41 protein-coding genes (2 of these 41 only partly in view) are annotated in these 57,671 nt (G+C 41.0%); 26 read left to right on the plus strand and 15 right to left on the minus strand.

Going from position 1 to position 57,671, the window contains the following annotated elements:
- Together M2273_RS12435 and M2273_RS12440 are read left to right on the plus strand one after the other, a co-directional pair.
- On the plus strand, positions 1-1,178 hold the 3' portion of the coding sequence (locus tag M2273_RS12435) for a vanadium-dependent haloperoxidase (RefSeq protein WP_429397206.1). It extends 160 nt beyond the left edge of the window; the window shows 1,178 of its 1,338 coding nt (coding positions 161-1,338); the start codon falls outside the window, past its left edge; its stop codon occupies positions 1,176-1,178.
- 136 nt (positions 1,179-1,314) lie between these two features.
- Positions 1,315-2,322, plus strand: a complete 1,008-nt coding sequence (locus M2273_RS12440; protein WP_429397207.1) for a GntR family transcriptional regulator — start codon at positions 1,315-1,317, stop codon at positions 2,320-2,322.
- An 8-nt stretch (positions 2,323-2,330) separates the two neighbouring features.
- Here M2273_RS12440 and M2273_RS12445 read toward each other — a convergent pair whose 3' ends face one another.
- Positions 2,331-3,362 carry a GntR family transcriptional regulator gene (locus tag M2273_RS12445; RefSeq protein ID WP_429397210.1) on the minus strand — a complete coding sequence of 344 codons (1,032 nt, stop codon included), beginning with the start codon at positions 3,360-3,362 and terminating at the stop codon, positions 2,331-2,333.
- A gap of 234 nt (positions 3,363-3,596) precedes the next feature.
- Here M2273_RS12445 and rhaM point away from each other — a divergent pair, with 234 nt between their 5' ends.
- The 17 genes from rhaM to M2273_RS12530 all read left to right on the plus strand — a co-directional run bounded on the left by rhaM (position 3,597) and on the right by M2273_RS12530 (position 32,820).
- Positions 3,597-3,911, plus strand: a complete 315-nt coding sequence (gene rhaM / locus M2273_RS12450; RefSeq protein WP_429397211.1) for an L-rhamnose mutarotase — start codon at positions 3,597-3,599, stop codon at positions 3,909-3,911.
- A gap of 22 nt (positions 3,912-3,933) precedes the next feature.
- Positions 3,934-7,683 (plus strand): DUF4450 domain-containing protein, encoded by a 3,750-nt coding sequence (locus M2273_RS12455; RefSeq protein WP_429397213.1) that lies wholly within the window; start codon positions 3,934-3,936, stop codon positions 7,681-7,683.
- 176 nt (positions 7,684-7,859) lie between these two features.
- Positions 7,860-9,209, plus strand: coding sequence for a rhamnogalacturonan acetylesterase (locus M2273_RS12460; protein ID WP_429397215.1), 1,350 nt, complete (start codon positions 7,860-7,862; stop codon positions 9,207-9,209).
- 133 nt (positions 9,210-9,342) lie between these two features.
- Positions 9,343-10,569, plus strand: a complete 1,227-nt coding sequence (locus tag M2273_RS12465) for an oligogalacturonate lyase family protein (protein ID WP_429397217.1) — start codon at positions 9,343-9,345, stop codon at positions 10,567-10,569.
- A 14-nt stretch (positions 10,570-10,583) separates the two neighbouring features.
- Positions 10,584-13,442, plus strand: coding sequence for a glycosyl hydrolase (locus M2273_RS12470; protein ID WP_429397219.1), 2,859 nt, complete (start codon positions 10,584-10,586; stop codon positions 13,440-13,442).
- A gap of 172 nt (positions 13,443-13,614) precedes the next feature.
- A complete protein-coding gene (locus M2273_RS12475; protein WP_429397220.1) occupies positions 13,615-16,830 on the plus strand; it encodes a SusC/RagA family TonB-linked outer membrane protein in 3,216 nt (1,071 codons plus the stop codon).
- Between the two features lie 19 nt (positions 16,831-16,849).
- Entirely contained in the window at positions 16,850-18,370 is a 1,521-nt protein-coding gene (locus M2273_RS12480) for a RagB/SusD family nutrient uptake outer membrane protein (RefSeq protein WP_429397222.1), read from the plus strand.
- A gap of 98 nt (positions 18,371-18,468) precedes the next feature.
- On the plus strand, positions 18,469-19,878 hold the full coding sequence (locus tag M2273_RS12485; protein ID WP_429397224.1) for a glycoside hydrolase family 28 protein: 1,410 nt from the start codon (positions 18,469-18,471) through the stop codon (positions 19,876-19,878).
- A gap of 39 nt (positions 19,879-19,917) precedes the next feature.
- Entirely contained in the window at positions 19,918-20,688 is a 771-nt protein-coding gene (locus M2273_RS12490; protein WP_429397226.1) for a rhamnogalacturonan acetylesterase, read from the plus strand.
- Positions 20,689-20,697: 9 nt separating this feature from the next.
- Positions 20,698-21,504: a rhamnogalacturonan acetylesterase gene (locus M2273_RS12495; protein ID WP_429397228.1), complete on the plus strand. Its 807-nt coding sequence runs from the start codon at positions 20,698-20,700 to the stop codon at positions 21,502-21,504.
- A gap of 35 nt (positions 21,505-21,539) precedes the next feature.
- Positions 21,540-22,610: a glycoside hydrolase family protein gene (locus tag M2273_RS12500; protein ID WP_429397230.1), complete on the plus strand. Its 1,071-nt coding sequence runs from the start codon at positions 21,540-21,542 to the stop codon at positions 22,608-22,610.
- A 9-nt stretch (positions 22,611-22,619) separates the two neighbouring features.
- Positions 22,620-24,761 (plus strand): hypothetical protein, encoded by a 2,142-nt coding sequence (locus tag M2273_RS12505; RefSeq protein ID WP_429397232.1) that lies wholly within the window; start codon positions 22,620-22,622, stop codon positions 24,759-24,761.
- Between the two features lie 57 nt (positions 24,762-24,818).
- Positions 24,819-25,964: a glycoside hydrolase family 88/105 protein gene (locus M2273_RS12510; RefSeq protein ID WP_429397234.1), complete on the plus strand. Its 1,146-nt coding sequence runs from the start codon at positions 24,819-24,821 to the stop codon at positions 25,962-25,964.
- Positions 25,964-28,435, plus strand: a complete 2,472-nt coding sequence (locus tag M2273_RS12515; protein ID WP_429397236.1) for a glycoside hydrolase family 31 protein — start codon at positions 25,964-25,966, stop codon at positions 28,433-28,435. Before M2273_RS12510 ends, M2273_RS12515 begins: the two co-directional genes overlap by 1 nt.
- 19 nt (positions 28,436-28,454) lie before the next feature.
- Positions 28,455-29,387, plus strand: a complete 933-nt coding sequence (locus tag M2273_RS12520; protein ID WP_429397238.1) for a glycoside hydrolase family 43 protein — start codon at positions 28,455-28,457, stop codon at positions 29,385-29,387.
- 34 nt (positions 29,388-29,421) lie between these two features.
- The gene (locus tag M2273_RS12525; protein ID WP_429397240.1) at positions 29,422-31,029 is read left to right on the plus strand and encodes an arylsulfatase; all 1,608 of its coding nucleotides are present in this window, start codon (positions 29,422-29,424) and stop codon (positions 31,027-31,029) included.
- Between the two features lie 183 nt (positions 31,030-31,212).
- Positions 31,213-32,820, plus strand: a complete 1,608-nt coding sequence (locus M2273_RS12530; RefSeq protein WP_429397242.1) for a M81 family metallopeptidase — start codon at positions 31,213-31,215, stop codon at positions 32,818-32,820.
- Between the two features lie 24 nt (positions 32,821-32,844).
- On the opposite strand, the gene M2273_RS12535 is transcribed toward M2273_RS12530, so the two are convergent.
- The 8 genes from M2273_RS12535 to M2273_RS12570 all read right to left on the minus strand — a co-directional run bounded on the left by M2273_RS12535 (position 32,845) and on the right by M2273_RS12570 (position 38,714).
- The gene (locus M2273_RS12535; RefSeq protein WP_429397244.1) at positions 32,845-33,681 is read right to left on the minus strand and encodes a class I SAM-dependent methyltransferase; all 837 of its coding nucleotides are present in this window, start codon (positions 33,679-33,681) and stop codon (positions 32,845-32,847) included.
- A gap of 196 nt (positions 33,682-33,877) precedes the next feature.
- Positions 33,878-34,759 (minus strand): patatin-like phospholipase family protein, encoded by an 882-nt coding sequence (locus tag M2273_RS12540; protein WP_429397246.1) that lies wholly within the window; start codon positions 34,757-34,759, stop codon positions 33,878-33,880.
- Positions 34,760-34,962: 203 nt separating this feature from the next.
- On the minus strand, positions 34,963-36,036 hold the full coding sequence (locus tag M2273_RS12545) for an NAD(P)H-dependent flavin oxidoreductase (protein ID WP_429397248.1): 1,074 nt from the start codon (positions 36,034-36,036) through the stop codon (positions 34,963-34,965).
- Positions 36,037-36,040: 4 nt separating this feature from the next.
- Complete coding sequence (locus M2273_RS12550) at positions 36,041-36,418, minus strand: nuclear transport factor 2 family protein (RefSeq protein WP_429397249.1); 378 nt, start codon at positions 36,416-36,418, stop codon at positions 36,041-36,043.
- A gap of 86 nt (positions 36,419-36,504) precedes the next feature.
- Entirely contained in the window at positions 36,505-37,251 is a 747-nt protein-coding gene (locus M2273_RS12555; protein ID WP_429397251.1) for an SDR family NAD(P)-dependent oxidoreductase, read from the minus strand.
- A 27-nt stretch (positions 37,252-37,278) separates the two neighbouring features.
- Complete coding sequence (locus M2273_RS12560; RefSeq protein WP_256540892.1) at positions 37,279-37,494, minus strand: tautomerase family protein; 216 nt, start codon at positions 37,492-37,494, stop codon at positions 37,279-37,281.
- Between the two features lie 10 nt (positions 37,495-37,504).
- A complete protein-coding gene (locus tag M2273_RS12565; RefSeq protein WP_429397253.1) occupies positions 37,505-38,041 on the minus strand; it encodes a YceI family protein in 537 nt (178 codons plus the stop codon).
- Positions 38,042-38,135: 94 nt separating this feature from the next.
- A complete protein-coding gene (locus tag M2273_RS12570; RefSeq protein ID WP_429397257.1) occupies positions 38,136-38,714 on the minus strand; it encodes a Crp/Fnr family transcriptional regulator in 579 nt (192 codons plus the stop codon).
- Between the two features lie 221 nt (positions 38,715-38,935).
- On the opposite strand from M2273_RS12570, the gene M2273_RS12575 reads away from it, so the two are divergent.
- Positions 38,936-39,913 (plus strand): SDR family oxidoreductase, encoded by a 978-nt coding sequence (locus M2273_RS12575; protein ID WP_429397259.1) that lies wholly within the window; start codon positions 38,936-38,938, stop codon positions 39,911-39,913.
- Positions 39,914-39,964: 51 nt separating this feature from the next.
- Here M2273_RS12575 and M2273_RS12580 read toward each other — a convergent pair whose 3' ends face one another.
- Complete coding sequence (locus tag M2273_RS12580) at positions 39,965-40,426, minus strand: low affinity iron permease family protein (RefSeq protein ID WP_429397261.1); 462 nt, start codon at positions 40,424-40,426, stop codon at positions 39,965-39,967.
- Positions 40,427-40,608: 182 nt separating this feature from the next.
- Here M2273_RS12580 and M2273_RS12585 point away from each other — a divergent pair, with 182 nt between their 5' ends.
- From M2273_RS12585 to M2273_RS12595, 3 genes are all read left to right on the plus strand, one after another.
- A complete protein-coding gene (locus M2273_RS12585) occupies positions 40,609-41,160 on the plus strand; it encodes a ferritin-like domain-containing protein (RefSeq protein WP_429397263.1) in 552 nt (183 codons plus the stop codon).
- A gap of 235 nt (positions 41,161-41,395) precedes the next feature.
- Entirely contained in the window at positions 41,396-42,025 is a 630-nt protein-coding gene (locus M2273_RS12590) for a hypothetical protein (protein ID WP_429397265.1), read from the plus strand.
- Between the two features lie 3 nt (positions 42,026-42,028).
- A complete protein-coding gene (locus tag M2273_RS12595) occupies positions 42,029-42,751 on the plus strand; it encodes a DUF3307 domain-containing protein (protein ID WP_429397267.1) in 723 nt (240 codons plus the stop codon).
- 541 nt (positions 42,752-43,292) lie between these two features.
- On the opposite strand, the gene M2273_RS12600 is transcribed toward M2273_RS12595, so the two are convergent.
- From M2273_RS12600 to M2273_RS12615, 4 genes are all read right to left on the minus strand, one after another.
- Complete coding sequence (locus tag M2273_RS12600) at positions 43,293-43,841, minus strand: hypothetical protein (RefSeq protein WP_429397269.1); 549 nt, start codon at positions 43,839-43,841, stop codon at positions 43,293-43,295.
- Positions 43,842-43,966: 125 nt separating this feature from the next.
- A complete protein-coding gene (locus M2273_RS12605; protein WP_429397270.1) occupies positions 43,967-45,526 on the minus strand; it encodes an FG-GAP repeat domain-containing protein in 1,560 nt (519 codons plus the stop codon).
- 112 nt (positions 45,527-45,638) lie between these two features.
- Positions 45,639-47,414, minus strand: a complete 1,776-nt coding sequence (locus M2273_RS12610; RefSeq protein ID WP_429397272.1) for a RagB/SusD family nutrient uptake outer membrane protein — start codon at positions 47,412-47,414, stop codon at positions 45,639-45,641.
- A gap of 13 nt (positions 47,415-47,427) precedes the next feature.
- Positions 47,428-50,727, minus strand: coding sequence for a SusC/RagA family TonB-linked outer membrane protein (locus M2273_RS12615; protein WP_429397273.1), 3,300 nt, complete (start codon positions 50,725-50,727; stop codon positions 47,428-47,430).
- Positions 50,728-51,977: 1,250 nt separating this feature from the next.
- Here M2273_RS12615 and M2273_RS12620 point away from each other — a divergent pair.
- From M2273_RS12620 to M2273_RS12630, 3 genes are all read left to right on the plus strand, one after another.
- The gene (locus M2273_RS12620) at positions 51,978-52,853 is read left to right on the plus strand and encodes a hypothetical protein (RefSeq protein WP_429397275.1); all 876 of its coding nucleotides are present in this window, start codon (positions 51,978-51,980) and stop codon (positions 52,851-52,853) included.
- 310 nt (positions 52,854-53,163) lie between these two features.
- Positions 53,164-56,190 carry a ligand-binding sensor domain-containing protein gene (locus tag M2273_RS12625; RefSeq protein ID WP_429397277.1) on the plus strand — a complete coding sequence of 1,009 codons (3,027 nt, stop codon included), beginning with the start codon at positions 53,164-53,166 and terminating at the stop codon, positions 56,188-56,190.
- Positions 56,191-56,247: 57 nt separating this feature from the next.
- The gene (locus M2273_RS12630; protein ID WP_429397278.1) at positions 56,248-56,895 is read left to right on the plus strand and encodes a response regulator; all 648 of its coding nucleotides are present in this window, start codon (positions 56,248-56,250) and stop codon (positions 56,893-56,895) included.
- A 101-nt stretch (positions 56,896-56,996) separates the two neighbouring features.
- On the opposite strand, the gene M2273_RS12635 is transcribed toward M2273_RS12630, so the two are convergent.
- On the minus strand, positions 56,997-57,671 hold the 3' portion of the coding sequence (locus M2273_RS12635) for a carbonic anhydrase family protein (RefSeq protein WP_429397280.1). The gene runs 63 nt beyond the window's last position; 675 of the gene's 738 nt are visible here — the last part of the coding sequence; its start codon lies off the right edge, out of view; the stop codon is at positions 56,997-56,999.

The following is a 57,671-nucleotide window of genomic DNA, read 5'->3' on the forward strand; positions in this document are numbered from 1 at the left end:
CTTTGGCGGCGCGCTTTTTTTCGTATACCTGCCTTGCCGGATATGAAGTTATAGCAGAAAACGACAAAACAGTGAAAAGCATGCATGGTGTTTTAAATGAATACCCGGTTATCAAAAAACCAGGGTTCGCACGCGGATATGCCTATCAACTAAGCGCTTTAATAGCCATGATGGAAACAGCAGGAAAACTGCAGCCATCAGGTAGTTTATTGATCAAATACGAACAGCAGTTTTTGGATTCGTGTAAAAAAATAGGTTTTACCGATGAAGTTATTGATAGCTCCAAACATTATGCACAGGCTATTAGTAAGCAAATACTTGCCTACGTTAAAAAAGATAAATACAACAAGATCAGTAATTATACGAGGTATACTCCACTTGGAAAAGACAGCACCTGGTATCCAACACCGCCTGCTTATATGGCACCGGTTGAGCCATATTTTAATACCATACGTCCGTTAACGCTCGATTCTTCCTCGCAGTTTCTGCCCGATCCGCCTATACCTTTTTCGGTTGATAAGCAATCCGCTTTTTATAAATTCATGATAATGAACTATAAGGCAAGCGGAACAGGGTTAACAGCTGAACAACGCACCATAGCTGGTTTTTGGGATTGCAATCCATTTGCTGTACAGGATAACGGGCATATGTTGGTGGGCTTAAAAAAGATTTCACCGGGAGCACATTGGATGGGAATTACAGGTATAGCCTGCCGGCAGGCTAAAACCGGGTTTTCAAAAGCCCTTGAAATTCATACCGTAGTAGCCATAGGGTTATTAGATGGCTTTATATGCTGCTGGGATGATAAATACCGAACAAACCGTATCCGCCCTGAAACAGCCATCCGCCGGTATATTGATGTTAACTGGAAGCCTTTATTACAAACACCCCCATTTCCTGAATATATCAGCGGTCATTCTGTAATATCATCAGCGTCTGCGGTTATTCTTACACACTACTTTGGAAACGATTTTCATTATACCGATAATGTGGAAGTAAAATATGGACTCAAACCGCGAAACTTTAATTCATTTAACCAGGCTGCTACCGAGGCTGGTATGTCACGCTTTTGGGGCGGTATTCACTTTAAGGATGCAATTGATAATGGTTTGATACAGGGTGTTAAAATTGGTGAATGGGTATTAAGCAAATACAAGGGTAAGGCAGGAGATCATTAATAAGGTAATCTGGCTTTACTTACAACCTAAGAGCTCAATTTTTAAGTATAGATATGCAAATTTTTTGAATAATATTTTAAGTTCATTTACATCATGCTTATCTTTCTAAAAATACAGCATTGATATAAGTTATAAAATGGCAGCAAAAGGAAGGACCAATTATGGTATGAAGTCCCTTGTACAGCAAATAACCAATTCCATTAAAAAGGATATAGATAAAGGCGTTTTTCGAAAAAATGAAAAACTATTATCCATCAATATTTATAGCAAACAATTTGGCGTAGCAAGAGATACCATTGAAAAAGCTTATATAAGACTTAAACAGGACGGTTATATTCATTCAGTTTCCGGAAAAGGGTACTTTGTTATTGGTAAACCTGATGTACGAATAAAGGTGCTGTTGCTATTCAATAAATTGAGTTCCTATAAAAAAACAGTTTATGACTCTATTGTAAATACCTTAGGAAACAAAGGAAAGGTTGATCTTCATATTCACCATTATAACCCGGCTTTGCTCGAAGAAAGTATTGATACCAATTTAGGAAATTATCATTATTATGTGGTGATGCCTCATTTTTTTGATCATGCTAATGAGCAGGAATATTTAAACGTTTTAAGAAAAATCCCGCCTGATCAATTAATATTATTGGATAAAGATATTCCCAAATTAAGTAAATGGTCGGCAGTATATCAGGATTTCAGAAATGATATTTATGGTGCATTAAATGCGGTTAAATATCTTATCATAAAATATGAAAGAGTTGTTATCATATATCCCTCTGACCGGCACCATCCACCTGAAATAAAAGATGGGGTTGCTCAGTTTTGCACGGAAAATGACAAAAAATTTGAAGTTGTTACGTCAATTAAACTTGATGAGCTCATAAAAGGAACTGTTTATATTGCACTCACTGAGCATGATCTGGCAGATCTGATTAAAGGGGTTAGAATTACCGGGAGTAAATTAGGAAAGGATATTGGTATTATCTCCTTTAATGAAACAGTATTTAAAGAGCTGTTAGATATTACCGTAATTTCAACCGACTTCGAAGAAATGGGCAGGAAAACAGCAGAACTGATGCTCCAGAACAGGGCGGCAATTATTAAAAATGAATTTAAAATTATTATCAGAAAATCGCTTTAACCGGCATCCTACAAAGACGATCTTAAGGTGAGGTAAAAAGGAACTTCATAACGGGCGGTAGTGCCATTTTTAATAATTTCTGCCGTCATTTCTCCCATCTTTTCAAAGTCCGTTGATATGGTTGTTAAACCGTTTAAAATGATTTTTTTAAGTGGGGTTTCATTATAAGATATCACACCTACATCTTTCCCTATCAGTAATTTGGTAGCCAGGATCCGTTCAATCAAAACAACAAGGTCATTTTCCATCAGGTTAATAAAAACCTCACCTTCGTTTATGGGTTCTCCCTGTATATCATGAACTACTTTATAAGTAAATGCATACTGAATGCAAAAGCTAAAGAAGCCCTTCAATATCTCACCTGGAAAATAAGTGTATTCAGGAAATATGATCTTTAATGTATGGTACTTGCTTAGCTGTGGCAGGGCTTGCTCCAGGGCCTGAAATATATCTTTTTCAAAATTTTCATATACAGCAGCAAAATCGCCTTTTACACCCGGCACCAGTTTATCAAGTATGATTAGTTTTTCTTTGGGCAGTGTATTAATTATGTCGTGTACATTTTCACCGCCATCCATAAAGTGGGGTAAAATTACATAGTGAGTGTAATCGTTATTTTTATTTTGAAGCAATTTTTTGAAAAACTCAAAGTCGTTATTATAGATATAAAAATCAATAGCTGCTTCATGTCCAAGGCCATCAACAATGGCATCATATACCAACTTTTTATGTGTGCTTAACTTATTAAATATTAAAAACACTTTAAATTGCTGATCGGCCTCCGTGTTTTTAATATAATACCCCTTACCCGGAACAGAACCAAGCAAGCCAATTGATTTTAAATGCTTATATGCTTTTTCGGCAGTATCACGTGATATTTCAAAGTTGAGATTTAACTCATTAATGGAAGGTAGCGTTTCATTAATAGTCAATTTTCCTTCGCGTACACTTTTAATAATGGAGTTGGCTAACTGAATATATTTAGGTGTGGATGAATAATAATCAATATATATGTAATCTAAAAATCGCGAAGACTTCATAATGTATCATTAAATTGGCTATCTGATTAACCGAAAATAAACTTAAAAGTAAATTTATTGGAACTAAAGGTAAAACTTTTCGGTAGTTAATCATGACACTACAGGATGGTTTGATAGGTAAAGCAGTCTTATTTTAGCGAAATGCAATAAGCTTGTTAAAAAAAGACCAACTTTTTAGTGACAAGCTCATACCAATTATAAAATACTGCATTTAATTAAATAAACATTTATATAATGGATCGCGTAGCATTTAAAATGAAACTTTTTCCCGGCTTTGAGCAGGAATACAAAAAACGTCATGATGAAATATGGCCTGAATTGTCAGCATTATTAAAGGAAACAGGAGTAAGTGAATACTCCATATTTCTGGACGAAGAAACCAATAACCTTATCGGCGTTTTAAAAGTAACCGACAAAGCGTTGCTGGATACCTTGCCTGCAAAGGCGCTTATGCAAAAATGGTGGGCTTATATGGGCGATATTATGGAAAGCAACGCTGATAATTCACCGGTAAGTACTCCGTTAAAAGAGGTTTTTTACTTGCCATAATTGAAATATAAACTGATACTGAATGTGTGATAGGCCAAAGTGCGCTGTTGTTGCCCTGTACATCAAAATTGATGCAAACGACTTTTTGAACGCTGTTTGTAAACTTTTTTTGCTGGTGTTTTTACTTGTTGGAGTTGATAGTGTTTATGGACAGTCTAACACACGGCTTTGGCATCATAAGGAACGTGAACTACGTTATCGACCTGATGGGCAGGATTTTGTAATCCTTAACGGTAAACATCGGTTTAACAGGGCGCTTTACGGCACCCATACCGCTTTTAGGGTAGAAACCGGTGATCTGCCTGAGTTTGCTCTTTACCTGCCCGGTATGGGCGGTAACCTTAAATTAGGACTAATAAAAGGCGATCAAAGTAAATGGCTCATCAACGCTGAATTTATTGAGGCACGTTATCATCCGGGTAGCATGATCTATAAGATCAAAGATGCCATGCTGGGCAAGAGCGGTATCCTCACTATCAAAGTACTTGCGGGTTCAACAGCCGAGAATATGCTGGTAAAGGCAAATTTTTCCAATTCCGATAAACAGGTTAAACTATTTTGGGCATTTGGAGGTGCTACGGGTAAAAAGTTTTCCAGGGATGGAGATATCGGCGCCGACCCTGAATCCAGTTTTTATATGCAGCCCGATTATTGCAAGGGAAATGATTTCTTGTTTAGTGGTCAGCGTTTTACACTCAATTTTAGCGGGAAAAGTTTAAGTGAGGCCGGACGTTATGAAAATGATCAGGTTAAATCAGCAGCACAGAAAGCTGAAATAACCTCCAAAAATGTGTTGTATGGGCTTTACCCGACATCGGCAAAAGTTCATTTGGTTGATGCCAATACACAAAGTTCCCCGCTGGCAATGCTTAACGCTAAGGCGGATGATAAACCTGTTATTGCCGGTTTAGTAGATGGAGTGCCTGATAAAAACCTGTTTTGGGTGATACAGAATGGGAAAAGTCTGGACAATGCTGATCCCGCAAAACTTTTTAATGAAGCGGAAGCCTATGTGAAAGAATTAGCCTCTCGGGTTGTTGTGCATACTCCAGACCCTTACATTAATACTATTGGTGGTACATTGAGCGTAGCAGCCGATGGTATTTGGGAAAGTCCTTCGTATATGCATGGAGCGGTGGCATGGCGAATGCGCCTGCCTGCCTGGCGTGGGCCGTATGTTGCAGACCCATTAGGCTGGCATGACAGGGCCTGGTCGCACTTTAGCAGTTATGCGCTATCCCAAATTACCGAACCTGCATTTGGGCCCGTTGTGGCCGATACTGCCCTGCACATAGTCCGCCAGCTGGAAAAACTGGGCACATCCATGTTCAGCAGCGGTTATATCAGTCGTAATCCGGGTGGGGATATACGCCCGCATCATTATGATATGAACCTGGTATATATGGATGAATTGCTTAATCATTTTAAATGGACTGGCAATTTGGATGAGGTTAAAAAAATGTGGCCGGTTATTGAGCGCCACCTGGCCTGGGAAAAAAGAAACTTTGATGCCGATGGCGACGGTTTGTACGATGCCTATTGTGCCATTTGGGCAAGTGATGCCCTGCAATATAGCGGCGGCGGAGTAACTCACTCATCAGCTTATAACTACCGGGCCAACAAAACAGCGGCTTATTTAGCAAGCCTTATAGGTGAAAATCCTATACCCTATGAGCAGGAAGCCAATAAAATATTAAAGGCTATTAATAAAACCTTATGGATGCCAGGCAAAGGCAGCTACGCAGAATATCAGGATCTGCTGGGCCTACGCCAGTTACATCCGTCTGCGGGCTTGTGGACTATTTATCACGCTATTGATTCTGATGTACCCGACGCTTTACAAACCTATCAGGCATTAAGATATGTGGATACAGAGATCCCTCATATTCCGATCGTAGCCAAAGGGTTATCAGGTAATGATTATTTGCTGTCTACCACCAATTGGTTGCCTTATGATTGGTCGCTTAATAATGTAGTGATGGCCGAAAATCTGCATACGGCTTTGGCCTATTGGCAGGGCAACCGACAGGAAGATGCTTTTACGCTCTGGAAAAGCGCGATACTGGAAAGCATGTACCTCGGTGCCAGCCCTGGTAATTTTCAACAGATCTCATTTTATGATGCCCATAGGGGAGAACTATACCGCGATTTTGCCGACCCTATAGGTATGGCAGCACGTTCACTGGTAGAGGGGTTATTCGGTATTAGGCCCGATTTATTAAAAGATACGCTAACCATCAAGCCCGGCTTACCACAAAGTTGGAGTTATGCCTCATTAACAGTACCGGATATAAAGTTTGATTTTAAACGTCAGGGGCAAACTGATACCTATAACATTAAACCATCTTTTAATAAAACAACATCATTGAAGTTTCAGATAGCAGCAAGATCAGTTTCTGTAAGATCAGTTATGCTAAATGGCCGCCCTATTAAATGGACAACGATTCCAGATGCAGTAGGCGGACCTGTTTTACAAATAGTAGCAGGTAAGCAAAAGTCCTATCAAATAAAAATAACATGGGGTTCGGAAAAACCACAGCCAGTATTGCCGGTAAAAATTTATGCTACCAAAAGTATATTTACTTCGGTATTCAACAAAGCAAAGGTTATTCAGATCAATGATCCTCAGCAAGTATTGGATCATCCGGTTATCACTGGGAAAAGTATAAAGGCAACGGTCGGTAATTCACTGGAAGATCACACCTTTTTTGTGAAGTTAAAGCAGGGCCGCTTTACCTGGTGGCAACCGGTAAATTTAAAAATAATGGTCCCTTTAACCATAATTGCTGATACACCGCAAAACAATAATCAATTGCGATTTAAAGTAATGAACAACAGTTCCAGAAGGAATATATCTATTACTGTTAATCCGGAACTGCAAGCGGCTTATCATTCAACTATAAACTTGCACGATGCAGAAACGTCAGCTTCTATAAATATTCCCGCAGCTTACCTTGTTCCAGGCGGCAATCATATCCGTTTATCAGATGGCCAAAATGTGATTGATACCAGTTTGGTAAACTGGAATATCACTAAGCAGCAGAATTGGCAATTCGAAACGATTGACCTGAAACCATACTTTAACGACAGACTTACACAGATCTTTAAAAATAAGTACCTGTTGCCCCGGCCGCAATCACCTACGTTGCAACTACCCTGGCAAGGTATAGGCAACTGGGCTTACCCACTGATAACAGCCAATATTGATGATAGCGGTTTGAAAAAATCTGCACAGGAAAATAAGGGTATTTTTAAACTGCCCAATCAAATACCTTTTGCCACACCAACAGATGATAGTAAGAACATCCTGTTCACCTCGCGCTGGGATAATTATCCCAAAGAAGCAAGCATTCCGTTAAGCGGACAAGCTGCACACGTTTATTTGCTCATGGCCGGTTCAACCAACCCCATGCAAACACGCATTACCAACGCGGTGGTCACTGTAAATTACCAGGATGGTACACAAGCGGTTTTAAATATCAAGAACCCCGAAAACTGGTGGCCCATAGAGCAGGATGATGATTACGACGATTTTGCTTTTAGTACCGGTGCCCCTAAACCATTACGGGTGTATTTTAAAACTGGTGAAGTAACCACTGATCAAACCAAATATATCAGCATAAAAGGCTACAGTAATAAAGGTATTGATGGCGGCGCCGGTATCATACTTGATCTGCCGCTTGATAATAAAAAACAGTTAAAGAACCTGCAATTAAAAACGCTGGCGAATGATGTGGTAGTAGGTTTAATGGGCATTACCCTGATGCGCTAACAGGCAAAGGAAAAATAGGGTGATTTGTGAAAAGCCCTTACGTGATGAATTTGTTACAATAAGAAGGCCTTTAATCAGGACGGTGCAGGACGCTGTTTGGGCGATCATGCTATAACTTTATCTATTATAAACCATAGCCCAATTATGGGCGGCCAAATAACAGATAAACAATATACATGATGATCAAGCCGACTTATAGGGTCTTATTGTCTTTTTTTTGTTCCTTGCTGTGCCTTGCTTTGCCGGCAGAGCTTTTGGCGCAGGCTGCAAAAACCAGTTTTAAGTTTGACTTTGGCAGCGGCAAGGCCGCCTTAGGTTATCAAAAAGTAAATCTGAATGATACATTTAATGATGCAAAAGGTTATGGCTTTGATTTTGGTTCAAAAGTAATTGCCGTAATCCTTGATAATAAAAAACTGCTTACGAGCGATTTTGTGACCAGTAATAAGCCATTTTATTTTTCGGTAAATGTGCCCGAGGGTAATTATAAAGTAACGCTGACTTTAGGGGATATTCATGGTAGCAGCAATACCACGGTACGTGCCGAGTCGCGCAGGCTGATGCTTGAAAAAGTTAAAACCGATAATGGCGCTACAAAAAAAGTAAGCTTTATTGTAAATATACGTAAGCCGGATATCAGCACAGGGGGTAAGATTGCCCTTAAGCCCCGTGAATTTGGAAAATATGACTGGGACAATAAGCTTAGTCTGGAATTTAGTGATACCAGGCCCTGTGTTGATGCCATAGAGATTGAAAAGGTAGATGATCAGGTAACTGTTTACCTGGCAGGTAACTCAACCGTGGTTGACCAGGATGATGAACCCTGGTGCTCATGGGGACAAATGATTACCCGGTTTTTTAAACCAGGTGTAGCCATTGCAAATTATGCCGAATCGGGTCTTTCCCTGGGCAGTTTTTTGAATAGCCACCGTTTGGATAAGATATTAAGTATCATTAAACCAAATGATTATCTTTTTATTGAGTTTGGGCATAATGATCAGAAAGAAAAAGGCCCCGAAGATGGTGCTTATAAATCATACACTGATCGCTTTAAGCTGTTCATCAGCAAAATAAGGACTAAAAATGCTATTCCGGTTATTGTAACCTCCACCAGTCGCCGTGCTTTTAATGATAGTGGTAAAGTAGTGAACACATTAGGTGATTATCCGGATGCAGCAAGAAAAATTGCCAAAGAGCAAAATGTGCCCCTGATAGATCTTAATGTAATGACGGCTAAATTTTATGAGGCTCTGGGTGATGAAGGTTCTAAAAAGGCTTTTGTATGGTACCCGGCAAATTCGTTTCCAAATCAGTCTAAAGCCCTGGCCGATAATACTCATTTTAATAGTTATGGAGCTTACGAAATTGCTAAATGCATTATAGAAGGCATCAGGAGCAACCACCTGAATATGGAGCGGTATATTATTGACGCGTCTCCTTTTGATCCATCTCATCCGGACCCTGCTGATACTTTCAGTTTACCAGCCAGCCCTAAAAACAGCGCTATAAAACCCGATGGTAATTAACGGAATGATATGAAAAAGATCGCTGTAATTTTCTTAGTCATTGCGGGATGCTGTTACGGCTCATTTGCACAGGTTATCGCCCTGCGCGATCTGGATAAATATATTAATACCGACCAATTAAAACCTTAATAACATGATGATAAGCAAAAAACTTACTTTATTAGCTTTCACCCTTTTGCAGGCAGGCTTGTTTAACGCAAATGCACAGGCAACCATGGAAACCGGGGGCACAAAACCCATGCCCGCTCAGTGGATCGATAAAGAAACCGGTCATAAAGTGGTACGCCTGGTGAACCGCGAAAACGAGAATGGGAGTTTTTATTTTAATAATACACCCTTTGTCCCCCAAAAAAAGAACGAGGGAGACCTGATGGTATTTTACGGTAAAACAGATAAAGGATCTCAGCTATTCACCGTTAATTTAAAAACACTGAAGACCGAACAGTTAACAAATCGTGAAAAGGTATCGGGCGAGATGGTTTGCGCTAAAACCAATGAGGCTTTCTATCAAAGCGGCGACAGTATATTTGCTGTAAATGTTAATACGCATAGAACCAGGTTCATTTACGCTTTTGCCCCCGACTTTAAAGGCAGGGTTGGTACCGTAAATGCCGACGGAACTTACATGGCCTGCGTTAAAGCTACCGGTGAGCAGGAGCGTGAGATACTTGCCAAATATCCTGAAAAACATGATTTCTTTAACCGAATATATGATGCGCATATACAACATACCTTATATGTGCTTGATGTTAAACACAAAACATTAAAACAAATTCACCAGGAAAACGAATGGACAAACCATTTGCTTTTTTCGCCAACAGACCCCAATAATTTATCTTATTGCCATGAGGGCCCCTGGGAAAAAGTAGACCGGATCTGGAACATCAATATAAAAACAGGCGACAACAAGTTGCTGCATAAGCGTACTATGGTAAATGAAATCGCGGGCCACGAGTTTTTTTCGCCGCTGGGAAATACTGAATGGTTTGATCTGCAGAAACCTAAGGGACAAACATTTTTCCTGGCCGGCATTAATATGAAAACAGGCAAGGAAGACCGCGTTTACCGGATGGACAGGAACGAATGGTCGATCCATTTCAACGTTACTAAGGATGAGCAAACGTTTGCGGGTGATGGCGGTAATTCAGGGCAGGTAGCTAAAGCGCCGGATGGTATGTGGATCTATCTTTTTAAACCTAATGGAGATCATTTTAAATCAGAGAAACTGGTCAATATGAAAAACCATAACTACCACCTGGAACCCAATGTGCATTTCTCCCCTGATGAAAAATGGGTTATCTTCAGAGCAAATTTTGAAGGTCATGAAGGGGTTTACGCGGTTGAAATTGCCAAACACTAATAGCTAAGATCTACATGTCAATACTCCATAAAAACTTTAAAATAGCGGTCGCATTAGCGCTTTTAATAGGTTCACAAACAGCCTCGGCGCAAGTTGCATGGCCGGTGGTTACCAAACAAACAAAACCCTGGGCCCGATGGTGGTGGGAAGGTAGCGCGGTAAACAAAAAGGACCTTACCTGGAATATGAATAGCTACCATGACGCTGGTTTAGGCGGAATGGAAATAACACCTATTTACGGCGTAAAAGGACACGAAAGCGAATTTATCCAGTATTTATCGCCCCAATGGGTTGATATGCTGAAATATACGTTACAGGAGGCCAAACGTTTGGATATGGGCATTGATCTGGCTAATGCTACCGGCTGGCCTTTTGGCGGGCCCTGGGTAACAGATCAGGATGCCAGCAAGGAACTGTTCTGGAAAAATTACGACCTTAAGGGCGGGGATAAGTTAAATGAAGCTGTTGTTTTTGTACAACAACCTTTAGTTCGCTCGGATGGTCAGGCGCCAAAGATCACCGATCTGGTTGAGCCTATCGGCAGTAATAAAAACCTGCAATTGATGGCTCTTGATCAGGTACGGTTTGAAAAGCGGATACCCTTAACTGTTTTAATGGCCTATGACGGCAAAGGACAAAGCCTAAACCTTACAGATAAGGTAGATGCTGACGGCAAATTAAACTGGACCGCACCGGCCGGTGACTGGAAACTGTATGCTCTTTTTCAGGGATGGCATGGTAAAATGGTGGAACGTGCTGCGCCCGGAGGCGAAGGTTACGCAATTGATCATTTTTCAAAACCGGCGCTTGTACATTATTTAGATAAGTTTGATCAGGCATTCAAAGGCCAGGACGTAAGTTCTATACGTGCCTATTTTAATGACTCGTACGAGGTGGATGATGCCCGTGGACAATCAAATTTTACCCCACAATTTTTTGATGAGTTTATTAAACGCAGGGGCTATGATCTGCGCGCCCACTTACCAGCTTTGTTTGGTAATGATAACAAAGAAAACAATAACAGGATCTTGTGCGATTACCGGGAAACCATATCTGATCTGTTGCTGGATAATTTTACCAAACCCTGGCACGAATGGGGTAAATCAAAAGGCGCTTTAATCCGTAATCAATCGCACGGATCGCCATCAAATATATTAGATCTGTACGCCGCTATTGATATTCCTGAAACGGAAGGAAACGATGTGTTGCGGTTTAAATTTGCTACTTCGGCAGCACATGTTACAGGCAAACCGTTGGCTTCATCAGAGTCTGCAACCTGGCTTAATGATCATTTTTTGTCGTCATTAGGCGATGTTAAACAGGCTATTGATAAGTATTTTGTAGGTGGTGTTAACCACATCTTTTACCATGGCATCAGCTATTCGCCAAAGGATGCCCCATGGCCCGGCTGGTTGTTTTATGCTGAGGTTCATTTTAACCAGACCAATCCGTTCTGGAATGATTTTTCGACCCTTAATCAATATATCACCAATTGCCAGTCGTTTTTACAACAAGGCAAGCCCGATAACGATGTATTGGTTTATTATCCTTTATTTGATAGCTTTTCGGAACCCGGTGACCGGGGTTTGCTGAAACATTATGATGCCATGAAGCCAGATTTCAAGGGTACAGGTTTTGAATCGTCTACCGAGGAAATGCTTAAAAAGGGTTACACATTTGATTTTATATCAGACAAGCAAATAATGGCGCTCCAAACCTCAGGCAACCATATAATTACAGGTGGACTTAATTATAAAACCATTCTGCTGCCTGATAGTAAGTACATTCCGCTGGAAACATTTAGTAAAATAATGGATATGGCAAAGGCCGGGGCTACAGTGGTGGTTTATAAAAACCTGCCATCAGAGGTGCCGGGATACGCCCGGTTGAATGAACGCGAAAAAGCATTTAAGGATTTACTGGCTGGGTTAAACTTTACAACCAGCGACAATGGGGTTAAAACAGCAGTGGTAGGTAAAGGTCATTTTTTAATTGCGGATGATATTGCGCCGTTGCTGGATGCAGCAGGAATAAACAGGGAGCGCATGACCGATGGTGGCTTACAATTTGTACGTCGTACTTATAAAAACGGTAACAGCTATTTCATCGCCAATAATAGTGATAAAGCAATTGACGGCTGGGTAGACTTATCGGTAGCTTCATCATCAGTGGTGGTGTTTGACCCGATGACTAAAAAATATGGCCTGGCAAAGAGCAGAAAACAGGGTAATAACCAAACCAGCGTTTACCTGCAGTTACAGCCGGGGCAAAGCTGCATTTTGCAAACATCGCCTTCAAAAGTTAGTGTAGCAAATTATACATATTATAAGGATGCAGATAAACCGGTGGATATAAATGGTACATGGACACTCTCGTTTACCGAAGGTGGCCCGACTTTGCCACAGCCGGTTAAAATCAATCAGCTTAAATCATGGACGGATTTGGGTGGCGGGGAGTTCAAAGCTTTCTCAGGAACCGGTAGCTATTCCATTAGTTTTAAAAAGCCAGCGCAAAATGCGGTGGCCTGGCAGCTGGATCTGGGGAAAGTGTGTGAAAACGCCGAAGTTTATCTGAACGGTAAAAAGCTCACTACGCTCATAGGTCCGCAGTATACAGTTACCATACCTTCAGGACAGTTAAGGTCGGTTAATCAGTTACAAATAAAGGTAGCCAACCTTATGGTGAACCGTATTATTGATATGGATAAGAAAAATGAACCTTATAGGATATTTTATAATACCAATTTGCAATCTCACAGCCCCAGCTCCAAGGGACCTGACGGCCTTTTTACAGCTATAAACTGGGAACCCAAACCATCAGGTTTGCTTGGGCCGGTTACGCTTAAACCTGTTAAATATTTACTTATAAAATAGCATTTATTGAGCTTTTATGCAGGAAAAGCGGTCTTTTTGACCGCTTTTTTTTGTATCCGAACGGCTGTGAAGCAGGACGCTACAGGACGGTGTTCTTGAAATTAACTTTTATGTTCGTATACACAATTATAATCTGACTGCACCAAACAGTTAAACCCCTAAAATTAATTTTATGAAAAGAATTTTTATTCATTCTTGTAAAATGCTATTGCTGATGCTTTTCTTTAACGCCACAGGCATTCATAGCGCATTTGCACAACAACTCAGTATCACGGGTACCATTACTGACAGTAAGCATCTCCCCGTTGCTGCGGCTTCCGTTCAATTAAAAGGCACAAAATCGGGTACTACGGCCGATATAGATGGCAAGTACAGTATTAAAGCTACTGCAGGACAAGTATTAGTGTTTAAATCAATTGGATTTGAAGCTAAAGAAGTTACAGTAGGCACGAGTACTGTGATTAATGTAAGCTTAGCAGAAGCCGAATCGCAGTTGAACGAAGTAGTGGTTATTGGTTATGGCGCCCAAAAAAGATCGAATGTAACCGGCGCAGTGGCTACTTTCAAAGCTGATAATCTGGATGAACGTGCTATAACCCGTGTTGACCAGGCACTTGTGGGCCAAATGGCCGGTGTAAGTGTTAAGCAAACCACGGGTGTACCGGGCAAGGCCTTTAGTGTTAGTGTACGTGGTAGCGGCTCTATAAGTGCTGGTAATGAGCCATTATATGTAATAGATGGCTTTCCCTTATCAGTATCTCCGATAGGTAGTGGTGGTAGCTTTGGCTCAGGGAACCCGCTGGATAATATTAATCCTAATGATATTGAAGATATCCAGGTTTTAAAGGATGCTGCCGCGGCTGCTATTTACGGTTCAAGGGCATCAAACGGTGTTGTTTTGATCACTACCAAAAAGGGAAAATCGGGCAAGGCTAAAATTACTTATAATGCTTATTACGGATACAACGCTGCAGCCAAATATTTACCCATGCTCAACGGCGACCAATGGATAGACCGCGCGACTGAAATGATCAATGCAGCCTACGTACTTAAATTTGGGGCACAGGGTGCAACCGCAAGTGATGACGTTGCAAAACGCCAGGCACTTAACGGCGGCGCTTTCAGTTCAGCGTACATGCTTGATCCAAGATGGGCCATGCCTGGCCATCCTGGGTTACAATATGTTAACTGGGAAAAAGCTATTGAACAAAATGGTGTTATGCAAAACCAGGCACTAAGTGCCAGCGGTGGTAATGAGTTTGTAAATTATTTTATTTCAGGAAATTATGCCAATCAGGATGGTTTTGTGAAAGGGTTGGGATATAAAGCTTACTCAGCCAGGGCCAATGTGGAAGTGCATGCTACCAAAAATTTAAAATTAGGTTTAAATATAGCGCCTACTTATTCCATAACTCAAGATCCGGGGGTAGAGGGCAAGGATAATATTTTTCATCAGGCCATTAGTTACAGTCCCATACAGGAGGACACTGTAGGCTTATACCCTAATGCTTTTAAAAATGGACAATATACCTGGGGTAATTCCGCAAACAGCCCTATAGCTAAATTAGAGAACAAAGTAGGGCAAACCAAAAAATACCGTACACTGGGTAGCATATTTGCAGAATACGAAATTATTAAAGGGTTAACATTAAGAAGTTCATTAAACCTGGATAATGTTGATAATGCTTCCAATAGCTATACGCCATACACTATTGCAGGTACATTGGCTTCCAGAACATTTAATGCTGCTACAAACTCTAATTTAACAGCCAACACTTCAGGGTCATATAGTACTTTTAAAAGACAAACATTTGTTAATGAAAATACCCTTACTTATAACACCACATTTAATTCAGTCCATAGTCTGAATGTATTAGTTGGACAATCCTACAACACAGATCGCTTAGATCAATCAACGCTATCGTCAGTTGGTGGGTACACCAGCAGTGTTATTCAAACCTTAAACGCGGCAGCCACTGTTACCGGTAATACAACCGGCACAAAAAGTGTTTTGGTATCTTACTTTAGCCGTGTGCAGTATGGGTTTAAGGATAAATATCTTTTATCCGCAAGTTTACGTGAAGATGGTTCTTCCAGATTTGGGGCCAATACCAAATATGGCGTATTCCCCTCAGCATCTATCGGGTGGAGAATTATACAGGAAAACTTCATGAAGAGCGTACCTGTTATTAGTGATTTAAAATTACGTTTTAGTTATGGTGTTAACGGTAATAACAGCATTGGCGATTATGGAAGTATTTCGCAAATAGGTTCCTATGGATATGTTTTAGGCTCGCCCCAGGCATTAGCTATCGGGCAGGCGCCAAGCAATCTGCCAAACCCCGACATTCAATGGGAAAAATCTCAAACTTATGATTTCGGGCTTGATTTCGGATTTTTTAGTAACCGTTTAACCGGCTCATTTGATTATTATAATAAGCTAAATACCGAGTTATTGCTGAATGTACCAATCCTGCAATCAACAGGCTTTAGCAGCCAGCTGCGTAATGCAGGTTCAGTACGTAATATTGGTCAGGAATTAGAGTTAACCAGTCATAATTTAGTTGGTAAAGTTCAATGGAACACCTCAATTAATATTAGTCATTATGCTAATAAGGTTGTAAGCCTTTACGGTAATCAAAAGCAAATTATTATTCCCAATTCATTTGACGTTTCCGATGCCATTTTACGTGTAGGCCAGCCGCTAAACAGTATTTATGTTGTAAAGCAAATTGGTTTCCTCACACAGGATGATATCAACAACCACGCGGCAACATATGGTACCGGCGAAACCGTTGGTGACCCTAAGTATCAGGATTTGAATGGTGACGGTGTAATAACCGAAGCTGATAAGCAAATTGTTGGTCATCCAAATCCTACTTACACCTGGGGTATCACCAATACCGTACGCTGGAAAGGTTTCGACCTGAGTGTTTTAGTTCAGGGCCAAAATGGGGGATCCATTTATTCCTTATTGGGTAGAGCTATCACTCGCACGGGTCAGGGCTTTACCGATAATGCCCCGGCATTCTATGACAAGCGTTGGAGGTCACCAGACAATCAGGGTGATGGACGCGTTAGTAAAGCTTACTCAACATTTGGTTTTGTGGCCAATACCGACTGGTTATATTCATCAGATTATGTGAGGGTTAGGAATATTACTTTGGGTTATGATCTGAAAAACGTTTTTAAAACAAAAGTTTTAGGGGCCGCACGTATTTATGTTACCGCCGAAAACTTCTTTGGTCATGACAAATATTATGGTGGTTTCAATCCTGAAGCACAAAACACGGCCATCAGTTCGGATAGTAATTACCCCGAAGCAGGCGACTATGGAGGTTTGCCATTGGCTAAATCATTGATCTTCGGTGTAAGTGTTACTTTTTAATTATTTCAACATTATCAAAATGAAAAAGATATTTTTTCTATCAACCATATCAGCTGTTTTAATGATGTCTGCCTGTAATAAGGACTTAAATCAGATACCGATTTCAACATCAACAACAGCAACTTTTTACAAGTCGCCAAGTGATTTCCTGCAAGCCTCAAACGCGATTTATGCAGACCTGCATAATTACCCGGTAAGGCTGGCTAACATGTCTGAAATACGCTCAGATAATATCTATGGTGTTTCGGTTACTGTACGCGACTGGGATCCGGTAAATGATTTTTCACCATCGTTAGCAGCAAACGCTTACGTTACCGAAGCCTGGGGTACGGATTTTAATGGCATTTTTAGGGCCAACACCCTGCTTGACCAGATCACCAAAAACGGCAGCTATATAGGCTCAGCGTCATTGGCTACGAGGTTACAAGCCGAAGCTAAATTTTTGCGTGCCTTTTATTATTTTGACCTGGTTAAATATTTTGGCAAGCTACCCGTTATCGATCATCCGGTAACCGCGCCAGAGGCCAGTGCTATTGGCCGCAGTGCAGTAGCTGATGTTTATAAACTCATTATCGCCGATCTGCAGGCGGCCATGGCTAATTTACCGGCAACCTATACCGGAGTTGATGTTGGTCGTGCTACTAAATACGCAGCCGAAGCCTTACTTGCACAGGTTTACATGGCTAAATCTGCACCAAATTATGGTATAGAAGGGCCCGGAACGGGATCAAATGAATGGAATTTGGCATTGCCATTGTTGCAGGATATTATCAGTAGCGGTCAGTTTGTTTTTGATCCAAACTATAGCAACGTATTTTCTTATACAAATCAAAGCCCAACCACCAATAAAGAGGCTATTTTTGATGTAATGTACACCAGCGGTATAAGCGGAAGCAGTGACCTTTATGGCGCTTCATTTCCATGGGCCCTTGCTCCAAATACTTACTTTTTATCTATTAAGGATACCAAATCAAACGGAAGCCTGGAGATTATCCCGGTATCAAACGATCTGGCGAATAGTTATGAGACTGGTGATACACGTAAAGCATTTAGCTTATATACCGCGGGTTACACTAATGCGGGTACTACAGAAATTCGCCCATTCTTTAAAAAATGGCTTGATATTACCAAAATTCCGGCTGCCAGTCGTTTTGACTGGGGAATTAACTTCATTGCCATCAGGTACACTGATATTTTGATGCTTAAAGCAGAGTGCATATTGCATGGCGCTCCTGGTTCGCAAGGTGATGCTGATGCTATTGTTAACCAGGTAAGAACAAGGGCTGGACTGCCATCTGTAACCGGGGTAACGCTTGCTCAGTTATTTGATGAGCGTCGCAGGGAGTTTGCAGATGAGGGTTCACGTTGGTTCGACCTGCAAAGGAGTGGTAATCTGCTAACTATCATGAATGCCTGGATCGCTAAGGAAGATGCCCAAAAAGCCATTAAACCTGTTGTGGCAAATTATGTGATCTACCCGGTACCACAAACTCAATTAGATGCAGTACCGGGATTATACACACAAAACCCCGGATATTGATCCTGGGAAATACTGAACGTATTGTCCCGAACATCATAAAAAGATGGCTTATTCCTCCGGTATTTCGGGGAATAAGCCATTTAAAGAACAATTTATCTATGAAATTACTACACTGTTCCGTTTTGCTATTATTTATAACTGTAAATGCTGTAAGTGGCCAAACTAACCTGGATTGGACAAAAAAGGTAGGCGCCAAACGTTATCCCCAAAAAACAATCACCTTATATGTGAATGAGAATGGTGCGGTTACAGATGGCAAAACCATAAACACGGCTGCTATACAAAAAACCATAGACCAATGTTCGGCAAAAGGTGGTGGTATAGTTTCGTTTAAACCTGGTAAATATTTAACAGGATCCATATTTATTAAGAAAAACGTTTGCCTGAATATTGATCAGGGGGTAGAACTCATGGGTAGCCAGGATCTAAAAGATTACCCCGAAATTGATACCCGTGTTGCGGGTATTGAAATGAAATGGCCCGCGGCTTTGATCAATATCATTGGGCAAACTAATGCTGCTATTAGTGGTAAAGGTTTGGTGAACGCGCAGGGCAAACCTTTTTGGGATATTTACCGCAAAATGCGTTCGGAGTATGACCCCAAAGGCTTGCGTTGGATTGTAGATTATGATGCTAAACGCCCCCGCACGCTGCTGGTTTCCAACTCCACTGATATTACTATTAAAGATATTACTTTACAGCAGGCTGGTTTCTGGACAGTGCAGCTGCTTTATTCAAGCCAGGTTACTGTGGATGGTATCATTATTCGCAACAATGTTGACGGCCACGGGCCATCAACTGATGGCATAGATATAGATTCATCCAGCTGGATCCTGGTACAAAATTGCGATATTGATTGCAATGATGATGACTTTTGCCTTAAAGCAGGCCGCGATTGGGATGGCTTAAGAGTAAACAGACCTACCGAATATGTAGTGATACGCAAATGTATATCAAGGGCCGGTGCAGGGCTGCTTACCTGTGGCAGCGAAACATCGGGCGGCATCAGGCACGTATTGGCTACTGATCTGATTGGTAATGGCACCAGCAATGGGCTCAATATTAAATCGGCCATAACCAGGGGCGGCACGGTGGAGGATATCCACTTTACCAATATCACCATGAACGGTGTGGGGACTGCCTTTCAGATCACCATGAACTGGAACCCCACCTATAGCTACTCCAAACTACCTGATGGTTATAAAATAGATAGCCTGCCTGACCATTGGAAAAAAATACTGCACCAGGTAGAACCGGCCGAAAAGGGGATCCCGCATTTTAAAGATATCTACATTTCTAACGTTAAAGTGACCGGTGCCAAAAAGGCGATCAATGCCATAGGGCTGAAAGGGTCGGCCATGCAGAATTTTCATTTTGACCAGGTTGAGATTGAGGCAGCTACCGCTGGTGATATACAGTTTGCGCAGGGATGGGAGTGGAAAAATTCGCAAATCACCACTAAAGACAATACTAAACTTAATTTAAATAATGCCGGGGGCGCTCAATAATAAATATTAAGGCCTAAATAAACCAAATTCCAGATAACCATGAAGCTATTGAAAATTACGCTGATCTTGCTTATAACTGCCTTTATGGGCCTGGCCTTTGTTAATCAGCAAAAACCGACCATTTATTTAATCGGTGATTCTACAACCCATAACAGTGATAAGGAAACATGGGGTTGGGGCAGTATCATTCCAAACTATTTTGACCTTTCAAAGATCAGCATCCAAAATCATGCGATGGCGGGCCGTAGTACGCGTACTTTTATAAAAGAAGGCCGCTGGAACAAAGTTGATTCTTTACTAAAACCCGGCGATTACGTAATGATGGTATTCGGCCATAATGAAGGCAGTCAACCCGATACCACAAAAAAAGGATACCGTGGTGTGTTAAAAGGTATAGGCAAAGAAACTGTAGAGCTGACCTGGCCTAATGGAGTAAAGGAAACTGTACACACCTATGGCTGGTATTTTCGCAAATTTATCAGGGAAACCAAAGCTAAGGGTGCTACGCCAATTGTATTGTCTATGATTCCCCGCAATGAGTTTCGTGAAGGTAAAGTGATCCGTGCCGATAATGATTATGGCAAATGGGCACAGGAAGTAGCGCAGCAGGAAGGGGCGATCTTTATTGATATGAACCAGATCACTGCTGATAAGTATGATAAATGGGGGCCTGACTCAGTAAAGAAATTTTTCCCCGGCGATCATACGCATACCAATAAAATAGGAGCAACCATAAATGCTGAATCTGTTGCGGAAGGCATTAAGGCCAATCCCAAAAATCCTTTAAATAAATTTCTAAAAGTTAATTAATAAGCCATTATGAAAAACTTTATGCGTAAAAATGCAGGTTTAAGCTTATTGTTGATAGTGGTGATTGTGTTATCGTCCTTTATACTAATAAAACCTGCGGCTAAACCAACTTTTTATCTGATTGGCGATTCAACCGTAAAGAATGGTAAGGGCAGGGGCGATGGTGGTTTATGGGGTTGGGGCAACCATATTGCTACCTATTTTGATACAACAAGAATAGCTGTTGAAAATGATGCATTAGGTGGTACCAGCAGTCGCACTTTTCAAACCATGGGGCTATGGGATAAGGTATTGGCAAAAGTTAAACCCGGTGATTTTGTGATCATGCAATTTGGCCATAACGATAGCGGTGCGCTTGATGATACCGCCCGGGCCCGCGGAACCATTAAGGGCATTGGCAACGAGCAACGGGAAATATACAATCCCATCAGGAAAATACAGGAAGTGGTACATACCTACGGCTGGTACATGCGCAAATATGTCACCGATGTGAAGGCTAAAGGTGCTACACCAATTATTTGTTCACCAATACCGCGCAATACGTGGGAGGACGGTAAATCAGCCGGTCGCAACAATGAAAACAGTTACGGGCAATGGGCTAAGGAAATAGGTGAGCAAATCGGTACATATTTCGTTGATCTGAACAAATTGATAGCTGATGATTACGATGCCGAGGGCGAAGCGAAAGTAAAATCAACGTACTTTGGTGCCGATGCTACCCACACGCTTGAACCCGGAGCGCAGTTAAATGCGAAGTTTGTAATTCAGGGTATCAAATCATTTAATCGCCTTGAACTGAATAAATATTTAAAATAATGTTACGGATTCAACTTGTGGATATCCTTTAAGTGATGAAAAGAAGAGATTTTGTTGAGCAATTAGGTATGATTTCGGCAATGGCATTATTGCCGGGCTTTGCATTAGGCGCAGAGAACGATCATGTATCTGCTTTTGCTAAAAAGTTAAAACCAGTTGGCCGTGCGCTGGAAATGGAAGGCTACTATGTTTGGTGCAACAGCCCGATTGAAGGACCGGACGGCAGGATCCATGTGTTTTTTTCCAGATGGATAGCGTCAAAAAAAATGGGCGGGTGGATCAATGGTTCTGAAATATGCCATGCTGTAGCGGATACCCCCGAAAGTGAATTTAAATTTATGGGAACCATTCTTGCTCCGCGAGGACCGGGATATTGGGATGCTACCACCTGCCATAACCCTTCAATAAAAAAAGTAGATGGCAAGTACTGCCTGTTCTTTATGGGGAACTCCAACGGTAAAACCAATACTAAACGGATAGGGCTGGCCACCGCCGATTCTCTTGATGGCCCCTGGACACGCCCTGACGCGCCTTTGTTATTGCCGGGACCGGAAGGAGCATGGGACGACCATTGTACCACTAACCCGGCATTCATAAAACATCCTAATGGGCAATACTGGCTGTTCTATAAATCTTGGAATACCAAAGAATATGAAACCTCAACCGATCCGTTGGTAAAGGGAAACCGGAAATATGGCCTGGCCATATCCGATAAACTGGAGGGGCCTTATATAAAATATGAAGGTAACCCCGTGATAGATTTTTCGGGCCGTGGTAACAATGCCCAGCTGGAAGATGCCTTTGTTTGGTTGGATAAAGGCCGTTTTAAGATGCTGGCCCGCGACATGGGCGTATTTAACCACCAATATGGTTTGTATATGGAGTCAAGAACCGGTAAAAAATGGAACGAACCTGAAATAGCCTACTTTAATGCGGAATATTATCATATCAACCAGCCACCTCCACCCAAATACCTGAACAAATATGGCCGTTTTGAAAGGCCACAACTCTTGTTTCAGAATGGGAAACCAACTTACTTGTTCACTACCTCGCAGGGTGGTAAATACATGACGGCTTCGCCCTTTATATTTAAAATAGAATCATAACAACCGAACATGAAGAAACTACTGCCTGTATATTTTATAATTTTTACCTGTATATACCCGGTTATTGTAAAGGCGCAGACCAAAATAAACCGTAAGGCATTGGTACAAAGGCATAATGTGGTTAATATGGGTACAGATACTTTATCATCCCTATCGGTTGGTAATGGCCGTTTTGCTTTTACGGTTGATGCTACGGGCTTGCAAACTTTCCCGGAGCATTATGATAAAGGCATTCCGTTGGGTACACAATCTGAATGGGGCTGGCACAGCTTTAAGGACACTGTGGGTTATAAATTTGATGAAACATTAAAAACCTATACACTTAATGGCCGTAAGGTTTCCTATTCAGTACAATGGAACCAGGCCGGACGTAATAAAAATGCGGCTAACTGGTTCCGTGAAAATGTGCACCGCCTGCAATTGGGCAACCTCGGTTTTATATTATTGCGTAAAGATGGAACCGAGGCAAACATAAATGATATTCAAAATATCCGCCAGGAACTTGATCTTTACACAGGTGCAATTAACAGCTCCTTTACACTGGAGGGCGAAATAGTGCATGTACAAACCTATGCCCATCAACAACAGGATTTGGTAGGTGTAAAAGTACAATCCAAATTATTAGCTGAAGGCAGGCTTAAAGTAAGGTTGCGTTTCCCATATCCTACCAACCAGTTTACTGATTATGGTGATAACTGGAAAAAAACCGAAAAGCACTATTCAGCCGTCGTTTCATCCGGTCAGCAGCAGGCTACCATTATTCATCGTTTAGATACTAACCAATACTTTGTGCGCCTGGCCTGGCAGGGTATGGCATCAGTTAAAAATACTGCCGCTCATCAATTTGTTTTATCCCCGCAGGGCAAAACGGATTTGTTAACATTTACCTGCTTGTTTACCCCACGCAAAAATGCGGCGGCTTTACCCAACTTTACTCAAACGCAGGCAAACAGCATAGGGCAATGGAAAGCTTTCTGGCAAAGCGGCGGCGTGGTTGATTTTAGCGGCAGTACAGATCCACGCGCCAATGAACTGGAACGGCGGGTAGTGTTATCTCAATACCTAACCAAAATACAATGCTCAGGTCATCAACCACCACAGGAAACCGGGCTTACCTATAACAGCTGGTACGGTAAACCTCACCTGGAAATGCACTGGTGGCATGGCATTCACTTTGCACTTTGGGGCAGAGAGAAATTGCTGGAAAACAGCATGGATTGGTACCATCACGTAAAAGCCAATGCACGGGCTATAGCTAAAAGGCAAGGCTATGATGGCGTACGCTGGCAAAAAATGACCGATCCTGACGGTAATGAAAGCCCATCATCGGTAGGAGCATTTCTGATATGGCAACAGCCGCATTTTATTTATTTTGCCGAACTGGATTATCGTGCTCATCCCAATAAACAAACCTTAAATAAATATAAGGATCTGGTACTGGCAGATGCCGATTTTATGGCCTCATTCCCAACTTATGATAAAGCGCATAACCGTTACATTTTAGGCAAAGGCATTATCCTGGCTCAGGAACGCTACAATCCCGAAGAAACGTTTAATCCTACCTATGAGCTGCAGTATTGGCGCTGGGCGCTTAATACAGCCCAACAATGGCGCAAACGCCTGGGTATGCAACCTAATGAAAAGTATGCGCTTATTCTGAAGAAATTATCAAACCTGCCCCAAAAAGATGGTGTTTACCTGGCTGCGGAAAGCTCGCCTGATGCTTATACCAATCCAAAATTAAAAACAGATCATCCGGCGGTTTTGGCTGCCTATGGTATGCTGCCTTACAATAATAAGCTGGATACTGTGGTCATGAAAAAAACCTTTGACCTGGTATGGGATATATGGGACTGGAAAGATACCTGGGGGTGGGATTTCCCGATGACAGCCATGACCGCTGCCCGGTTAAATATGCCCGATAAAGCCATCGATGCTTTATTTATGCCTATTAAAACCAATACTTACCTGCCCAACGGCCATAATTACCAAGACGGGCGCTTGCGCCTGTATCTGCCGGGCAATGGCGGCTTGCTGGCAGCCGTTGCCATGATGTGCGCCGGGTGGGATGGTTCAACCAGGACCAATCCGGGTTTCCCAAAGAATGGCAAATGGAAAGTAAGGTGGGAAGGCCTTAAAAAGATGCCTTAGTTTTTGATTTAATGTATTGATTATTAAATAAATGTGGATATTATATAAACCTACAATATGAACAATCTATTTGCAAGGATAAAAACAATACTGTGCACAGGTGCAGTATTAGGCATGGTAAACGGTGTACAAGCACAGCTTCCGTCAAAAGGTAAAGTGCTGGCTGATATTACTTTAGCCAACAGCTATTTTATGCAAAAATGGCCGGATGCCGGTGCTGCCGTTACTGTAAAAGGTACTACGCGTACCAGTAACCTGTGGACAAGGGCGGTTTATTACGAGGGCCTGATGGCGATGTATAAAATAGATCCGCAGAAAAAATACTATGATTACGCGGTTGATTGGGGCGAAAAACATCAATGGAGCCCGCGTGGAGAGGTAAATACCCGCAATGCGGATAATCAATGCTGTGGCCAAACCTATATAGATCTGTATTTGATCGATAAAAAGCCGGAACGTATCGAGAAGATAAAACAAAGCATCGACCTCATGGTGAACAGCGAAAAACAGGATGACTGGAACTGGATTGATGCGTTGCAAATGGCCATGCCGGTATATGCTAAACTTGGTGAGATCTACAATGACAATAAGTATTACGAAAAGATGTTCGCCATTTATAACTATACCAAAACTGTTCATGGCGGAAAAGGACTGTATAACACTGCTGATCATCTTTGGTGGCGCGATAAGGACTTTGTGCCTCCTTACAAAGAGCCTAACGGCGCGGATTGTTACTGGTCGCGCGGGAATGGTTGGGTAGTGGCCGCCATGCTGCGTGTTTTGGAAGTGATGCCCAAAAATGCCCCCCATCGTGATGAATACCTTAATGTTTATAAAGAAATGATTGAAGCCCTGGTACCGCTGCAACGCGCGGATGGTTACTGGAACGTAAGCTTAAAAGACTCCACCCATTTTGGTGGAAAAGAACTGTCAGGTACGGCGCTTTTCACTTATGGTATGGCCTGGGGCATTAACCATGGCATCCTGAAAAAGAAAACCTATTTACCAATAATTACTAAAGCCTGGAATGCCATGTCGGCAGAGTGTTTGCATAAAGACGGTATGCTGGGATTTGTACAAGGGACAGGCAAAGAGCCCAAAGACGGGCAACCGGTAAGTTATGATAATGTGCCCGATTTTGAAGATTATGGTTTGGGCTGTTTCCTGTTGGCGGGTAGCGAAGTTTATAAATTGAGTAAATAATGAGGAAGGTTACGCTGTTTCTTGCGCTTGTTTTATTGCTTGCGGTAAACGCGTTTGCCCAAACGGGCATAGGCGGTAACAAGTCGGGTTATAAAAAACAAGGCAATACGCTATATTTTAAAAATGTTAATGGCGATGTACAAATTGAGTTTTGCTCGCCTGCCATGTTCCGGGTAAGGGCAAGCTGGACCCGTAAGTTTGCGCCTGATGAGCATTTAATGCAGGAAAATTATAACTGGCCCGCGGTAAATTATAAAGTAACTGATGCCAAATCTGCCTATGTTATTCAAACATCCGCATTGATCATTACCGTTATTAAATCACCGTTTATTATTAATGTGTCTGATGCTAAAGGCGTGATGTTGTCATCTGAATATGTGCCGAATAGCAAACAAAATGGTGGCATGCACCATATAGGTGATACGGTGCTGTGTACCAAAGATCTGATGCCAAATGAACATTTTTTTGGTTTTGGCGAGCGCATGGATTTTACCGACCAGCGTAATAAACTGGTAAAACTGAATGTGGGCAGGGGCAAAAGCAAAAATAATTTACTGGGCGCTTATAACATTAATGAAGCCAACTATAGTCCGGTACCATTTTTTATGAGCACCCGGGGATATGGCATCTATCTGCATAACTCATCTGCCACTGCATGGGACATGGGCAGCAAAAACAATGATGAATACAGTTTTAAAGCAAATGATGGTGAGCTGGATTATTACTTTATTTATGGCCCAACATTTCCGTCAATATTAAATAGTTATCTGTCGGTTACGGGCAAATCGCCTTTATTGCCGCGCTTTGCGTTCGGTTTGCATATGGGCACTTATAGCGGCGGCACCTGGGGCCATGAAGAACTTACCTCAGATAAATATGTGATTGAATTGGCACGCAAGATGCGCGAAATGGGTATCCCTGTTGATATTCTGTTCCTGGATTCTACCTGGCGTTTGTTTGGTAAAAACGGGGGCAAGGGAGCTACAACTTTTGAATGGCGCGAAACATTTAAAGACCCCAAAGCCATGTTCGACAGCTTGTATGCCATGAACTTTAAGATGGTAGGATTGCATATTCGGCCACGGTTTGATAACGCCAAAAATCTGAATCTGCTTGATCAGGCGCAAGCCAAAGGTTTTACGTATCCTGAAAATGGAAAACCGGGCGAGTTTGTGAATTTTTTTGATCAGCAGGCTACCAACTGGTGGTGGGATAATGGCGTGATGAAGGTGGCATCCATCGGGGCCAAATTCCTGAAAACCGACGAAGGTAGCGCGTTTGGTTCATTAGCTAATGAAAGCGAAAAGGTAGGCCCTACGGGTAAAGTGATTGAGCAATTACACAATGTTTTCCCTATCGCTTATGCTAAAGCCCCTTATTTAAAGTTCCAGGGGTATAATGGTATCCGTGGCCTTAACCAAACCCGGGAGGGCTATTCGGGCATACAGCGCTATCCATATATTTTTGCCGGCGATTGGCCCAGCGAATGGCAATATTTTGCACCGGTTATAAAAGCGGGCTTAAATATAGGCATGTCAGGCGTAGGGTATTGGGCACATTGCATGGGTGGCTTTGAACATGCTGCTGATCCTGAGTTATATATGCGCTGGGTACAATTCGGCATGTTTAGTCCGGTGGCTATGGTGTTCGGAATGGATCATCCGGGATATAAGGAACCCTGGAACTATGGGGCCGAAGCTTTGGCCAACTTTAAAAAATATGATGATCTGCGTTACCGGCTGATCCCTTATATTTACAGTAATGCTTATGCTCAGTACCAAACGGGGATGCCGTTGATGCGTGCCCTTGTGCTGGAATACCAGGATGACCCGAATACGTATGATATAGCCGATCAATACTTATTTGGTGATAACATCATGGTTTGCCCGGTAACCGTAAAAGGTGCGCAAACACGTACCATATATTTACCTGCCGGTATTTGGTTTGACTATTGGACAGGTAAAAAATATAACGGAAAACAGTATATCCATGTATTAACACCTGCAGACCAGCTGCCGCTTTTTGTAAAAGGAGGCAGTATCATCCCGATGCAACCAGCTATGAAATATATGGATGAAAAACCGGTTGATGTGATCACACTGGATATATTTCCGCAGCAGGCATCTGAATTTAAACTGTATGAGGATGACGGCATTAGCCTGAAATATCAGCAAGGCGAAAAAGCGATCACCAAAATTACCGTAGCTAATGCGGCCGAAGGTTTGGAGTTACAAATTAAAAAGCCTGCAGGAAGTTATATTCCCGCGCCGCATATATATTTGGCTAAAATACATTGGAGTAATGATAAGGAGCCATCATTAGTAACTGAAAATAACGAAGCTTTAAAAACGGTGAACGGTGCTGATGCATTAAACAACGCTGCCGGCTGGTATTATGATAAAACAGCTCATTTGCTTTGGATAAAAACAACCCATAGCAATCGTGAGGACATTGCCCTCAATATAAAATAGTTTAAGTTCAATATTCTGTATGAAAAAATTAATGTTACTGTTATTGCTATCGCTGGTTTATAAAGCCGATGTTCAGGCTCAAGCCAAAGAAGTATATATGTTTAGCTATTTTAAAGATAACGGGCAGGATGGTTTACATCTGGCTTACAGTAATGACGGCTTGCAGTGGAATGCCCTAAAGGGCGATAGATCTTTTTTAACACCGATGGTTTCAAATGATAAGCTAATGCGTGACCCATGTATCATCCGCGGAGCTGATGGGTTATTTCATATGGTTTGGACAGATAGCTGGACAGATAAAGGCATTGGTTACGCCAGTTCGCCCGACTTGCTGCATTGGTCAGCGCAGCAGCAACTACCCGTTATGGCCAACGAGCCAGGGGCTCGCAATTGCTGGGCGCCGGAAATTACTTATGATGCGTCATCAAAAACATACATGATCTATTGGGCTACTACTATTGATGGGCGCTTCCCACTGGTTGATAGCGCTGCTGAGAGTAAATACAATCACCGGATCTATTACATCACCACTAAGGATTTTAAAACTTACAGTCCTACGCGTTTGCTGTTTGATCCGGGTTTTAACAGTATTGATGCCACTATAGTACCCTATGGTAAACGTTTTATGATGGTTTTTAAAGATGAAACCCTGCATCCGGTACAAAAAAATATTAAAATAGCCTATGCCGATAAACTGACAGGACCCTATTCAAACCCCGGGGGACCTATCACAGGCAATTATTGGGCAGAAGGGCCAACAACACTGCGCATCGGTAATCAATGGATAATTTATTTTGATAAATACCGGGATCATCAATATGGTGCCATCACATCAACCGATTTAAAACAATGGACTGATATATCTGAACAGATAAAAATGCCAAAAGGTATCAGGCATGGCACTGTTTTTAAAATCACCAAACAGGAATTTTCTAAATTAACCGGCAAATAAGCCTGATCTGTTTATTCACCTTTATAGCTACCCTATGAAAAAAGTACTCAGCGTTATCATTCTGTTAACTGCAATAAGTAATTTCTTATTCGCTCAAAATAAGTCGACGTTAAAACGGCCAAACATCATTATTATTCTGGCCGATGATATGGGTTATTCAGATATTGGTTGCTTTGGTGCAGAAACACAAACCCCCAACCTTGATGCCTTAGCTAAAGGTGGATTGCGTATGACCCAGTTTTACAACGCATCGCGCTGTTGTCCAACCCGTGCATCGCTGCTTACAGGGCTTTATCAGCACCAGGCCGGCGTAGGCGATATGGTAAATCATCGTGATGTACCCGCTTACCAGGGTTATCTCAATCAAAACTGTGTAACCATTGCAGAAGCGCTTAAACAAGGAGGATATAACACCCTGATGGCAGGTAAATGGCATGTAGGCACCGACCCGGCTCACTGGCCTGTTAAACGCGGATTTGATCATTATTTTGGTTTGATTGATGGAGCAAGCAGTTATTTTACCCCAACCATGCCTTATCGCCCAAATCAAAAACTAACCATAGGACTGGATGATAAGGAATTTACTCCAGGGGCAAATTGGTATTCAACAAATGCTTATGCCGATTACGCCATTAAGTTTATTGATGGTAATAAACAAACCAACAAGCCTTTCTTTTTATATATGGCTTTTACCAGTCCGCATTGGCCAATTCAGGCCCTGCCTGAGGATATTGCCAAATACAAGGGTAAGTATATGAAAGGATGGGATAAGCTTAGGCAGGAGCGCCTTGCACGTCAAAAACAAATGGGCATTATCAATAAGGATGAACAGCTTTCGCCAAAAGATAAAAGTATACCGGAATGGGATAGCCTGACGCAGGAAGAAAAAGAGCGCTTTGATACTAAAATGGCTGTATATGCTGCCATGGTTGACCGTATGGATCAAAATATAGGCCGTATCAGGGAAAAATTAAAGGAGTTGGGCGAGGATAAAAATACAGTGATCATGTTTTTATCAGACAACGGAGCAAGTAACGAAAGTATTAAAGGCCCCGGCTTTACGCCGGAGGTATTGGCTGCCAACAATAAACCCGCAAGCGATCCGACTTCGTTTACGGCCTATGAAGCATTGGGGGCCAATGTAAGCGATACGCCGTTCCGTTTATTTAAACATTGGGAGTACGAGGGCGGGACGGCCACTCCCTTTATTGCCTTTTATCCGGGTGTTATTCAGCCCGGTTCATTGACAAATAAGCCCGCGCATATTATTGATCTGATGGCCACTTGTTTAGATCTGGCAAAGGTGTCATACCCTAAAGTTTACCACGGCAATACCATAACACCAACAGAAGGGATCAGCCTGGTCCCGGTATTTAAGGGTCAAAAATGGGAAGGGCATAGTGGGCTGTTTTTTGAACATGAAGGTAACCGTGCAGTGAGGCAGGGCGACTGGAAACTGGTTTCTCAACGACCTGATAATAAATGGGAGCTTTATAACATCGGCACGGATCGCTCAGAGTTAAATGATCTGAGCGCCAAATATCCTCAAAAAGTTACTGAACTTACCGCAATGTATACTGCCTGGGCTGCGCGGGCGGGCGTGGTTGAGTTTGATAAGTTAGGAAAATCAAAAGGCGAATAACTTTTAAGCAAGAGCTTAATGTGAGGCCATTTATATATATTTGGTTTCAGGTTAGGTTTAAAGATCTTATTTATTCCATAACATTAAGCCCGTAGCGTTTTGCGGTAAAGCTACCTGGGTGCACGGTTCCGAAAAATTACATTTAAAGTTTATATAATTTCTCCAAAATATAAAGTTTTGCTCATGAAACATTTATTTTTAATAGTTATATCATGTAGTTTGTTTGTCTGTTTAGTTCAGGCAAAGCCGGTTTACTTAAAGGATGCTATCGTACCTAAGAAGAATCAGATTAAAACTCCTGCCAAGTCACTTCCACGTATTGCTATAGCTGGCCTTGGAATAGAATCAAGTACATTTTCGCCGGCACTTACTGATGAAGCCGCCTTTCATGCAAAATATGGTGGAGACGTTTTTTCATTATACCCATTCTTCTCCGTTGATTCACCTCTTCGTAATAAAGCCGTATGGATTCCAACTATTGTTGGCAAATCGTTGCCTGGAGGCGCGGTTACACGGCAAGCCTACGAATCGCTTGTCAATAAAACACTCGATTCGCTTAAAAAACATGGGCCTTACGATGGTCTGTTTTTCGATATTCATGGTGCTATGAGTGTTGTGGGACTTGATGATCCCGAGGGGGATTTTATTGTAAGGATCAGAAAGGTAGTTGGTAAAAAAACAATTATTTCCACTTCAATGGATCTGCATGGCAACGTTTCGTGGCGTTTGGCAGAAAACACTGATCTGATAACTTGTTACAGGATGGCGCCTCATGAAGATGCGATGCAAACAAAACAACGGGCCGTGGCAAATTTGATTGAACGTATTGAAAGCGGAAAAGGAAAACCTGCTTACAAAGCCTGGATACCAATACCTGTATTATTGCCCGGCGAAAAAACAAGTACCAGAATAGAGCCAGGTAAAAGTATTTATAAGGCGGTTGCACCTGCTGCCGCGCAAAAAGGAATTATAGATGCAGCCATATGGATAGGGTATGCCTGGGCCGACGAACCACGTAATCATGCTGTTGTTATGGTTACAGGCGATGATAAAGAAACAGTAACGCGTACTGCTGAGCAGTTAGCACACAGGTTTTGGGATGCAAGGTCGGCTTTTGAATTTGTAGCGCCTACCGGCACCTTAAGTGAATGCCTGAACAAAGCGTTGGCAAGCCAAAAGCATCCTTTCTATATCAGTGATTCCGGGGATAACCCTACAGCTGGTGGAGCCGGTGATGCAACCTGGACATTGACGCAGCTACTTGCCCGCCCCGAACTAAAAGCTGATAATGGCCCCTCACTGATCTATGCTTCTATCCCCGGGCCGGAACTGGTAAAAAAAGCAATAGCAGCAGGTGTTGGAGGGCGGGTAGAAGGCTATGCCGGTGCAATGGTAGATGCCCGTTATGCCCCTCCGGTAAAGATCTCCGGAACTGTAGAAGCAGTAGTATCTGGGGATAAAGACGCTGAAGTTGAAGCGGTTATTAAGGTTGGAAGCGTACACATTATAGTTACGCAGAAACGTAAGCCATATCACAAGGAGATTGATTTTACCAGATTGGGCCTTAACCCCAGAAAGGCCGACATTGTGGTAGTAAAAATTGGTTACCTGGAACCTGAGCTTTATGCCATGCGGGCAGACTGGCTGCTGGCATTAACACCCGGAGGGGTAGATCAAAATATAGAGCGCTTACCATATCACAGAATCCTGCGCCCTATGTTTCCTTTAGATAAAAAGATGGCGGACCCGGATCTTTCGGCTAAGATAGTTCCTTCATCAGATCAATTATAACACTTATTACAACCTACATAAATTTTATTTTCCGATAATCAAAACGTCCTGGAAGAAAACTCCCGGTATTTCTTTCCAATTTCCCGGATAGTACCGGATCATCTTGAGGCCAGCGGCTTTTAACAACTGTTCAATCCCCTGTGACGTTACTCCAATCACATCTTCTGGATTTTTCGCGTGAATAGTTGTATACCAATTTTCAGACTTATAGGCTGGAACGTCAAATATCCACTCTTTCTGATTCGTTGAATGGAATCTTCCCAAAGCGTCGCTTCTCCTTTTAAGGGAGTCTTCATATTCATCGTTCAGCAAGAAAAAAGTAATGATGGCTTTTCCGTCATTTTTTAAAACCCGACTGATTTCTTTAAAGTAAAACATCGCGTCAGTTTCATTTAAATGGGTCCAGACAGAAAGTGCAGTTACCAGATCCTGTGATTCATCAGCAACTGGCCATGGTTGCAATTGAGCAGATTGTGTTTTGGCGTAAGTAGGGTTTGATACATTTAAATGAATAAAAGAATACCCTGCCTGATAGTGCTTTTTGCAAAATTCGATATCTTTAATCATAACATCGATACCGGTATATTCTCCACCATCGGCAATAAATGGCTGAGAAGACATCCCAAGCAATCCGGTTCCGCAGCCAATATCTAAAATATTATTCCCTGTTTTTTTTTCTAAAGTTTGATAAATCAAAGTTTGGAAAATCCCGATAACATGCGCCCATTCAGCATAAGAAGTTTTTCCTCCTCTTCGATTGTCAAAATCTGGAATATGTTGAATATTGTTTGTCCTTCTGATATGTTCTTTGTCAATTTTGCGAAACGAATTGTCTAACCACCGAAAAAATCTATTCTTCATACAATCAATATTAAGGATAAGCATACACTGATAATTTATTAAAATTATCCTTTGCTACCAGGTGTTGAAGCTAATAAATTAACCATGATGACTTGTGAACGTTGGCTATATTTTCTGTATAAATATTGTTACAGCTACTGATTACCTATCAAGCGCTTTCACCAGATGCTTGTACGGATGTTTAAATAATATTGAGTTAAATCTTGTTTTTAAACGCTTCAATACATTTATTGGCCGAATATTTACCTTGTTCAACCATTTCCTCTGCTTTGTAAAAATCATAGGCGCTGCAACAGTCGCGTGATATATTAATCAGGATATCAGGTGAGTATTTTTCAAGGGCCAGTTGTGTTGTGTGGTAGGTTATTAAACTAATGGTCTTATTGATCACGTCAAAATATCCAAACTTTTCTTTCTGGCGGGAGGGGCGGATCTTGGACAATTGTCTGTAAAAATCCCTGATCTTTTGTCGATAAATAGATTGTTTGATTGCTTTTTTATTTTCGGGAACCAGCGGTTTATCAACTGGTATTAAAGCATTTGCGTTAACTACTACCAGTATATCCCCCGGAGATCTTTTAACATGCTCAATAGGAAGGTTGTTAATAATGCCACCATCAACAAGTAAGCCATCTCCCGACTTCACCGGCGTAAAAACAGTTGGAATGGCGATTGATGCCCTTATGGCGTCGTAAATACTTCCACTGGTAAAAACGACTTCTTTTTTATTAATGATATCGGCAGCTATAGCTGCGTAAGGTATTCTTAAATCTTCAATATTCGCATCCGATATGAATGCTTTCATGGTATTGAATAGTTTGTCGCCCTTAACTAAGCCCTGGGATCTAAAGGTAAAATCAATAAGGCTAAAAGCCTTTAGCTTATCCAATGTAAAGAGCCAGTCTTTATACGCTGGCATTTGTCCTAAAGCATATACTCCTCCAACAACAGCGCCCATTGACGTTCCTGAAACAGCGGTTATATCAAATCCTTGCCTTTCTAATTCTTCGATCACACCAATATGTGCAATGCCCCTCGCGCCTCCACCGGATAACACTAACGATACTTTTTGTTTCATCTAATAAATAGCGGTTTTATTTGTTGCTCATGATTGCATTAAATTTATACTGTAAATGCACATAAACTTACAATGGAGTAAAAGTTATGGCAAAAATGCAATAAATGACATTACAGACATTCAGCATGATCAACCTTGTTAACAACTGTTTATTGAACGATTTTGTTTGTTCATTTACTCTTTACAGAGTGCATTGAGCATAATCAATGCTTTAAAATGAGCTGAGTTTCAGTTATCAGGGCTTGCATTAGCTCGGTAGCTTTGGTATGTTTCAAACTAACTGCGCTTTGTCCCGACCAAAAATTGATCATATCTGTTTTGCCCTGGGCAATAGCCGCGGCTCTTAGTGGCCCCATTAGCCGGGTTTGCAAAGGGAAGGGTAGCACCTCGGTTTCATACTTAACTTCTTCAGAAATGCGGTTGCGGATCATCCTGCCCATCCGGCCGGTTAATGATTTGGAAAGTACAGTGTACCTGGATTCATCAGATAAAAGCGCGGCTTTGTGAACAGGTGTCGCGTTTGATTCGTCGGTAATTAAAAACGCTGTTCCTAACTGAACCGCGTCGGCACCCAAAGTTAACGCGGCTGCAATTCCCTTACCATCAGCAATGCCACCTGCAGCAATAACAGGTGTTTTTATTTTAGCCTTCAGCTGTTGTATGAGAGAGAAAGTCCCGGTTAAAGAATCATGTGCCGGCTTGAGGAACGAGGGACGGTGGCCACCAGCCTCAAACCCGGCTGCAACAATAGCATCAACCTTTGCTTCTTCCAAAGCTAAGGCTTCATCAAGCGTAGTAGCTGCGCCAATGGTTTTAATCCCAAGCCTGCGGGCTTCGTCCAATATCTCCGTTGACGGGATACCAAATATAAAACTGAACACCGCGGGCCTGATCTCAAACAGGACTTCAACCTGTTTCATGAATTTTGAAGGGATATTTGTATCCAGTTGAGGCAGTGGGATACTCAGCTCATCAAAGTAAGGTTTAAACAGTGCTTTTACTTTTTCCAGGCTTTCGGTCGGATAGTTAGTTAAGCGTTCGTCAACGTCCGAAACCCAGAGGTTAATGTTATATGGCTTATTTGTTTGCTCCTTAATGGTTTTATCTGCTTCCAGTATCTGCTCTGGGGTAAGCGTATAAGCTCCTAAACTTCCTAACCCGCCGGCGTTTGATACAGCAGCCAAAAGTTGTGGTGTGGAGAAACCACCGCCCATAGGCCCTAAAAGGATGGGATATTGTATGCCAAAAAGCGCGGTTATCTTAGTTTGGTTCCACATGGCTTTAAACCTTTACATTGGTTAGTAATTTATTAACGATGACCCATTTTTCATCGATTTTATTCAGGGAAAGGAGATCATAGTAATTAAAGTCAAACATAGGTACACGTGCTTTAACAATGGCAATGGAATTGATAATTTCTATGGATAATATTTCCATGCGAAATGTTTCGTTCAGCTCACGTGGGCTTTTTCGATTTTTAACACCGTCAATATATTGGTCAAGGCTTTTAAAATATGGCTGGCCGTTAATATCGCCAATTACCAGTGCCTGCGGATGGAATGCACTGCGAAGCAGTTCTGCATCCCCATTAAAAATACCCTCAAAGTAGGTTGATAATACAGCTGCTACAGCTGTTGCATTATCTGAATAATTGTTCATCTTTTTTCTTTTATGGTAATAAGGTATGCACCGGCCATGGTGCCCTTTGCATACCTGTTTGTTATTTACCTTGGTTTATCCGGCTATTATGCGATGTGGTGACCAGAAACATGACCGCCATCTAAATTGATGATCTCGCCGGTCACAAAATTACTGCTTGCCAGGTAAAGGGCCAACTCGGCAACATCCTGTGTTTCGCCAATGCGGTTAAGTAAATGCAGACCAGCAAGGCTATCTGCATTGCTAACCCCGGTTTTAGCCTGCAGCGGGCTCCTGATAATGCCCGGTGCTATGGCGTTTACACGAATATTGTTTTTACCAAACTCGGTAGCCAGCTGCCTGGTTAAAGCGTGGATGCCACCTTTGCTTGAAATAGGCGCGGTAGCTGGAAAACCACCAATGGCATGATCAACCAGTACCGTTCCTATGTTAATGATGGAACCTTCGCCTTGTTTCAGCATCTGTTTAATAGCTGCCTGGCTGGTAAAGTAAGTGCCTTTTAGGTTGATGTTTAAAAAGCTGTCGAGGTGCGCTTCATCAACATCTAAAAAAGGTTTTGGTTCAAATATACCGGCATTGTTTACCAGTACATCTACAGCGCCAAAGCGTGTTACAGCTGTATTAACCAATTGTTGGCCTGTGGCTGGGCGGCTAATGTCGCCGGTAACCATAGCCAACTGGTCATGATGACCCAGTTCGTTAAAGGTTGCCTTTAAATTTTCTTCGTTAGCCGAGTTAATGACCACGTTATGGCCGTGTTGTAAAAATAAACCAGCGATGGCCTTGCCAATGCCTGTTGATGCGCCGGTTACTATAATGGTTTGTGTTTTCATGATCTTGTTTATAAATTGTTATTTAAATTATCTTTTAGCTGTTATCCCCTTTTCGCGGAGCACGGATACCTGTTCGCCTGCATAACCCCAGTCATCCAGTTCGATTTCCTGTATTACCACGTGGGTGAGTTTTGGGTCTTTATCCAATACTTCAGTGATGAGTTTGGTTACTCCTGCAATCAGGGTTTGTTTTTGTTCGCGGGTAACACCTTCGCGGGTTACCTCTATTTTTACGTATGGCATGGCTTTAAATTTAAAGGGTGGCTGATGCGGTTAATTGAACGTCGAGTTCAAATTCATTGTAGATGAGTGTATCGCCCAGGTTAGTAAAAAAGTTACCTGAACGGAACTTCATATCATATTTGGTGCGGTCAACAATGATCTTGCCCGATGCGGTTATTTGATCAGGAGATACCTGTACATCGGCCGGAAAGCTTAACGGGTGTGTAATACCTTTGATGGTCAGGTTGCCGGTAATCAAATGATCGCCGTCCTTTACCTGGTCTATACGGGTAATGTCAAATGAGGCTGCCGGAAATTGATCTGTCGCGAAAAAATCTGCAGAAAACAGGTGGCCTGCAAATTGAGCGTTAGTATCCGGATCAGTAATATCCAGTATTTTTATGGAGGTTGTGTCAATAACAAAATTCCCGCCGATAAGCTGACCTTTATTCAGTGTCAGTGTACCTTCTTTAAGGGCGATAGTACCATTATGCGCGCCGGTTACTTTTTTGCCGGTCCAATCTATGTTGCTTTGTGCGCTTACAATTTCAAAATTTTTAGTTTCCATTTCTTTATATTATCAATCGTTAATGATTTGATAGTACAAAGGACGGCAGGAAATTTCAGGTGACTACGTGATGTACATCACATTCGTATCTGCGTTATTTATGGGCATTATAAAGCCTGCTGAGCGTTTCTCTTGAAACACCGAGGTAGGCGGCTATAAGGTGTTTGGGAACCAGGTTATACAGTTGAGGATATAATGACAGGAGTTCTTCATAACGGGCTTTGGTATCATTATTCATAAATGACAGAAGCCTTTTTTGCGAAGCCAGGTAACCTTTGTTGGTGCGCCAGCGAAAAAAGTGTTCGGCCTGGTGCAGTTCGCTGCATATTTTTTCGCGGTCATGATTGGAAAGGCAGAGTATTTCTGCGTCGGTGATACAATCTATATTAATGGTGGCCCTGGTTTGATTGTATAAAGCGCCGTAATCAGAGGTCCACCAGGTGGGCATAGCAAACTGCAGGATATACATTTTGATGTCGTCGTTGATGTAAAAGGCTTTTAAGCAGCCAGAAATCACAAAGTATTCGTGGTCTACCTTGTCGCCCTCGCTAATCACTACCTGCCCCTTTTTGTAAGATTGCGGTTTGAAATGCGAAAAAAAATAATCAAACTGCTCATCAGTCAGTGTGGCCGTTTTGGCAATATGCTGTTTTAATATTTCTTTCGCTTCCATTTGTCTGGTTTGATAGGCCTGTTGACCATACCGGGATGAAGCCGAAATTATTGATTTTTGTTTAATATTTATGGGTTTTCTGCATTAGAGAAGGTAAGAAAAAGAATTTTGGTTTATTCACATCATATGAATCTTAAGCGACCATTATGTATTTCGATAAGCTTTTAAAGGCGACTTCTTTTTTTATGCAAACACAAGCAGTGTAAATAGGTTATTAAACTATGAAGAAGAGCTTATTAACAGGAAAAACGATTGTGATAACGGGTGCGTCCAGTGGTGCGGGACGAGCAGCGGCCCTGGAGTTTGCGCCATATGGTGTGGGCCTGGTGCTGGCAGCGCGAAATGAAGTTGCCTTAGATGAGTTGGCTGCCGAGTGCGGTGTATTAGGTTCAGATGCACTGGTTGTGGTAACCGATGTGACTGATCCTAAAGCCCTGATCAATTTGGCTAATGCCGCAAAAGATTGGCAAGGTCAAATTGATGTATGGATCAATAATGCGGGTGTACTTGCAGCCGGCGATTTTGACAAGACACCAATGGAGGTACATGCACAAGTGATCGAAACCAATTTATTAGGTTATATGAATGGTACTCATGCGGTTATGCCCATTTTTAAAGAACAGCAAAAAGGTATCCTGATCAATAACATATCAATAGGCGGTTTTTTACCTGTACCTTATGGCGCAGGTTATACAGCCAGTAAATTTGGCTTACGTGGTTTTTCTGAAGCTATCAAAGCCGAACTGAACGCATGGCCGGATATTTATGTTTGCGACCTTTTCCCTGCCTTTTTGGATACACCTGGTGTACTGCATGCTGCAAACTATACGGAAAGGACATTAAAACCAGCCCCGCCTGTTTACGACCCTAAAAGGGTGGCACAGGCCATGGTAAAGGTGGCTATGCATCCAAAGGCAAATACTTATGTTGGCAGCGCATCTTTATTGCTGAAGCTATCACACGCTATATTCCCTGAGTTAACTACAAAAATAACAGGTGCTGTAATGCGTCGTTACTTTAATGCTGCAGAGCCAATGGCATCCACCAACGGGAATCTTTTTAATACGGTTAATTACGGTATGAGCGCTAATGGAGGCTTTGGTTCGCCTGGTAAACCAAAGGCACATCGCAAATATATAATAGCTGGTCTTTTGGCAGGGATTGCAACAGGCCTTTACTTATTCAATTCCAAAAAATGATAAAGCTAACGTGTTAGAAGAGGGGCGCGAACGATCCTTTTCTGGATACGTTTATGGCTGCTTCTGTTTCTGATACCTGCTCAATTTTACTTTATGATTTTCTTTGGCCGCGTCAATGGAATGGGTACGTGTAAGATTATCTTCCTTGTGGGCAAGGTTGGATAGTTGTATATAAAATTTGTGTAACCGGTCAAGCTCTTCTTCGGTTAGGTCCTCAACATCAACCATACGGTTACTGGTGCCTTCGTGTGAGGCCAGGAGTTCATTCAATTTCAAATGAATGGCTTTTGAATCCTTGTTTTGTGATTTTTGGATCAGGAAAACCATTAAAAAGGTGATAATAGTAGTACCGGTATTGATGATGAGTTGCCAGGTATCTGAATACTTAAAAATAGGACCCGTTATAAGCCAGATGACAATAGCAGAAACTGCAATAATGAAGGCGCCGGAACTACCGGTAGCTACAGTTGCCCAGTTTGCAAATCGTTCAAATAAATTTTTTTTCTTGGTCATGATAGCCGCGCTTATTTGGTAAAATTTTATTTACTACAAAGAAATGTGGGGTAATGTTTGAATGGTGTATTTAATTTATTACTTAATAATTTACTAATTAGTAAATAATTGACAGAATAAGTAAAACTTTTACTTTTAGTCGGGGTTATTAGTGTACATCTTAAATTATAAATGAAATACCTATGGCAACTTTAACAAAAGGCGGAAATAAAACCGCTACAACAAAAAACGGGAAAATGGAAAATTCAGAATTTCATGAATTTTTTGTAGACGAACTGAAAGACATATACTGGGCAGAAAAACACCTGGTAAAGGCTTTACCTAAAATGAAAAAGGCTGCAACAAGCCCGGAGCTGGCCGCCGCGTTTGATAAACATACGCAGGAGACTCTAACGCACGTTGATACGCTGGAAAAGGTATTTGAATTACTGGGAGAAAAAGTGGCAGCTAAAAAATGTGATGCAATGGCCGGTTTGCTGGAAGAAGCCAACGGTATTATTGAAGACACCACAGCCGGAACTTTAATACGTGATGCTGGCCTTATCTTGGCGGCTCAAAAGGTAGAACATTATGAGATAGCTACTTACGGCACCCTTAGGGTTTTTGCACAAAATATGGGACATGCAGATGTGGAAAGGCTGTTATCTCAAACACTTGAAAATGAAAAGGCCACTGATGTGGCTCTGACAAATGTTGCTGAAAGTTTTATTAATGAACGGGCCGCTGCCGAATAAGCTAAAAAGTTAGCTGCACCGGTTATATCCGATAATACCGCGGCTAAAACTGATCAATATGACCACCGAATATAAGATTCGGTGGTTTTTTTTTGTCTTAAAAACCGAATTACCTCTCGTTCAGTATTCAGCGTCTTTATATATAATTATCAAGTAAATGATTAATAATTTGTATTTATCAAGTAAATGATTGATATATTTGTATTATCAAGTAAATACTTGATAAAATGAACTCATGGAAAAATACGCGGTTTTAACGGGTGATATCATCAACTTTACCAGTTTAAAGGATAAGGACAGGCTAAATCTTATTAATAAAACAGAAGTTTTAATAAAATCATGGGTTAAGCAACCCAACCTTGCTGAGGTATTCCGGGGCGATAGCTACCAGCTAATGATGGGGGATACCGGAGAAGCTATAAAGAAAGGCATTCAACTGATCTGCTGGTTTAAAAAGCATTCTGACAATAAAAACAAAATCAACTTAGGTTCACGGGTTTCAATTGGGATAGGCAGTATTGCTTATAATGGCAAATCTGTGTTAGATTCTGATGGAGAGGCTTTCCACCTATCAGGAAGAAATTTTGATAAAATGGCGGATAATGAAATATTAAGAATCAATACCGCCGATGAACGTATTAACGAACAAATTGCGATAATCCTTACATTTGCGAATATCATTATAAACCAATGGACAACCAGCCAGGCTGAAGTAATCTTTTTGGCCATAAACGGCTACACACAAACCAAAATGGCCGAAGAATTAGGGATACAACAAGGTGCAGTAAATAATAGGTTGAGGGTTGCTAACTGGAAAACTATACAGGAAGGAATTGATTATATTATACAATTAATTAAAGAATAGGATATGCTGACAGGTTTATTGCTACGATTAATTACAGCGCATTTACTTACCGACTTTGTATTTCAGCCCACTGCATGGGTAATTGACCGAAAAGAAAATAAAATAAGATCAATCGGTTTACTATGGCATGTATGCCTCACAACATTATTTGCTTATGCTTTTTCGGGCTTATACAATTGCTGGTGGATACCCCTGGTTATTTTTATTTCCCATTACCTCATTGACATTATAAAATCTTATCTGCCCGATAATATATATACTTTCCTGGCAGACCAGGCCATGCACCTGTTGGTAATCACTATAATTTGGTTAATTGTTGATCATCAGTGGGCTGCGATCATAACAGCGTTACGTGAAATAACCTCAAATAACAATTTTTGGATATTAACCTTAGGCTATATACTGGTAACATGGCCGTTAGGCATATTGATAGGAATGGCAACAAGCAAATGGCGGAATGAATTGGCTACAACTGAGAGCGCGAGAGAAGGGCTGGCTGATGCAGGTAAATGGATAGGAATATGTGAAAGGGCCTTAATTTTAACCTTTGTATTAACCAATCAATATACTGCTATCGGCTTCCTGATGACTGCCAAATCCATACTTAGGTTTGGTGATAAGGATAAAAAGACCGAGAAGAAAACAGAATATATACTTGTAGGCACATTGTTTAGTTTTGCCGCTTCCGCATTACTTGGGGTTATCCTGTCTTATGCAATTAAATAATTAGTGTTTATTTCTTCTTTGATCAAGATTTAAGGGTTGGAACTTAATTGATTGTCAGTACGTCAGTCTGAAATAAAAGCGGTTTATCAAAAAGGGAAGGGGAGGACCGGAAATCATGAAAAAGCGCTCCGTATCTCACCCCGGAGCGCTTCAATGTTCCTACAAACATCGATCAACTAAACTCAGATCTCTACAATCTAAGGTCTTGGCAATTTCATAAAATCGTTGTATTTAAGCGCACGTTTTATTGAAATTGTATGGTCAGTAACAAGCTTTTTACAGCATATTATATTTTTTGATATTATTATTAAAATTTATGAAATGGGCATAAACACGCCTCCAATGCAATTGCGTTAGCTGCTGTTTATATTATAAAAGAATTATTATAAACTTAAAGGGAGCTGATAATAGTTCGCGATATATTGCAGGTAATCCATCAACGTCAGTTTAATCGGTTGGTATGTATGCATACTTATCGTACATAAAACCGGTTATATAAAACAGCTGACAATAAAGGATAGTGAACAATAATCGGGACTATTTATCCGAGGTGCCTTGGTGGTTGTTTAGGCATTACGATATAACAACTGGTTTCTGGTTGAAAATAAGCCGTATTAAACGGAGTAATTGTAGTTAAAGGTGATTCAAGAACAACATTAAGAGCGGTAAGATCCAAAAAATCCATTTGTATAACCTTTACAGGAGGAACATGTTCTTTCTGTGGAACAGGTATGTCCTTTATGGGTTCGGCATGGAGTATGTTGTGCGCGTTCAGTATGGTTGCACGATAATTTGGAATGCATTTAAGAAATAAAGCATGGCGGGTTACCCGCATCTGCACATAATTATAGGCATTATTACCAAAGCGTATTTGCCCGCTTATATTTTCATATTTAACCCAATCCCTGATGCCCGGAAGATTGACAGGTACTTTTACCTCTTCCAGATCATGAGTATTATACAGGCCTTTGGATGCTTGTTCATTAAAAAACTTATCAGCGCAATAGGTAAGGTATTGATGTAAAGCGGTATCGCCAACCAAGCTATAAAGGTGGAGGAATAACAGTAATATGGCCGCAATTTTTTTCAATAGGTATTATTTGTAATATGTACTGTAAATATAAAATAAGTTCATTGTTTATGCAACTTTCAGCTGGTTATTTCTTAACTAATTCACGCTTATTTATACTTAAAAGCCTAATATTTGTGGTATGATTAATTTTTGACTGCCCGTGCTGCCGGGATGCCTGTATTTTTAAGTATAACAAACGGAATACGTGTATTCCAGGTAGGTTTTAATCCATCTTCATTGATAAAGCCTAAGGCGTAATTCCCCAATATAATGTCTGGTTTTCCATCTGCATCGTAATCGGCTACATCCATGCATATCCACCGGCCTTCGTTTTCGATAGGTAAATTATGGGGGATGAAATGCATTGGCTTGTCCTGCTCAAAATAGGTAAATCCTTCGGCCGGGTTATTTTTCAGATCCGGAAAAAATGCGATTAAAGCAATGTCAAGTTTACCATCGCCATTAAAATCTGCTGCTATTGCTTTGGTAGCACCGTTTACAGGATAAAAGTATGCTTGTTTGTATTTAAAATTTCCCTGATTTAAATAAATATAAACTCCATGAAAAGGCTTTAGGATTTTTGAATAATCACTGTTATCACCGCTGGTATATAATATATCCAGCTTTCCATCATGGTTAAAATCAACAAGCTGAAAACTGCTGGACCCATAAACCGGTGGAAACTTTAAAAGGTTAGTAGTAGTAAAGCCGCCTTTATGATCATTCAAAAATAGCCATATCCCTTCATCGGCCTGCGCGAACAAACAAACAGCATCGGGCCATCCATCATGATTAAAATCACCGATAACGGCATGTTCCGCACCGGGCATAGTACTGATTATTTTTTTTTCAAAAGATTTATTTATTGATTGCTTATACCAGTATAGCCCTCCCATATTGTGGCCGAAACCACATATCAACCTGTCTTCGAGCCCGTCCTTATCAAAATCTGCAGATAAAGACTGCACCGGTCGCGGCAGTTTATCCGCAATTATTTTACCTTCCTGGTTGCCTGGTGGATCAAGCATGATATCGGTTAGGTAACCGTTTGATATATCAATTGCATCCATAGAGCCAATAAATGTAAAGGAACCCAACTCGTGTCCCCGGGCATCTATCCGGAACTGAACATCAACAGCTGGCGAATTATAAGAGTGCGATGATTTCAATTTTAGTTGATTTGACCATTGATAAATGCTGTTATTCAATCTGTTACTGGTAATGATCGTGTGGCCAATAGTGTCAAATGCTACCAGTGTAGTTGTAGAAGCCGATCCCTTATCATTGATTGGTTTTAATAAAGTGAAAACACCCCAATCATTAACCGGAGCAACTGGTACCGCGGCTCGCTTAAGTGCTTTTGGCGACGCGGTTTTATAATAATCGACTATTTTTAACCAGTCTTCGTAAGGCAGGGCCGAATTGGAAGACGGGGCATTTACATACATGTCTTCTGCATAAACCTTTATGCCCAAATGGGGCGCCATAGCTGGTAATACATGTTTTACCCATGTTTCCTGATCAAGCATATCTGCTCCTACATATTGGTGACAGCTTTTACAGTATTTTTCAGAAAGGGATTTGCCATCGTTTTTGGTAGTATCTTTTTTATTATCCTGGTTGCAATTGATGGAAACGAAACAAATAGCAGTTATAAATAAACACCCTATGAAAGGGATAATGTGATGTTTTTTTAATGCCATTGTTCTCTGTAGCGTGTAGTTTGGGGATTTTATACTATTATGATTTAATGAAGATAATGTAAAGAGGCAACCGGGGCTGCCTCTTTATATTATTCTGCTTTGTTTTATTAAATTAATAACCTGGGTTTTGCTTCAAATTAGCAACGCCTCCTATAGTTTCAATATCTATTTGTGGTTGTGGTATTGGATAATACTCATTTTTATTTGGCGTAAAATGAGCTCCGGCTACGTCGCTTATTGTTTTGCCATCAAAATTAAAGTAATTGGCCAAAGCCTGCTGCGCTATTCCCCAGCGGGAGATGTCGAAAAACCGGTGACCTTCCATACCTAACTCCAGTTTACGCTCAAAGTAAATAGCTTTTAATGCTAAAGCCTGACTTGAAAAATAACCAGCCGGATATGGACTAATCACATATTTTGCTGCTGGAGTAGTGGTATATCCTGCCATTGGGGCCTTTGGATCCTGATAGGTATATACAAAACCTGCGGTGTTGGCAGCTCTTGTACGTACACGGTTAACATAAGCCAAACCTAAATCGCCGCTGCCTAATTGTGCTTTAGCCTCTGCAGCCATCAATAAAACGTCGGCAAACCGAATAATGTTAACCTGGTTGGCCGAACCTGGTGCCCAGGAATGACTATCTGCATATTTACCCTGTGTTGCCTGGAAATAAACATTCTTTTTAGGAGAGTAAGGACCAGCAGAACTTTGCTCACGGATCCAGGCCTGGCCAGGGTGGTTACCCCAATCAAGGTAAGGTATGCCTCGGCGGCCAACTGTCCAGTCTAAACGCGGATCAACATTGCCGGCATCAGGGGTAAAGGCAGTAGTTGAGGAAATATTCATATCGGTAACGAGCGGGTGTGAATTATAATCATCCAAATAAGGTAAACCCGCAGCATCTGTCCGGAAGGAGTTTGCCAGATCCTCGGAAGGCTGGAAAAAACCGCAGCATGAAAAAGGGCCATTGTACGGAAAGTTCAGCATGTCAAAGTTATTTGCCTCGCTGATTGTATTGGTACCATCATTTGCAGCTTGTTGTATTGCAAATACGGTTTCCTTGCTGTTTTTGGTTGCGGCGCTAAAGTTATCTTCATAATTATCCACTAATCCGTAAGCTACACCGGCAGGGTTGGTTCCACTTGTTATAACTTCTGTAAATGTTTTATCTGCTTCGGTATACTTTTTCTCATATAAGTATGTTTTTGCAAGATATGCACCAGCAGCCCATTTGTTAACACGGCCTATTTGCGCTTGGGTTCCGGGCAAGTTGGCGTAAGCATACTGAAAGTCGGCTTCGATCTTCGGCCATATATCCGCATCATTTGGCTGTACATAGTTTACAGTGGTTTCGTCAATATACGGTATTTTATTAAATAGTTTTTTCAGATCAAAATAATAGTGTGCACGTAAAAACCTGGCCTGAGCTGCTATTACCGTTCTGTTAGCATCAGTAATGGATGGAACCTGGGCTAAGGCCTTAAGCACATTGTTGGCCCTGGTTATTCCCTCATAATTAGCTTTCCATTTACTGTTTAAAAAGCCATTACTGGCATCAACTGTAAATGTTGCTATAGAATTTATTGCAGGCTGGTCGGTACCGCTACTGCCTTTGTGCGCATCGCCACCGGCAACACTTCCATAAATCCAGTTATCGGGTGCTGTTTCCCAGGGACCACCGCCGCCAAAGGCAACATTGGTTCCTTGCTGGCCATCAAGGGCCGAATAAGCACCAATCAAAAGGCCATCAACCCCGGCGGGTGTATTTACATTTTCAACACTTAATGCTCCTAAAGCGGGTTGATCTAAGTAGGCTTTTTTACACGAATTCTGTATGATACCAGCTGCAATTAATGCATAGACTGATAAACGTTGTATACTTTTCATAATTTCTGAATGATTAAAATTTAACTTGTACACCAATTAAATAAGTACGCACCGGGGAGTAATTACCACGATCAACACCAAAGCTTGTACTGCTGGTACTGGCAGCGCCGGTACTGATACCCGTGGTACTGTTAATAGTAGTTGTACTGCTACCACCACCTACAATTTCTGGATCAACACCTGAGTATTTGGTTATGGTAATTAAGTTAGCGCCTGATAAATAAACCCTGAACCTGTCAATACCTATTGTTTTTAATATTTGAGGATCAAAAGTATAACCTATTTGTAAGTTGCGTAAACGCAGGTAAGAACCATTTTCTACGTAATAGGAGTTAGGTACAGTATTGGTACTGAATGAACCATCAATTTCCTGAATAGGTGCTTTGGCATCCATGTGAGTAGGCGTCCAGGAATCATATAATGCTGTTTTACTTTTTGCTCCCTGGAAGTTTGCGTAAAAGTCAGTCCACCATTTAACATCATTCCATATTTTATTGCCATAAGAGCCATACCAGAACATGCTCAAATCAAATCTTTTATAGGAAAAATCAAGGTTAAGCCCACCTGTAAATTTAGGGTTGGGATTGCCAAGCAGTGTACGGTCATCTGCTGTAATTTTCCCGTCGCCGTTTATATCAGCATATTTAAAACGGCCCACCGCGGCGTCATTCTGATATGTTCCGCCAGCTGCTGCATTGGCTGCATCAATCTCGGCTTTTGAATCCCAAAAACCATCGGTTTTATAACCAAAGAAACCACCTACAGGGCCACCAACCTGGTTACGTACTATTGAGCTACCATTAAAACGGCCCGCGTTTTGATCAAAATAAGGTTGACCTAATGTAACTGCTTTAATTACGTTGTGGTAAGTAGTAAAGGTTAACGTCGCATTCATTTTCAGATCATGCGTCAGGTTGGTATGCGTTGTAATGGCTAAATCCAAACCTGTATTGGTCATTTCGCCTGAATTTGTATATGGTTGCGTTGCTACCCCTGCAGTACCCGGAAGATTTGGATTGAATAACAGGTCGCTGATTATCTTTTTATAATAATCTGCAGAGATCTCCAATTTCTGGTTGAAGAACGAACCATCAAAACCAATATTTAAGTTTTTATCCTTCTCCCACTTTGCATCAGGGTTACCATATTGGGTTTGTGTTAAACCAGGAACCGTACTGGTTGAAGAACCAGTTATATCATAATAGGAATTGGTTTTGTTAACACCAAATGTAGTGAAAGCGTTAGATGGGGTAACGTTAATCTGGTTACCCATAATACCATAACCACCCCTTATCTTTAAATCATTTATCCAGCTTGCGCCTTTTAGGAATTCTTCCTGAGATATACGCCAGCCAGCGCTTACGGCTGGAAACCAGCCTGTTTGATAGTTTTTAAACCTGGATGAACCATCACGGCGTATAGTCGCGTTTAAAAGATATTTATCATTATAAGTATAATCTAAACGGGCTAAATAAGAGAATAACTTATCTCTTTGTAAATTACTATAGGCGGTAGGAGTGCCCGTGCCGGTAGATATGGTGGTATAGTCAGGATCAAATATAAAATAGCCGGTGTTTGAAGCACCTAATGTTTGATACCTGTTTTTGTAAGCCTCTGTACCTACCAATACCTTGATGTCGTGTTTAGCGATGGTTTGGTGATAGGTTAATGTATTTGTCCAGGTGTAATCATACGCGTTGTATGAATTCTCTGCATAAGAGTTTGTGCTTACATTTTCAGAATTTTCATACTCAGGATACGTAAAGTTGTGGTTATAATCTGAATAATATTCACCACCAAATTGCGTGCGCAGGGTAAAATACTTCAGGAAATCTACTTCTGCAAACACGTTTCCAAATAACCTGTTCAATGCACCGTAATTATTTTTGGTACGGTCTGCTATAGCAACAGGATTCCTGGCGTTGCCTAAGTTTGCTGTATTTGAACCTGCATAATTACCCATAATGTCATATACCGGAATGATGGGTTGTTCACGGAATGACATACCAATTGATGTGCCTTCGTCATTTTGATTTACCTGCGGATTTTCTGTTAAAGAATAAGAAAAGTTTTCGCCTACCCTGATATGCTTGGTTATATTAAAGCTGGTATTTGCCCTTATGGTATAACGTTTATCGTAAGTATTTTTTAATGTACCCTGCTGATTAAAGTAATTCATTGAAAATAAATACGTTGCCACATCAGAGCTACCACTTACGTTCAAATTATGACTTTGTATAGGTGCCGAACTAAATATTTCATGATACCAGTCTGTACCTGCCTTATTTGCCTGGGTTATACGATAAAAACCAGACGCGTCTCCAGTTGTATAAAACGGATTAACGTTATACTTTGCCGGATCAACTGCCGGGTCGCCGGGGTGAATACCTGCCGGACCTGCACCTCCAGCGCTGATATAATCAGGCAGGACATCTCCGTTAGGACCATATAAATTACTGTTAAAATTAGGCGTAATCCCTTTTAATGTAGCCGTATTTTGAATTGCCAGCCGGTTCAGGGCTGTCATTTCCTGCGGGTTAAGCAAATCATAAACATTGCCACCTTTAGGTACCTGGGTACCGTAATAGGCATCGTAAGAAATGCTTGCTTTACCATTACCCTTTTTGGTGGTAATAATAATAACGCCATTTGCTGCGCGTGCACCGTAGATTGATGCCGAACTCGCATCCTTCAATACCTGCATACTGGCAACATCATTCGGGTTAATGTCCGTTACATTGGTTGTAGGCACACCATCAATTACATATAATGGCTGGTTGTTTCCAAATGTGTTGGCCCCACGAATTTTAACCGCAGGCGCTTCACCCGGTTGACCAGATGCAACTACAGTAACACCAGCAGCCTGGCCTTGTAACTGGTTTTCTACAGATGCAGTGGGCTGCCTGTTCAAGGCTGACACATCCACAACTGCAACAGCACCAACAAGGTCTTTTTTACGTTGTGAGCCATAACCCGTAACAACAACTTCATTTAAAGAGTTGTTACCGGCCCTTAAGGTTATACTAAGGCTGGTATTGGTACCCACTGTTAAATCAGTTGGTTGGTAGCCAATATAGGAGATGGTTATTACATCACCCTCTTTTAAACTCAGGGTAAAGTCGCCATTGGTATCCGTCACCGTGCCCGTTGAGGTTCCTTTGACCCGTACAGATGCGCCAATTACGGGTAGTTTGTCATCACTCCCAATGACTTTGCCATGGTACTTTGTTTGGGCCGTAACCCCCAGTGAAGATAGCAGGCAGCATAACAGCATACCGAGAAATCTTCGTTGTAGAAGTAAACTTTTAAGCATGATTTTTAATTAAATTGATTAATATATTGGTTAAGAAAATTATGTTCATAGGCCGGTTAAAGCAATGGTAGAGACATTACAACCGGGTGTTAACTTTTTTGACTCAAAGCAATGGTAGAGACATTGCAGCCGGATATGGTTATGCGTTTAAGCAAATATCCAGGCAATAAAATGCTATTAGGCTTATTGTGTAGGCAATAACCAAACAGTAATCAAAAAAAACATGATACCTGCTCTTGTGTAGGCAAAAGCGGTTAATTTATAACAAAATATCTTTTCCGGGTTTAATTGTGAGATGAGCCTTGCGGCAGCAACACGGAAATGATAAACATATTACCAGAGTATATTATGAGATAAGCCTTGCGGCAATTACTGGTAAAATGATTAAATGAAGTAACAAATGCATTAATACATTTCCTACTTCAGGATGCTATAGTTTATTATTGTCAGTTTTAACATAGTATGTTATAAAAATATTAGGTAGAAATCATTTATCCTGATTGATAAATAATATTGGTTCGGCTACTAAAATAAATATAGTGTATTGTTTACACAAGTTGCTTTTAAGAATTGCAAATTAAATATTTTAATATATTTTAATTTGTCAATGTGTTAAAAATATTAATCAATTATTAATAAATATTGCGCAAAGTACAGCTAAAATTAAAAAAAGTTAAATCGAATATTTGCCCGTAGCATCGCAAACAGAATTGTATAATCCACTCGAAATAAGATATGCTCAAGCAAGAATGGACTTTAATAATCTCTTTTAAAACATTATACTCCCACAATAGCTAAATCAGAGGTGTTAAAATAATACCATCATTTAAAAATTTTAAGGTAGTTAATATTACCATGGAAGTTTATTCCTGTCTGAACCACCTACAGCATATCCAGCAATTGCCGCCTGTTATTCAGGCTGCCCACACCCTGAAATCACTCCCTATTTAATCATTCAACAGGTAATATCTGCTGCTATATAATCGCAGGGGGGTACTCATAAAGTTCCCATATCCCCAATTGTGGTGATGTAGTTCCATATTGTGGTGATACCGCCCTCCCTATATTGGTGGCAGTGAAACAATGGGATGTGAAGCACATTTGCAGTGTAAAAATTATTTACCGGTTTGCAGCATATTAAAACAAATGACATTGCAGTAAACCAACATTAAACATAAAAATTAACAAGCTGGCCAGCGCGTATTTTTTTTTGTAAAGCATAAAAACAAAAACAATTAAAAAAATCGACTATGAAAATTAACTTTCTAAAATCAAGTACTACACTTGGCCTGGCAATAGTACTTGGCCTTACATCTTGTTCAAAAGATAATAACAATGATTCTCCTTACAACTCCCCGCAGCCCCAGGCTCCTGCGGCAACCTCAACTGTACAGTTAGCCAATAATGCAAAATTTGGAAGCATTTTGACCGACAAAGCAGGACGTTCCTTATATAGTTTTTCTGTTGATGCAGCTGCCCAGTCAAATTGCAATGGTAACTGTGCAATAACATGGCCTGCTTTTTACGATCCAACCCCATCATTAGGAACAGGGTTAAAAAGTTCAGACTTTGGAGTGATAACCCGTGCCGATAACAGCAAACAAACCACCTATAAAGGGTGGCCGCTGTACTATTACTCTGGTGACAGCAAAGCAGGCGACACTAATGGTGATGGCATTGGCAAAACCTGGTTTGTATCAAAACCTGATTATACTGTAATGCTGGCTAATGAGCAATTGCTTGGCGCCGATGGCGTAGCATACAATAGTCAGTATAAACCAGGTTCTGAGGTTGTACAATATATTACTGATGATTACGGCAGAACACTGTATAGCTTTATAAAAGATAAAGCCAATACTAACACTTATACTAAATCTGACTTCAGCAATGACAGTGTTTGGCCTATCAATCAAATTTCAAAGGTGTTAAATGTGCCTTCCATTCTTGATAAATCAAAGTTTGGAACCATCACCGTATTCGGAAAACCGCAGTTAACTTTTAATGGCTGGCCAATGTACTTTTTTGGTGCAGATGCAGGTGTAAAAGGTAGCAATAAGGGTGTAAGCGTAGGGCCCGGCGCCTGGCCGGTTGAAAATACTACTACCCCTGCGGCTCCTGCAAACTAACAATAATAACTGTTGTACAATACGGGCGATCCTGTTGTCGCCTGTATTGTTATTTAAACTCAAGATAATGTAATAATAAATATTTCGTAATAATTAAAAACGCAGGCAACCATATATTCGCCAATTACGTGGTAGGATAGAATAATGTTGTAACATCTATGAAATTAATTAACCGATGTATAACAGATCCTATTACTAAGTTTATAAAATCCACCTGTGTTAAATGAAATATCTTGCCGAATCCCCTCTGAACAAGTTGGTTACCATAAGTGTCTTTTTTTCTTTTCTAACAATTATTTTAAGTGCCGGTATGGCTGAAGCGCAGGTTGAAAAGCCTTTTTTTAGAAACATCGGAACCGAAAACGGACTGTCACATGATAAAGTAAATTGTATTATGCAGGATCGGCGTGGTTTTTTATGGTTTGGTACCGAGGATGGTTTAAACCGTTATGATGGCCGGTTCTTTACCATATTTAAAAATCAGCCCAATGATACTACATGTATTTCAGGCAATATCATAAAAGATCTGCATGAAGACAAAAACGGCATTATCTGGATAGCTACGGCCGATGGCGGACTTACACGGTACAATTATCATTTGCCAGCATTAAAGCAATTCAAACAATTTAAATACAATGCACATATTACTAATGGTATTCCGGAAAATAACATCAGTAAAATTGCAGAAGACGAAAACGGAAATTTATGGCTGGCTACCAGCAATAATTTTGTTGTAAGGTTTAATAAGCACAGTGAAAAATTTGATATGCCTGTAAAAAACGGCACCAGGAGCATTTTATCGTTGGCTATGGCTGGTCGGGATACCTTATGGGTAGGTAGGGCAGGAGGTGGTTTGTTAAAGATCAATACCAGCACACTTCAGTATAAGGTTGATGCCCGTTATAATAGTTTGTACGCAAAGCTGCCTCATACCGCTATAACTTCTATTTTTAAAAGTGGTGATAATACCATGTGGTACGGGGCATGGGACAAAAAATTATATAGTTATGAGCCTTTAACGCAGACAGAAAAACTATTTGAGCATACTATAGCTGAACCAGAAGAGCCTAATGACGAGATAGTATCATTTACAGAGGATAAGCGGAAAAATATATGGATGGCATGCCAAAGCACCGGAGTAGCCGTTTATGACCGCACCATGCATAGCTTTACAAGTTACAGGCATGACGGTAAGGACGGATCATTGATTGATAACAACGTAAACGCTGTATATACCGATAGGAGTGGCATTGTATGGATAGGTACAGATAATGGGATAAGCATACATGACCCGGTTTATTCGCCTTTTCAGCAATTCTTTTTGCCTAAAAATATAAATGGGGAAGACATCGCCATTTATGATTTTTACAGGGATGATCAATACAACCTGTGGATAGCAACCAGCGAAGGCATTTATATAAAACGGCATGGTAAAAATGGGTTTGAGCACAGAAAGATCATTTATAACGGGCAAACCCTGGCAGCTACCAAATTTTTTATAGATAAAGATAAAACGTTTTACTTAGGTACCGACTATACCTTGTTTAAGTATAATCCGGAAACCAACCAGGTTTCGCTTTTACCCAACACATCGTCAGACATGGTGATGAAGAAACTGATCAGTTCAAGGATAGTATCTATAGTACGTGATACTATTGCCAATCATCCGGTACTGGTGGTTTCACCTTATGGCCATTATATGACCTATTATGACCTGACCGATAAAAAATGGATATCGCGGGTTGATTCGGTAAAAAAGATAGTAAGGAACTTAAATATTAAAGATAACCTGATCAAGAAATTTTATAAAGATAAGAAAGGCGGCCTATGGCTTGCAACAGAACGCTTTGGCCTGGGCGACTGGCAGCAGGGTACTACGCCTATAAAATACTTTACCAATGATGTAGGCAATAACTCATCTATTAGTAGCAATGATGTTTATGATATAGAGGAAGATAAAAAGGGTAATTTATGGATAAGTACCTATGGTGGCGGGCTTAATTATTTCAACCCCAAAGCAGGCAAGTTTGTACATATCAAGGAATCGAGCAATTTAACCGAAGGAATGCAGGCCGATCTGCGTGGAAATGTTTGGATGATTTGTAACGGCCACATGCATGAGTATAACCCCTTGACAAAAATATACAGCTGTTATGACCTGCCCAATCTTCAAAAAAACGGAGGGATTAAAGGGTATGTTTATAAGGATAATTATGGTAACCTGTATGCCGGAGGAGTGAATTTCTATATCTCGTTTAGTCCGGTGGGTATCGGTAAAATAAAAAATGATCCGGATGTTTACTTTACCGATTTTAAGATATTCAATACCTCGTATAGCCAACTACTCGAAAACAAAACCATCAGGTTAAACCATGCTCAAAATTATTTCTCCCTGGAATTTTCTGCACCTGAATACAGCAGCAATCATATTCATTACGATTATATGCTTGAGGGAGTTGATAAGGATTGGGTTGATGCAGACAGGCGCAACTTTGCAAGCTATTCAAACCTGCCGGGAGGCAAATACCTGTTTAAGGTAAGGGCCTGTAACTGGAAAGGCAGCTTTATAAATAAGTACACGTCTATTGTTATTATCATCAGCCCTCCGTTTTGGCTGCAATGGTGGTTTTATACACTGCTGGTTCTTATTATAGCACCGGTTTGTTATTTACTTTACCGGTACAGGATTAATGAGTTTCTTAAACGCCAATCAATCAGGAATGGGATAGCGCAGGACCTGCATGACCATATCGGCTCCACCTTAAGCAGTATATCCATTTACAGTAAAGTGGCTAAAATTTATCAGCAACAACAAAAAGAGGATAAATTGAAAGAGGTACTGCATACTATAGGCGAAACAGCCAATGAAACCATTACTGAAATGTCTGACATTGTATGGACCATAAACCCTAAAAATGATCATATGAACAGTATTGTTCAAAAAATACAATCATATGCCCAGCCACTTTGTGTAGCCCAAAATATTCACTTTAAATTTAATTGTGATAGTAAAGTTAAAAACCTGACACTTGAAATGGCTGCCAGAAAAAACTTTTTTCTGATACTTAAAGAGTCATTGAACAATGCAATAAAACATTCAGGATGTAAAAATTTAACGGTTAACATCAGCCTTAGTAATTACTACCTTGAATTGCATATACAGGACGATGGAATTGGGTTTGACCCGAGTCTTAAATATGCCGAAGTACCTACCTCGCGGGGGGGTAACGGGCTGGTTAATATCAAATCAAGGGCCGATGATTTGAATGCAAAACTTAAAATTGAAAGTGGAATTAATAAAGGAACCCAAGTAGCTCTGGCCTTTAGTATCCTGTGAGAAACCTCTTTACATTATGAAATTATCACCATTTAATCATTATAAAAACCAACGAAAATGAGTATCCGAATAACCATATTTGACGATAATAAAAACATACGTAACAGTATTATCCTGTTATTAAACACCGATCCGGCATTTGAAGTAGTTGGTACGTTTAGCGATGCACAACACTGTGTGGAAAATGTATTGACCTCAAGACCTGATGTAGTTTTGATGGATATTGAAATGCCCGGAGTTAATGGTATTGAAGCTGTTAGGCTTTTAACCAGGGAATTTCCGCACATCCAAATTCTGATACAAACCGTGTTTGAAGACGACGAGCGTGTTTTTGATTCCATATGTGCAGGTGCATCTGGTTATATCTTAAAAAATCAGATCAACAGTTCATTAATTGATGCTATTAAAGAACTGCAAACAGGCGGTTCACCCATGAGCCCTTCTATTGCCCGCAGGGTACTAAACATATTGCAACAGGGTTATCAGACCAAACGTCAGCCGGCAACAGAAGAGTATAACCTTACCGCCCGCGAAAAAGAAGTACTGACTGCTATTGTAAATGGCCTGAGCTATAAAATGATAGGGTACGAATTAAATATCAGTTATGAAACCGTACGGAGCCATATCAAAAAGATTTATGAAAAATTACATGTGGCTTCTCTTACAGAAGTTGTTGCAAAAGCTATTAATCAACATATAGTTTAAACTTCATTACTACAATGAAGCAAAAAGTTATTGGAATGCCCTTATTATTTGCGTATGTTAAATGGGAAGGGCATTTGGACTATAACAGGTTTTGCAGTAATTTAATTTCCCGGATTAATAAAGGTAATCCTGCCGGAGTCAAGGTTGTAAATACCCCCTAAAATTTTAATGGCATTCTTTTGTTCCAGGTTCTTAAGTAATTTACTGTTATCAAGAATCTTTTTTATGGTTAGCTGTATGTTTTTTATAGCAACAGCATGTACCAGCCAATCATTTTTTGATGTTTTTTTTCCTGATATTTTTACGCTGTCTACGGCGGGTTCAATTTCGGCCATCAAAGGCGTTAAGTTACCGGTCTTTACGCCGTCAATGGCTGCTTTTATGGCGCCACAATGTTCATGGCCCAACACCATGATAACCTTCACACCTGAAACTCTGCAGGCATATTCCAGGCTCCCTAAAATATCCACATCTGCTACATTACCGGCAACACGGGTAACAAACAGATCGCCTATACCTTTATCAAATACTTCTTCAACAGGCACCCTTGAATCGGCACATGATAGTATAGCCGCCATCGGATATTGACCGGAAGCAGTTAAATGAATTCTTAAACTATCATTTTTGAGTGTAAGCTTATTCTTGTAAAAATGCTCATTGCCATTTTTGAGTATTTTAATTACAGAATCGGCTGTGAGCAGCTTTTGCTCCTCCGGGGTCATCACTTTATCATTAATCGTTGGGGAGCTGTTTTTCGGCTTAACCAAACTTGGGTT

The organism is Mucilaginibacter lappiensis (assembly GCF_050433765.1).
Lineage (GTDB): Bacteria > Bacteroidota > Bacteroidia > Sphingobacteriales > Sphingobacteriaceae > Mucilaginibacter > Mucilaginibacter lappiensis_A.

Bases quoted from the DNA above. Each gene is read 5' to 3' on its own strand.
- M2273_RS12445 (WP_429397210.1), bottom strand. From the start codon at position 3,362: ATGAAGTCTTCGCGATTTTTAGATTACATATATATTGATTATTATTCA.
- M2273_RS12485 (WP_429397224.1), top strand. From the start codon at position 18,469: ATGAAATTACTACACTGTTCCGTTTTGCTATTATTTATAACTGTAAAT.
- M2273_RS12625 (WP_429397277.1), top strand. From the start codon at position 53,164: ATGGCTGAAGCGCAGGTTGAAAAGCCTTTTTTTAGAAACATCGGAACC.
- M2273_RS12475 (WP_429397220.1), top strand. From the start codon at position 13,615: ATGAAAAGAATTTTTATTCATTCTTGTAAAATGCTATTGCTGATGCTT.
- M2273_RS12540 (WP_429397246.1), bottom strand. From the start codon at position 34,759: ATGAAACAAAAAGTATCGTTAGTGTTATCCGGTGGAGGCGCGAGGGGC.
- M2273_RS12620 (WP_429397275.1), top strand. From the start codon at position 51,978: ATGAAAATTAACTTTCTAAAATCAAGTACTACACTTGGCCTGGCAATA.
- M2273_RS12630 (WP_429397278.1), top strand. From the start codon at position 56,248: ATGAGTATCCGAATAACCATATTTGACGATAATAAAAACATACGTAAC.
- M2273_RS12505 (WP_429397232.1), top strand. From the start codon at position 22,620: ATGAAGAAACTACTGCCTGTATATTTTATAATTTTTACCTGTATATAC.
- M2273_RS12575 (WP_429397259.1), top strand. From the start codon at position 38,936: ATGAAGAAGAGCTTATTAACAGGAAAAACGATTGTGATAACGGGTGCG.
- M2273_RS12570 (WP_429397257.1), bottom strand. From the start codon at position 38,714: ATGGAAGCGAAAGAAATATTAAAACAGCATATTGCCAAAACGGCCACA.
- M2273_RS12515 (WP_429397236.1), top strand. From the start codon at position 25,964: ATGAGGAAGGTTACGCTGTTTCTTGCGCTTGTTTTATTGCTTGCGGTA.
- rhaM (WP_429397211.1), top strand. From the start codon at position 3,597: ATGGATCGCGTAGCATTTAAAATGAAACTTTTTCCCGGCTTTGAGCAG.
- M2273_RS12440 (WP_429397207.1), top strand. From the start codon at position 1,315: ATGGCAGCAAAAGGAAGGACCAATTATGGTATGAAGTCCCTTGTACAG.
- M2273_RS12560 (WP_256540892.1), bottom strand. From the start codon at position 37,494: ATGCCATACGTAAAAATAGAGGTAACCCGCGAAGGTGTTACCCGCGAA.
- M2273_RS12490 (WP_429397226.1), top strand. From the start codon at position 19,918: ATGAAGCTATTGAAAATTACGCTGATCTTGCTTATAACTGCCTTTATG.
- M2273_RS12495 (WP_429397228.1), top strand. From the start codon at position 20,698: ATGAAAAACTTTATGCGTAAAAATGCAGGTTTAAGCTTATTGTTGATA.
- M2273_RS12460 (WP_429397215.1), top strand. From the start codon at position 7,860: ATGATGATCAAGCCGACTTATAGGGTCTTATTGTCTTTTTTTTGTTCC.
- M2273_RS12615 (WP_429397273.1), bottom strand. From the start codon at position 50,727: ATGCTTAAAAGTTTACTTCTACAACGAAGATTTCTCGGTATGCTGTTA.
- M2273_RS12500 (WP_429397230.1), top strand. From the start codon at position 21,540: ATGAAAAGAAGAGATTTTGTTGAGCAATTAGGTATGATTTCGGCAATG.
- M2273_RS12610 (WP_429397272.1), bottom strand. From the start codon at position 47,414: ATGAAAAGTATACAACGTTTATCAGTCTATGCATTAATTGCAGCTGGT.
- M2273_RS12550 (WP_429397249.1), bottom strand. From the start codon at position 36,418: ATGAACAATTATTCAGATAATGCAACAGCTGTAGCAGCTGTATTATCA.
- M2273_RS12555 (WP_429397251.1), bottom strand. From the start codon at position 37,251: ATGAAAACACAAACCATTATAGTAACCGGCGCATCAACAGGCATTGGC.
- M2273_RS12470 (WP_429397219.1), top strand. From the start codon at position 10,584: ATGTCAATACTCCATAAAAACTTTAAAATAGCGGTCGCATTAGCGCTT.
- M2273_RS12590 (WP_429397265.1), top strand. From the start codon at position 41,396: ATGGAAAAATACGCGGTTTTAACGGGTGATATCATCAACTTTACCAGT.
- M2273_RS12455 (WP_429397213.1), top strand. From the start codon at position 3,934: ATGTGTGATAGGCCAAAGTGCGCTGTTGTTGCCCTGTACATCAAAATT.
- M2273_RS12585 (WP_429397263.1), top strand. From the start codon at position 40,609: ATGGCAACTTTAACAAAAGGCGGAAATAAAACCGCTACAACAAAAAAC.
- M2273_RS12465 (WP_429397217.1), top strand. From the start codon at position 9,343: ATGATGATAAGCAAAAAACTTACTTTATTAGCTTTCACCCTTTTGCAG.
- M2273_RS12595 (WP_429397267.1), top strand. From the start codon at position 42,029: ATGCTGACAGGTTTATTGCTACGATTAATTACAGCGCATTTACTTACC.
- M2273_RS12605 (WP_429397270.1), bottom strand. From the start codon at position 45,526: ATGGCATTAAAAAAACATCACATTATCCCTTTCATAGGGTGTTTATTT.
- M2273_RS12525 (WP_429397240.1), top strand. From the start codon at position 29,422: ATGAAAAAAGTACTCAGCGTTATCATTCTGTTAACTGCAATAAGTAAT.
- M2273_RS12535 (WP_429397244.1), bottom strand. From the start codon at position 33,681: ATGAAGAATAGATTTTTTCGGTGGTTAGACAATTCGTTTCGCAAAATT.
- M2273_RS12565 (WP_429397253.1), bottom strand. From the start codon at position 38,041: ATGGAAACTAAAAATTTTGAAATTGTAAGCGCACAAAGCAACATAGAT.
- M2273_RS12530 (WP_429397242.1), top strand. From the start codon at position 31,213: ATGAAACATTTATTTTTAATAGTTATATCATGTAGTTTGTTTGTCTGT.
- M2273_RS12545 (WP_429397248.1), bottom strand. From the start codon at position 36,036: ATGTGGAACCAAACTAAGATAACCGCGCTTTTTGGCATACAATATCCC.
- M2273_RS12520 (WP_429397238.1), top strand. From the start codon at position 28,455: ATGAAAAAATTAATGTTACTGTTATTGCTATCGCTGGTTTATAAAGCC.
- M2273_RS12580 (WP_429397261.1), bottom strand. From the start codon at position 40,426: ATGACCAAGAAAAAAAATTTATTTGAACGATTTGCAAACTGGGCAACT.
- M2273_RS12510 (WP_429397234.1), top strand. From the start codon at position 24,819: ATGAACAATCTATTTGCAAGGATAAAAACAATACTGTGCACAGGTGCA.
- M2273_RS12480 (WP_429397222.1), top strand. From the start codon at position 16,850: ATGAAAAAGATATTTTTTCTATCAACCATATCAGCTGTTTTAATGATG.